Genomic DNA, 56,038 nt, shown 5'->3' on the forward strand with positions numbered 1-56,038 from the left:
CGGTGCGACGATCAGGCCGCGCTGACCCTTGCCGAGCGGGGCAACGAGATCGATGACGCGGGCGGAAAGATCCTTGGAGGTCGGATTGTCGAGCTCCATCTTGAAACGCTCGTTCGGATAGAGCGGCGTCAGGTTGTCGAAATGAACCTTGTGACGGATCTTTTCGGGATCGTCGAAATTGATGGTGTTGACCTTCAACAGCGCGAAATACCGTTCGCCTTCCTTGGGGCCGCGGATCGGGCCTTCAACGGTGTCGCCGGTCTTCAGCGAGAAGCGGCGGATCTGCGAAGGGGAAATGTAGATGTCATCCGGGCCAGGCAGATAGTTGGCATTGGCCGAACGCAAAAAACCGAAACCATCCTGAAGAACTTCGACGACACCTTCGCCGATGATCTCGACATCCTGACTGGCGAGGATCTTGAGGATCGCGAACATCAGTTCCTGCTTGCGCATCGTGCTGGCGTTCTCGACCTCGAGCGACTCGGCAAAGGCGAGAAGATCGGTCGGAGTCTTATTCTTAAGTTCTTGAAGCTTCATTTCAGCCATGAAGGGGACCACAATTCAATTTTTTCGGGGAAAGGCGTGCTGATCGTCATCAGTGCTACGGATAAAGGCCGCAGACGATAAAATGTTACACAAGCCACGAGAAGAGATGGGCGGAAAATAGCGACTCGCTTGCAGCGCCGCAAGAGGGAACGTCAAAAACAGCGAAATTAAAACATTTGCGATCAGAAGGGTTTGACCACCACGAGAATGACGATGGCGATCATCAGCAGGGTCGGGACTTCGTTCAGGAAGCGCCAATGGCGCGCTGATTTGCGCGGTCCGTCCGCAGCAAAGACCCGCACGGCCTTGGCGAGATAGTCGTTATATCCGGACATCAGCACGACGAGCGCGATCTTTGCGTGAAGCCATCCACCCTGGAAACCGTACATCGACCAGGCAAGATAGAGGCCGAGCAACCAGGTGATGATCATCGCAGGCCGCATGATGACGCTCATCAGCCGCTTTTCCATCACCTTGAAGGTTTCCGATTGTTTCGAACCGGGTTCGGCATCGGTGTGGTAGATGAAAAGCCTGGGCATATAGAGCAGCCCCGCCATCCACGAGATGACGGCGACGATATGGAACGCCTTGGCCCAGAGGTAAAATTCGTCATTCTGCCAGAGATAGAGCCCGCCGAGCACAGCGCCAAAGACGACGATCGCCGTCAGCGCCCGCCATTTTGCCTTGCTGCCTTCACGCGGGTCCGTCTGCTGCGTCATCGTTTCGGCTCCCAACGCCGCACCTGATCGACAAGGGCCGTAACATGCGCCGGGTCTGCCTGCGGCGTAATGCCGTGACCGAGATTGAAGATCAGCGGGCCATGGCCGAGTTCTTGGAGAATATGACCGATGCCATCGGTCAGCGCCTTGCCGCCGGCAACCACACGCATCGGATCGAGATTGCCCTGCACCGGCCCGTCCTTTTGCAACTCCTTGGCAAAAGCAAGCGGCACCGACCAGTCGAGACCGATCGCATCGGCACCCGTCTTCTGGCGGTAATCCCGCAGCATGTAACCGGCACCCTTGGCGAAAGCGATGATCTTGGCTTTCGGCCGCCTTGATTTGACCGAGGCGATGATACGCCGGACCGGCTCGACGGCATAGGCGGCAAACTCGGTTTCCCCGAGAACGCCGGCCCAGGAATCGAAGATCTGCACCGCATCGGCACCGGCATCGATCTGCGCCACGAGATAATCGGCAGAGACGTCGGCCAGGAAAGCCAGCAATTCGGCAAAGACTTTCGGTTCGCGATAGGCGAACAGTCTGGCGGGCGCCTGATCCGGCGTGCCTTTCCCGGCAATCATATAGGTCGCAACCGTCCAGGGCGCGCCGCAGAAGCCGAGCAGCGTCGTTTCCTGCGGCAGCTCGTGGCGCAGACGGCCGACCGTCTCGAAGACCGGCTTGAGGTGGCCGAGCACTGCATCGGGCTTCAAGGCTTTTATGCCGGAAACGTCGATCGGGTCCATCTCCGGCCCGTGGCCTTCGGTGAAACGCACATTGCGGTCCAGCGCATCGGGGATGACGAGAATATCGGAAAAGAGAATGGCGGCATCAAAGCCGTAACGGCGGATGGGCTGCAGCGTCACTTCCGTTGCAAATTCCGGCGAATAACAGAGATCGAGAAAGCTGCCGGCCCTGGCGCGGGTCTCCCGGTATTCCGGCAGATAACGACCAGCCTGTCGCATCAGCCAGATGGGAGGCGGACAGATCGTCTCACCGTTCAGCACTCTCATGATCTTGCGGTCGTCGGTCAATGCGGCTTTCCCTAAAACAAAGAAATCATTTCAAAGGTTTTTCTATTTCTTAGAGTCAGTGGGTATCAAGGATTAAAATCCATCCCCAGCCTGCTCATTTTGACGCGCCTTGCTGCAATCCATGTGGGTCAATTCGCCCGTTTTCGCCTCAAACGGAATGGATGAAGAAATTCCATTTTGGAATCAGTGCGATACGGGTCGATACCTCAGCCATGCGATCTGGGGAATTCCTGTGGAAAAGCAGAGCGGAAAAACACTTGTCCACAGAACCCACAGCCCCAATCTTTTGCAATCCGTCGAAGATGCCGATGTGGATAAATCGGCAGTTTTCCCTTGCGTTGCGGCGAGGCCCGTCCCACGCTCAATCTTATCCATGGTTTTCAACAGGGGGCGGAGTTTAGCGTGGAGAACAGAAAAAACTTCTTCCATCTGCACCTCATTTCTGACTCAACCGGCGAGACTCTGATCTCCGCCGGCCGGGCAGCATCGGCGCAATTCAAGCTGCACAATCCGGTGGAACACGTCTATCCGCTGATCCGCAATCGCAAGCAGCTGCTGCCGGTGCTGGAGGCGATCGACAAAGAACCCGGCATTGTCCTTTATACGGTGGTCGACCAAGAGTTGGCGGCGTTGGTAAAGGAACGCTGCGAAGAGATCGAGGTTCCCTCCGTCAATGTGCTGGAACCGGTGATGACGACATTTCAGGCCTATCTCGGCGCGCCGTCGCGCCGCCGGGTCGGGGCGCAGCATCGCATGAACGCCGATTATTTTGCGCGTATCGAAGCATTGAACTTCACCATGGATCACGATGACGGGCAGGCGCCGGATGGGTATGACGAAGCCGATCTGGTGCTGATCGGCATCAGCCGCACGTCGAAAACGCCGACAAGCATCTACCTCGCCAACCGCGGGATCAAGACCGCCAACGTGCCGATCGTCAACGGCGTCGCCTTGCCGGAAAGCCTGTTGCGGGCAACGAAACCGCTGATCGTCTGCCTGATCGCCACGTCGGACCGGATTTCGCAGGTCCGGGAAAACCGGATCCTCGGAACCACGTCCGATTTCAACAACGGCCATTATACCGACCGGGCGACGATTGCGGAGGAACTGAAATATGCCCGCTCCTTATGCGCCCGCCATAACTGGCCGATTATCGACGTGACGCGCCGTTCGATCGAAGAAACCGCCGCCGCCATCGTTGCCTTGCGGCCGAAGCTGCGTTAAGCGCCGGTTTGGTACATTTGGAGGATCATGCCGATGTCGCTTCCCCTGATCCTGGCGTCTTCGAGTCCGTTCCGGCGCGGCTTGATGCAAAATGCCGGGCTGCGCTTCGAAGCCATCGCCGCCGATATCGACGAGCGGGCAATCGAGGCACCGCTGGAGCAGCAAGGCGCGACACCGGATCAGGTGGCGCTGGTGCTGGCGGAAGCCAAGGCGCTGGATGTCAGCCGCCGTTTTCCTGATGCCGTCATCCTCGGTTCCGACCAGACGATGTCGCTGGGCGCGCGCGTCTATCACAAGCCGAAGGGCCGACAGGAGGCCAGTGAGAACCTTTTGTCGCTGGCGGGTAAGACGCATCAGTTGAACAGCGCCATCGTTCTTGCCCGCGGCGGCGAAATCCTCGTCAGAGAGGTTGCGCACGCCAGACTGACCATGCGTCCATTCACCCCGGAATTTGTCGAGACCTATCTCGACAGGGTGGGGGAAACGATTTTCAAGAGCGTCGGCGGCTATCAGCTGGAAGGCGAGGGCATCCAGCTCTTCTCCGCCATAGACGGCGACTATTTTACCATTGTCGGCCTGCCGATGCTTCCTCTGTTGGAGCACCTGCGAAATCTCGGTGTTATCGATGCGTGATTCACGTGAAACATTTGTTAACGATGCCTTCGTCGTCGGCCATCCGATCAAGCATTCGCGGTCGCCGCTGATCCACAATCACTGGCTCAAGCAGTTCGGATTGCCGGGTGCCTATCGGGCCATCGATGTTGCGCCGGAGAATTTCGAGATTTTTCTTGCAGGCCTCAAGGATGGCTCGTCCGGATTTCGCGGCGGCAATGTCACTATCCCGCATAAAGAAAATGCTTACCGGCTGGCGGACCGACCGGATGCGCTGGCGGAAGAGCTTGGCGCGGCCAACACGCTGTGGCGCCAGGATGGCCTGATCTTTGCCACTAACACTGATGGTTACGGTTTCGCCGCCAATCTCGATGAACGCCAGCCCGGATGGGATGCTCACAAGAAAGCGGTCATCTTCGGTGCCGGCGGCGCGGCGCGGGCAGTCATCCAGGCGGTGCGGGATCGGGGTTTTTCCGAGGTCCACGTGGTGAACCGCACCGTGGCCCGCGCTCGCGAACTCGCCGATCGGTTTGGCCCGAAGGTGCATGCCCATCCGCAGGAGGCGTTGACGGACGTGTTGCAAGGCTGCGGCCTGTTCGTCAACACGACGTCGCTCGGCATGGATGGCGAACAGGCGGTTGCCATCGACTTTTCGCCGCTGTCGGCTGGTGCAGTGGTAACCGACATTGTTTATGTGCCGTTGCGCACGCCTTTTCTGCAACAGGCGGAGGAGCAGGGTTTCGCCACGGTCGATGGCCTGGGCATGCTTTTGCATCAGGCTGTGCCCGGGTTTGAAAAATGGTTCGGCAAACGGCCGGCGGTGGAGGAGGCCTTGCGCGCCCTGATCATCGCCGACATGGCGGCGCACGCATGATCCTCATCGGTCTCACCGGCTCGATCGGCATGGGCAAGTCGACGACAGCCGCAATGTTTTCAACCGAAGGCATTCCGGTCAACGATGCCGATAAGGTCGTGCACGATCTCTATCGCGGCGAAGCGGTCGCGCCGATCGAGCAGGCCTTTCCTGGTGTTGCCGTTGACGGTGTCGTCGACCGCGGAAAATTATCCGGGCAACTGTCAGGGAATCCGGATAAGTTCAAGCAGCTGGAAGCCATCGTCCATCCGTTGGTGCGGTTAAAGGAGAAGGCGTTTATCGAGAGCCAAAGGGCAGCCGGCGCCGACATGGTCGTTCTCGATATCCCGCTGCTGTTTGAAACAGGCGGAGAGGATCGCGTCGATGTCGTCGTCGTCGTTACCTGTGATCCGGAAATCCAGCGCGAGAGGGTGTTGGCGCGTCCCGGCATGACGGAAGAAAAATTTGCAATGATCCTGTCCCGCCAGATGCCGGATGGTGAAAAACGCCGGCAGGCGGATTATCTGATCGATACCGGCAACGGCATGGACGACGCTCGCCGGCAGGTGCTGGATGTCATCGCGGCGCTGCGGGCAGACAAGAAAAGAGAGAGCTGAGATGCGCGAGATCATTTTCGATACGGAAACCACCGGCCTCGACAACAAGACCGACCGGATCATCGAAATCGGCGGGATCGAACTCTTCAATCATTTTCCGACCGGCAACACGCTGCATCTCTACATCAATCCGGGCGACACAAAGGTGCATCCGGACGCACTGGCGATCCACGGCATCACCGATGAGTTCCTCAAGGACAAACCGGTCTTTGCCGCTGTCGCTCAAGACATCGTATCGTTCTTCCAGGGCGCCAAATGGATCGCCCACAACGCCAACTTCGACATGGGGTTCATCAATGCCGAATTCGGCCGGCTCGGTTTGCCGGCAGTTCCGCAGGACCAGGTGATCGATACGCTGGCGCTGGCGCGTCGCAAGAATCCGATGGGACCGAATTCGCTCGATGCGCTCTGCCGTCGTTATGGCATCGACAATTCCCACCGAACCCGCCACGGCGCGCTGCTCGACTCCGAGCTTCTGGCCGAAGTTTACATCGAGATGATCGGTGGCCGTCAGGCAGCGCTCGGCCTCGGCCAGACCGGATCGTCTTCCGGAAACGCGGCAGGACAGGAAGAGGATATTGTCGCCGCGGTCCGCCGGCGCCCGCATGCGCTGCCGTCCCGGATCACCATCGAGGAAAAAACTGCCCATGAGGCGCTGGTCGCAAGTCTCGGCGGCAAGGGTCTCTGGCAGCGATACGACGCCTGAAGCAAGGTCGTCAGAGGTAGGGACAAAAGAAAACGCCCGGAGCAATGCCCGGGCGTCGAAAAGATCGGCTGGTTTTTAAACCGCTCAGTTCGGTACGGCCGAAACCTTGGCACGGGCCTGTTCTTCGGCCATGCGCTGCGTGAACATCTGCGCGAAATCGATCGGGTCGATCATCAGCGGCGGGAAGCCGCCGTTGCGCGTTGCGTCGGCAACAATCTGGCGTGCGAAGGGGAACAGGAGGCGCGGGCACTCGATGAAGAGGACCGGCAGCATGTGTTCCTGCGGGAAACCGGTGATGCGGAAGACGCCGCCATAAACCAGCTCGCAGTTGAACAGGACCTTGTCGCCATCCTTGGCTTCGGCATTCAGCGACAGCACGACGTCGAAATCCGAATCCGACAGCGGATTGGCATTGACGTTGACATTGATGTTGATGTCCGGTGCCTGGTCGCGGGACTGCAAGGACCGCGGCGCGCCGGGGTTTTCGAAGGAAAGATCCTTGATGTATTGAGCCAGAATATTGAGGCTCGGGCTTTGCTCATTGGCCATAGGCTGTTCCTTGCGGCGTTCTAGGGGTGAAGCCATCTACCACTTCGCATTTCGGCTTACAACCCTTGCCGCCTCCGGCTTCGGTGCCCCTTGGAAGGCGCGTCGCTCAGTCGCCGATACGTGGCTTGTCCGACCAGGGAGAGTTCGGATCAGGGTCGCGGTGAAAATCATCGCCGTCGAGATCGACGACGGGACCACCTCTTGCAGGGCGCGGACCGGCCGAATGACCGGACGTGTAGAAATTCTTCGAACCCATCACCACGATGCGCGGGCTAAACAGTTTCCAGGCGAGATCACGCACCGGGGGGATGAAGAACAGCAACCCGATGATGTCGGTGATGAAGCCCGGGAGCAGCAGCAGGAAACCGGCAATCACGATCATCGCCGCATGCACCAGTTCGCGGCTCGGCACTCCGCCGCCGCGGCTCTCAGTGGAAATTTTGCGGAGAATACCCAGACCTTGCTGGCGCAGCAGGAAAATCCCCAGCATCGACGTGGCGATCACCAGCCCCAGCGTTGCCAGCACGCCGATCGCCTGACCGACCAGAATGAAGCCGGCGATTTCCGCGAACGGCAGCAAAAGGAAGATCGCAGGCAGGAAAGAAAATCGCATTTCGTTGTTCCGTGCGAGAGTTTGAGGATCGTTTAACCGTATAACGCTTAACAAGCCGGGACCAAAGATATGCTTTGGCTATTTGAATGATCGGCCCATGCAGACTATATGGGTTGGGAGACGACAAATTTTAACAGCGGTTCTGGAACGATATGGGCTCTAGCGATTTCGTGACACTCTTTTTTCTGGTAGCGGCGGTCCTGATATTCCTGCAGCTTCGCAGTGTGCTCGGCCGGCGAACCGGAAACGAGAAACCGCCATTCGATCCCTATTCGGCGCGCGATCTGTCGAAGGGGCCGGAATCGGGTGAAAACGGCAAGGTGGTGACCCTGCCGCGTCGCGATGCGGCCGAGGGCGACGATCGTTTTGCCGTCATCGATGCCTTTGCCAAGCCCGACACCGATCTCAATCGCGGACTGCGGGACATCCTCAAGGCAGATCCGACCTTCAATCCGAAGGAATTTCTGGCCGGCGCCCGCATGGCCTATGAGATGATCGTCATGGCGTTTGCCGAAGGCGACCGAAAGACGTTGCGCAATCTTCTCTCGCGGGAAGTCTATGAAGGTTTCGATGCGGCGATCGTCGATCGCGAAAGCCGCGGCGAGGTGGTGAAGTCGACATTCGTCGGCATCGACAAGGCCGAAGTCCTGCATGCGGAAATGAAGGATAACGAAGCACAGTTGACGCTTCGCATCGCTTCGCAGCTGATCTCCGCCACCTATGACAAGGCCGGCGCGCTGATCGACGGCGACGCCGAAGCGGTGGCCGAAGTCAACGATGTCTGGACGTTTGCCCGCGACCTGCGTTCGCGCGATCCGAACTGGAAGCTGATTGCGACCGAATCGGAACAATGAGTGCCGACCCCTCAGACTTTACGCTCCAGCCGCTCACCTTTGCCGAGCTTCCTGGCTGGAGCGAGGATGATCCGACGTCCCTGCTGGCGCCCATGGGCGCCTGTCTTCGTCATGTGACCGAGGTCAAACCTTATCGTACCGGTTCGCTCGGACTGTCCACCGCCGATCTGCTTCCCCTTCTTCAGGCCGCCAGCCATGCTTTGCCGCGCAGTGCGCCAGAGGCGCGGCGATTTTTCGAGGCGCATTGCACGCCGTTCCGTATCGCCAGGCGGGATGGCCATGCCGGTTTCGTCACCGCTTTCTACGAACCGGAGGTCGCGGTTTCGGCGTGGCAGGAAGGCGAATGGACATATCCGTTCTATCGCCGCCCACACGATCTTGCCGACATCGATGACAGTAATCGTCCACCTGAATTCGACGCATCCTATGCATTCGCGCTGGACGGTCCCGACGGTTTCAGCGCCTATGCCGACCGCCGGGCCATCGACCAGGGACATCTCGCCGGCCGCGGCCTGGAGATTGCCTGGGCGAAATCGAAAATCGATGTGTTTTTTGCCCATGTCCAGGGTGCGGCGCGGTTGCGATATGGCGACGGCAGCGTCAGGCGAATCACCTATGCCGCCAAGGCCGGGCACCCGTTTTCCGCCATCGGTCGGCTATTGATCGATCGCGGCGAGATCGACGCCCGCGACATTTCCATGCAGGCGATCCGCGCCTGGCTGACCGCCCATCCGGAGCAGATGGACGAGGTGATGTGGCATAACCGCTCCTACATCTTCTTCCGCGAGGCCGAGGTCGACGATCTTTCGGCTGGACCGATCGCTGCGGCGAAAGTGCCGCTCGTCGCCGGCCGGTCGCTGGCTGTCGACCGGATGATCCATACGTTCGGTTTTCCCTTTTTCATCCGTTCCGAAAGCCTCACCCATCTGGATGGCGGAAGGCCGTTCCAGCGGCTGATGCTGGCGCTCGACACCGGCACCGCCATCGTCGGTCCGGCGCGCGGCGACATCTTTACCGGCTCGGGTGATGCGGCCGGCGAGCTCGCGGGAACGGTGCGCAATGCCGCCGATTTCCACATCCTCGTTCCAAATGCGGCAGCGGCGAGGTTTCGCTGATGGCGAAGGATCGCAAGTTGAACGCCGAGGAGCGCATCCTGTGGGGCAAGGTCGCCCGCTCGGCGCGGGCTTTGCCCGGCAAGCTCGAAGACCTGATGGCCTTCGAAGATTTCGAAACACCTGCGCTTCCGCAGGAAATGCCGTCAAAGGAAAAGCCCGGTGTTGCGGCAAACAAGGCTATCGACACCGGCCAGGCGGAAAAGAAACCATCGCCGCAACGGCATCATCCGCTGGAAAAGCCGGTCAAGCGCAAGCTCGCCCGCGGTCGCCTGTCGCTTGAAGCCCGCATCGATCTTCACGGCATGGTGCAGAGCGAAGCGCATGTCATGCTGCTCGACTTCCTGATCCGCGCTCATGAACGCGGCATGCGGCATGTGCTGATCATTACCGGCAAGGGCAGTTCGATGGGCAGCGAAGGCGCGCTGAAGCGGGCGGTGCCGATGTGGTTCTCGAAGCCGGAATTCCGCTACCTGATCTCGTCGCACGAAACGGCGGCACAACATCACGGTGGCGAGGGCGCTCTTTATGTGCGTCTGTCCCGGCGCCGGGGGGAAACCTCGTGACCCCCTTCGGCATGGCCGTGCGCAGCCTGCGGGAACGCAAGGGCGTGTCGCAAAAACAGATGGCGGCGGCAATCGGCGTTTCGCCCGCCTATCTTTCCGCCCTGGAACACGGGCGGCGGGGAAAACCGAGCTTCGATTTCCTGCAACGGGTGGCGGGTTACTTCAACATCATCTGGGACGAGGCGGAGGAGCTGTTCATGCTGGCCGGCGTCTCCGATCCGCATGTCAGCCTCGATACGTCGGGATTGCCGTCCGAATACACCGCCTTTGCCAACCGTTTGGCGCGGGTGATTCGCCAACTTGACCCGCAGGTGATAGAACAACTCGACACCATGGTGAAAAATGCGTCGAAGCCGTCCTAAAGCGGCCTTCATCCCCTGTTTTATGCCGGGTTCCAGCCGCGGAGATTTGGAACTTGCGCCTAAAATCCCTATATTCGAGCGAGAATAATAGCGTGATTCGCCTGAGAATCCTTCGCGTCTTCTCTGACAAATCTGGAAAGACTTCTTGATGACAGACACACCTGAGACCGAAACCGGCGCCAGCGCCGAATACGGTGCCGACTCCATTAAGGTTCTCAAGGGACTGGATGCCGTTCGCAAGCGGCCGGGCATGTATATCGGCGATACGGACGACGGTTCAGGCCTGCATCACATGGTGTACGAAGTCGTCGACAACGCCATCGACGAAGCGCTGGCCGGCCATGCCGACATCGTAACGGTAACGCTCAATCCCGACGGTTCGGTGACGGTGACCGACAACGGTCGCGGTATCCCGACCGACATCCACAGCGGTGAGGGTGTTTCGGCAGCCGAAGTCATCATGACCCAGCTGCATGCCGGCGGTAAGTTCGACCAGAACTCCTACAAGGTTTCCGGCGGTCTGCACGGCGTCGGCGTGTCTGTCGTCAATGCCCTGTCCGTCTGGCTGAAGCTGCGCATCCGTCGCGGCGGCAAGCTGCACGAGATCGCCTTTACCCACGGCGTCGCCGATGCGCCGCTGCAGGTGATTGGCGAATATGAAGGCCGGTCGGGTACGGAAGTCACCTTCCTCGCTAGCCCGCAGACCTTCACGATGACGGAATTCGATTACGGCACGCTGGAACACCGCCTGCGCGAACTCGCCTTCCTGAATTCCGGCGTGCGCATCCTGCTCACCGACAAGCGGCATTCGGACATCAAGCAGGAAGAGATGATGTATGACGGCGGCCTCGAAGCCTTCGTCGCTTATCTCGACCGCGCCAAGAAGCCGCTCGTCCAGAAGCCGGTGGCGATCCGCAGCGAAAAGGATGGCATCACCGTCGAAGTCGCGATGTGGTGGAATGACAGCTATCATGAAAATGTGCTGTGTTTTACCAACAACATCCCGCAGCGCGACGGTGGCACGCACATGGCCGGCTTCCGCGCCGCCCTGACGCGCCAGATCGTGTCCTACGGCGAAAGCTCCGGCCTGACGAAAAAGGAAAAGGTCTCGCTGACCGGCGATGACTGCCGCGAAGGCTTGACGGCGGTGCTTTCCGTCAAGGTGCCGGATCCGAAATTTTCGTCGCAGACCAAGGACAAGCTGGTGTCGTCAGAAGTGCGGCCGGTGGTCGAAAGCCTTGTCAACGAGGCGCTCGGCACCTGGCTCGAAGAACATCCCGCCGATGCCAAGGTGCTGGTCGGCAAGGTGATCGAGGCCGCTGCTGCCCGTGAAGCCGCCCGCCGCGCCCGCGAACTGACGCGCCGCAAGGGTGCGCTCGACATCGCCTCGTTGCCCGGCAAACTTGCCGATTGCTCCGAGCGTGATCCGGCAAAATCCGAACTTTTCCTGGTCGAGGGTGATTCGGCCGGCGGTTCCGCCAAACAGGGTCGTTCGCGTGAAAGCCAGGCCATCCTGCCGCTACGCGGCAAGATCCTCAATGTCGAACGTGCCCGTTTCGACAAGATGCTGTCGAGCCAGGAAATCGGCACGCTGATCACCGCGCTCGGCACGTCGATCGGCAAGGACGAGTTCAACGCCGATAAGCTGCGTTACCACAAGATCATCATCATGACGGATGCCGACGTCGACGGCGCCCACATCCGTACGCTGCTGCTCACCTTCTTCTTCCGCCAGATGCCGGAGCTGATCGAGCGTGGCCATCTCTTCATTGCCCAGCCGCCGCTCTACAAGGTGACGCGCGGCAAATCGGTGCAATATGTCAAGGACGAGAAGGGCCTGGAAGAATATCTGATCGGCATGGGCCTGGACGATGCCTCCCTGCACCTCGCCTCGGGCGAGGTTCGCACCGGTCACGATCTGCGCGAGGTGGTGCAGGACGCGCTGCGCCTGCGCAGCCTGATCGACGGCCTGCATTCCCGCTATAGCCGTTCGCTCGTCGAGCAGGCAGCGATCACCGGCGCGCTGAACGTCGAGCTGACGACCGACCGGGCGCGGGTCGAACAGACGGCCGCCGATGTCGCCCAGCGGCTGGATCTGATCGCCGAAGAGACCGAACGCGGCTGGACCGGCCATGTGGGTGCCGATGGCGGTCTGCGTTTCGAACGCATGGTTCGTGGCGTCAAGGAAGTCGCCGTGCTCGACATGGCGCTGATCGGCTCCTCGGATGCTCGTCACATCGACCAGATGACGACGCGGCTCAAGGACATCTACGCCGCGCCGCCGGCGCTGGTGCGCAAGGAAGGCCGTATTGAACTCTCTGGTCCTCGGGCGCTGCTGGATGCGATCTTCGCTTCGGGTCGCAAGGGCTTGTCGATGCAGCGCTACAAGGGTCTCGGCGAAATGAATGCCGAACAACTGTGGGAAACGACGCTCGATCCGAACGTCCGTTCGCTGCTGCAGGTTCGCGTCAACGATGCGACCAATGCCGATGGCCTGTTCTCGCGCCTGATGGGCGACGAGGTCGAGCCGCGCCGCGAATTCATCCAAGAAAATGCCCTCAGCGTCGCAAACCTGGATATCTAGTATTTTCTGGGGACGACGGACGCTATAGATTGACAAAAGAGTCCGTCAAAAGATTCAAGCGCTTAGTGTTTCACGTGAATCATGGTTAATGTGATTCACGTGAAACAAACACTCAGGCCACTTCCCTAGCCGGCGAATTTCCCTTCGAAAGCCACTTCCGACAGCGCCTTGCGCTGGCTCGGAATTTCACGCGCCCGCAGATCGTCGGGCAGCGTTTCCTTGTCCGCAAGCCAGCCGATGGCTGCGGCAGCCTCGACCCGGTAATCGTCAGCCGGCACACCCAGCACATCCATTGCCTTCGCCCGGTCGATGCCGCCCATGCCGTGGGCATGGAGGCCGAGTTTTGTCGCCTGCAGCGCCAGAGCCATCCAGGCTGCGCCGGTATCGAAGGCATGCGTATAGGCCAGACGCCGTTCGCCCGTGGCCGCAGAAATATTATGGGTGCGCGAGATCAGGATGACGAGGGCTGCGGCATTTTTTGCCCAGCGCTGGTTCGATTCGTCGAGAATATCGAGCAGCACCGGCCAGGCGGCAGTATTGCGCCGGGCATAAACGAAACGCCAGGGTTGGCCGTTTGCGGCCGATGGCGCCCAATGGGCGGCGTCGAGGATCGTCGATAGCGTGGTCTCGTCGATCGGTTCGCCGGTAAAGGCCCGCGGCGACCAGCGGTCGAGAAAAAGCGCGTCGATGTCATGCTCGGATTGGCGGTTGTTGCTACTGGTCATGTCGGGAATCCATTCTGATGGGAAAGCGTCTCCAAGATAGGCATGCGTCGACAAAGAGCAAGGCAACGGTCTGCATTCGTTTGACACTGTGTCGCCGGAAAAGAACGGGCGAGGGCGGTGAAATCGCGCTATGCAACGGCAACAGCAAAGGTTCCGGATTGGAGTGCAGACCCATGCTTGTCGATGGAAAATGGACAGCCGATTGGCATCCCGTACAGGCGAAGGACGACAAGGGCGGCTTTGTCCGCCAGATCTCCGGTTTCCGCAACTGGGTCACGACGGATGGCGCCGCAGGGCCGACGGGCGAGGGCGGTTTTGCCGCTGAAGCCGGTCGTTATCACCTTTATGTCGCGCTGATCTGCCCCTGGGCGTCACGCACCTTGATCGGCCGGGCACTGAAGGGCCTCGAGGACGTGATTTCCATTTCAGTGGTTGAGCCGGCCCTGACGAAAGAGGGATGGCGTTTCGGTTCCTATCCCGGCGCCACGGCCGACGAAGTCAACGGCGCGCTCTACATGCACGAGATCTACACCAAGGCAGATCCGCACTACACCGGCCGTGCCACGGTGCCGGTGCTGTGGGACAAGCAGAAAAACACCATCGTCAACAACGAGTCCGCCGATATCCTGCGCATGCTGAACGACGGTTTCGGCCCGCTGGCAAAGAGCGATATCGATCTGTACCCGGCCGAACATCGGGCCGCTATCGACGCCTTCAGCGAAAAGATCTATCCGGCACTCAACAACGGCGTCTATCGCACCGGCTTCGCCACGACACAGGTTGCCTATGAAGAAGCGTTCCACGATGTCTTCCGCTGCCTCGATGAGGTCGACGCAGCGCTGGAGGGCAGGCGTTTCCTGTTTGCCGATCATCCGACGGAAAGCGATATCCGCCTGTTCGTGACATTGGTGCGTTTCGACGTGGCCTATCACGGCCTGTTCAAATGCAATCTGCGGCGGGTCGCCGATTATCGCAATCTGCGCCCCTTCATCCGCGCCATGCTGGGTTGGCCGGGCATCCGGGAGACGGTTGATATCGACCACATCAAGCAGGGTTATTATTCCATCGCTTCGCTCAATCCGAACGGCATCGTTCCGGCAGGACCGGATCTTTCCGAGGTGTTGTAAGCCTCTTCGGGGTCTCGACGCTTTCGGCGCACCGTCCTATGGTCGGTGCGTTGGTGTTTGGGAGAGGCATGGATGCAGGACGAGGAATTTCGCCGCTGGTCGGAAAAGGCAGCGGTTTGGGGGGCGCAATACCGGGAAACATTGCGGGAGAGACCGGTACGCGCGCAAACGATGCCGGGGGACATCGCCGGCAGGATTACCGATGCACCGCCGGAATCCGGCGAAGCGATGGACAGCATCTTCCGGGATTTCGAAGATTTTATCGTGCCCGGTATGACGCATTGGCAGCATCCGCGTTTCTTTGCCTATTTCCCGGCCAATGCCGCGCCGGCCTCGGTGGTCGCCGAATATCTGGTGACGGCGATGGCCGCCCAATGCATGTTGTGGCAAACCTCGCCAGCGGCGACGGAACTCGAAACCCGCATGGTGGATTGGCTGCGTCAGGCGCTCGGCTTGCCCGAAGGTTTTTCCGGCGTCATCCAGGATTCCGCCTCTTCCGCAACCTTGGCCGCGGTCCTCGTGATGCGCGAAAAGGCGTTACAATGGCAGGGTAACAGCAAGGGGCTTGCCACGAACCCGGCGGTGCGCATCTATTCCTCCGACCAGGTTCACACGTCCATCGATCGCGCCATCTGGGTCTCCGGCATCGGCTCGGATAATCTCGTGCGTATTCCGGCGACGGGATCCCGACGAAGCATGAATGTGGCGGCGCTGGAATCGGCAATCGAACGCGACAAGGCGGCCGGCCTGCTGCCGGCCGGCGTGATCGCCTGCGTCGGCGGCACCAGCGTTGGGGCTTGTGACGATATCGCCGCGGTCATTGCGGTGGCGCATCGCCATGGTCTTTATGTGCATGTCGATGCGGCTTGGGCCGGCTCTGCCATGATCTGCCCGGAATTCCGCACTCTTTGGGCGGGCATCGAGGCTGCCGATTCCATCGTCTTCAATCCGCACAAATGGCTGGGCGCACAGTTCGATTGCTCGGTGCAGTTCGTACGCGCACCTGACGATCTGGTGCGGACGCTGGCGATCCAGCCGGAATATCTGAAAACCCACGGCCGCGACGGCATCGTCAACTATTCCGAATGGAGCGTGCCGCTCGGCCGCCGCTTCCGGGCACTGAAACTCTGGTTCCTGCTGCGCCATCACGGACTGGAGGAGCTGCGTACGATGATCCGCAATCACGTCGCCTGGTCTCAGGGTCTTTGCGAGCGGCTGCGGCGCGAAGCGGATTTCGAAATCGTCACCGAACCGGTCCTGTCGCTGTTTTCTTTCCGGCACAAGGGGCCGGAGGGCGCCGATGCCGATCGCCATAACCAGCGGCTGGTCGACGGCATCAACGACGACGGCCGTATCTACCTGACGCAGACCCGCGTCGACGGACGGCTGGCGATCCGTTTCCAGGCCGGTCAGTTCGACATGCAGGAAGGCGATGCGGATACCGCATTTGAGGTCATCACCGAGCTTGCCCGAAAGCCTCGCCCCATGCAGCCGCAATAAAATCTGGCCTGCTTCGGTAGCCGGATCGTTAACCAGCTTCCGGGGACGGAACTTTAACGTCTGCCATGCCATTCTTTCCATGAAGGAAATCCGGGTTTGCAGCTCAAGGCGACCCGATTTCCTTCATGTTTTAACTTTGTTGCCCTGCAGCAAAAAACTGCTAGTCTGTCACCTTCCGCCATTCGGCGGGCTCGTCATACGTCGAATTGGGAGCGGCGTTTTCGGACTGTCTCAGGAGAGGTAGCGCTTCCTATGTTTTATCAGCTCTATGAAATGAACCATGCGGCCATGGCACCCTTCCGGGTCGCGGCTGAAATGACCCGCATCGCCTATCGCAATCCGCTCAATCCGCTGTCCTATACCGCGGTCGGCCGTTCCGTCGCCGCCGGGCTGGAAGTTTTCGAGCGCGTCACGCGCCGTTATGGCAAGCCGGCTTTCAACCTTCCGGAAACGACGGTCAACGGCAAGGCCGTTGCTGTCACGGAAAAGGTCGTCTGGTCAAAGCCGTTCTGCAATCTCCTGCATTTCGAGCGTGCGCTGCCGGCCGCCCATGCGGGCGATCCGAAGATCCTGATCGTCGCGCCGATGTCCGGCCATTATGCCACGCTGCTGCGCGGCACGGTCGAAGCGCTGCTGCCGAGCGCCGACGTCTATATCACCGACTGGATCGATGCACGCATGGTGCCGCTGACCGAAGGCAACTTCGATCTCAACGACTATATCGATTACGTCATCGACATCATCCATCACCTCGGCCCGCAGACCAACGTCGTTGCCGTCTGTCAGCCGTCGGTGCCGGTGCTGGCCGCCGTCGCCCGGATGGAAACGGAAAATGATCCGCTGGCGCCCGCCTCGATGACGCTGATGGGCGGCCCCATCGATACGCGCATCAATCCGACCGCTGTCAACGAATTGGCCAAGAACAAGCCGATCGAATGGTTCGAAGACAACGTCATCATGACGGTGCCGTGGCCGCAGCCGGGTTTTATGCGCCCGGTCTATCCTGGCTTCCTGCAGCTCTCCGGCTTCATGTCGATGAATCTCGACCGCCACATGATCGCGCACAAGGATTTTTACCTGCATCTCGTCAAGAACGACGGCGAGCCGGCGGAAAAGCATCGCGATTTCTACGACGAATATCTGGCGGTCATGGACCTCACCGCGGAATTCTACCTGCAGACGGTCGAGGAAGTGTTCATCAAGCACGCCCTGCCGAAGGGTGAGTTGCTGCATCGTGGCAAGCGGGTCGATACCGGCGCCATCCGCAATGTCGCTCTGCTCACCGTCGAAGGCGAGAACGATGATATCTCCGGCGTCGGCCAGACCAAGGCGGCCCAGACGATCTGCACCAACATTCCCGACGAAAAGCGCATGCACTACATGCAGCCGGATGTCGGCCATTACGGTGTCTTCAACGGCTCGCGCTTCCGCCGCGAGATCGCGCCGCGCATCATCGCCTTTGCGCGCCAGCATTCCGCCGTGCCGGAACAGCCGGCGATCAAGCGTGTCATCAAGGGCGGCAAATCTGCCTGAAGGGCAGATCATGCTGCCCTTGGCCGTTGAATTAGAATTTTCAAATCAACGGTTTGTCCGATTTGGGAACAGGCTGTCTTGAAGCGGTCATTGCCGCTAACCACATCGTTTTGCAGGGTTGGCAAACGGCCAGCCCCTGGAAACGAGGGTTATGAACGATGAATCAGTCAGCATTGCTCCGTCCGGATTGGACGCCGGCTACTATCGCTCTGATGGTGCTCGGCTTCGTGGTTTTCTGGCCCTTGGGCCTGGCCATGCTTGCCTACATCATTTTCGGCGACCGCCTGCGTGGTTTCAAGCGTGACGTCAACGAGGCGACGGACGGCTTCTTTGCCGGCTGCCGCAAGAACATGCATCGCCACCGTTCGCACTTCGATACGGGCAACGTCGCTTTTGACGATTGGCGCAAGGCCGAGCTCGACCGGCTGGAAGAAGAACGCCGCAAGCTCGACGAGATGCGTGCCGAATTCGATAGCTATGTCCGCGAGCTTCGCCGCGCCAAGGACCAGGAAGAGTTCGACCGGTTTATGCGCGAGCGCAACAATGCCCGGCGTGATGACAGCAGCGGTAGCGTTCCCGGATTTTCGACGCCCTGACGTCGGCAAGATCCTGTGACTTTGCAAACCGGCATCCCTCCGATGCCGGTTTTTATTTGCCTTGACCACGGGCGAATCGGATAAAAGCAGCCCATGTTCCCTTTCAAGAAAAAGCCGAAGAAAGCCGCCAAGCCACCGCCGGAACCGGTCAAGCGGGTGCTTGACGTTGCCGGCCGCTCCATGCCTTTGACCATCCGCCAGCACAATCAGGCGACCCGCATCACGCTGCGCATCGAACCCGGCGGTCGCGCCCTGAAGATGACCATTCCGTCCGGCCTCGCCGACCGCGAGGTCAACGCCTTTCTCGATCGCCACCAGGGCTGGCTGCTGACCAAGCTGGCAAAATTCCCCGAGGATGCCGGCCTGCGCTCCGGCAGCGCCATCCTTCTGCGCGGCGTCAAGCACCGCATCGAACATACCGGCCGGCTGCGCGGGTTGACGGAAGCGGTGCTGGTCGACGGCGAGCCGGTCATCCGCGTCAGCGGGCTCGAGGAACATCTGGGCCGCCGGCTTGCCGATTTTCTCAAGAAGGAGGCGCGCCGCGAACTGGAGGCACTGGTGGATGCGCATGCCTACCGCGTCCGCCGCCCGGTCAATTCGATCAGCATGAAGGACACCCGCAGCCGCTGGGGGTCCTGCTCGGTCGATGGAAACCTGAGTTTTTCCTGGCGTATCGTCATGGCACCGCCGCTGGTGATCGATTATCTCGCCGCCCATGAGGTGGCGCATCTCAAGGAGATGAACCACGGACCGCGTTTCTGGGCGCTGTGCGAAAAACTTTGCCCGGAGATGGAAGAGGCCAAGGCCTGGCTGAAACGGCACGGCTCGATGCTGCACGCCATCGATTTCGGCTGAGCGCGACCAGGGGCGGACGGCGGCAAGTCGCATTTCGGCTCGACTCTTTGCCCGTTTCGTGGCACTTGCGAGCCCATGAAGCCCGACATTAAGATTTGCGGATTGAAGACGCCCGAGGCGATCGACCGCGCGGTCCGCCGCGGCGCGACCCATATCGGTTTCATCTTCTTCGGCAAGAGCCCGCGCAACATCGAGCCGGATATCGCAGGCCGGCTTGCCGATGCCGTGCGCGGCCAGGTGAAGATCGTCGCCGTCACCGTTGATGCCGACAATGACGATCTCGACGAGATCGTCGCGCTCTTGAAGCCGGACATGCTGCAGCTGCACGGATCGGAAACGCCGGATCGGGTGCTGACGGTGCGCGCACTCTACGGCTTGCCTGTCATCAAGGCATTTTCCGTGCGCGAGGCCGCTGATCTCGACAAGATCGATGCCTATATAGGGATTGTCGATCGTTTCCTGTTCGATGCCAAGCCGCCTGTCGGCTCTGATCTGCCGGGCGGAAATGGCGTGTCTTTCGACTGGACGCTGATGCAATCGCTTGACGGAAGCGTGGATTACATGCTTTCCGGAGGACTGAACAAGGATAATGTCGGCCTTGCCCTGGCCGTGACGAAGGCGCCCGGCATCGACATATCGTCGGGTGTCGAGAGCGCCCCCGGGGTTAAGGACCTGGCGATGATCGACGAATTTTTCGACGCCGTAAAAGAAGCGACCGGGCGAAAAGCGGTTGCGGGGAGCTAAAGAGTGAACGAGACGCCAAAACCCAATTCGTTTCGCGCCGGCCCGGATGAAGATGGCCGGTTCGGCATCTTCGGCGGACGCTTCGTCGCCGAAACCCTGATGCCGCTGATCCTCGATCTGCAGGACGAATGGAACAAGGCGAAAACCGACCCGGCTTTCCAGGCGGAACTGAAGGACCTCGGCGCCCATTATATCGGCCGCCCGAGCCCGCTCTATTTCGCCGAACGCCTGACCGAACATCTCGGCGGCGCAAAGATCTATTTCAAGCGCGAAGAGCTGAACCACACCGGTTCGCACAAGATCAACAATTGCATCGGCCAGATCCTGCTCGCCAAGCGCATGGGCAAGACGCGCATCATTGCCGAAACCGGCGCCGGCCAGCATGGTGTGGCCTCGGCCACCGTCGCCGCCCGCTTCGGTTTTCCCTGCGTCGTCTACATGGGCGCGACCGATGTGCAGCGCCAGGCGCCGAACGTTTTCCGCATGAAGCTGCTCGGCGCCGAAGTCGTGCCGGTCACGGCCGGCAGCGGCACGCTCAAGGACGCGATGAACGAGGCGCTGCGCGACTGGGTCACCAATGTCGATGACACCTATTACCTGATCGGCACTGCTGCCGGCCCGCATCCCTATCCGGAACTGGTGCGTGATTTCCAGGCGGTGATCGGCACCGAAGCCCGCGAGCAGATTCTTGCCGCCGAAGGCCGTCTGCCGGATCTCGTCATCGCTGCCGTCGGCGGCGGTTCGAATGCCATCGGCATCTTCCATCCCTTCCTCGACGACAAGGACGTGCAGATCGTCGGCGTCGAAGCCGGTGGCAAGGGTCTTGACGGTGAAGAGCATTGCGCCTCGATCACCGCCGGCTCACCGGGTGTTCTGCACGGCAACCGCACCTATCTGCTGCAGGACAGCGATGGCCAGATCAAGGAAGGTCATTCCATCTCCGCTGGCCTCGATTATCCCGGCATCGGCCCGGAGCATTCCTGGCTCAACGATATCGGCCGCGTCGAATACGTGCCGATCATGGACCATGAGGCGCTCGACGCCTTCCAGGTTCTGACCAAGCTCGAAGGCATCATCCCGGCGCTGGAACCCAGCCACGCGCTGGCCGAAGTCATCAAGCGCGCGCCAAAAATGCGCAAGGACCAGATCATCGTGATGAACCTGTCCGGCCGCGGCGATAAGGACATCTTCACCGTCGGCAAGATCCTCGGTATGGAGCTTTAAGATCATGACCGCCCGTATGGACAAACGTTTCGCCGATCTCAAAGCCGAAGGCCGTCCGGCCCTCGTCACCTATTTCATGGGCGGCGATCCGGATTTCGACACCTCGCTGCAGATCCTCAAGGCGCTTCCGGGCGCTGGCGCCGACGTCATCGAACTCGGCATGCCGTTCTCCGATCCGATGGCGGATGGCCCGGCGATCCAGGTTGCCGGCCAGCGCGCCCTCAAGGCCGGCCAGACGCTCGCCAGGACGCTCGACCTCGCCCGCGAATTCCGCAAGGGCGACCAGGCGACGCCGATCGTCATGATGGGTTATTACAACCCGATCTACATCTACGGCGTCGAGCGTTTCCTTGACGACGCGCTGGAAGCCGGCATCGACGGCCTGATCGTCGTCGACCTGCCGCCGGAAATGGATGACGAGCTCTGCATCCCGGCGCTCGCCAAGGGCATCAATTTCATTCGCCTGTCGACGCCGACGACGGACGAAAAACGCCTGCCTGCCGTTTTGAAGAACACCTCGGGTTTCGTCTATTACGTCTCGATGAACGGGATCACCGGGTCGGCTCTGCCGGATCCGTCGCGGATCTCGTCCGCCGTGGCCAAGATCAAGGCGCATACCGATCTGCCGGTTTGCGTCGGTTTCGGCGTCAAGACGGCCGAACATGCCCGTCTCATTGGCGCTGCGGCGGACGGCGTCGTCGTCGGTACCGCTATTGTCGCCCAAATCGCCGGCAGCCTGACGGCGGATGGCAAGGCTTCCCCGGATACGGTCAATTCCGTCGTCACATTTGTGCGCGGATTGTCCACCGGTGTTCGTGCCGCCCGCCCTGTTGCTGCCGAATAGTTTCTCCATAGAGCATCCCGGCGCCGGTTTCGGCGCGGGCAAGCAGGAGTGTTGCAAGTGAACTGGATCACAAATTACGTCCGCCCGCGGATCAATTCCATGCTGGGCCGCCGGGAAGTGCCGGACAATCTCTGGATCAAGTGCCCGGAGACCGGTGAAATGGTCTTCCACAAGGATCTGGAAGAAAACAAGTGGGTCATCCCCGCCTCCGGCTATCACATGAAGATGCCGGCCAAGGCCCGGCTTGCGGACCTCTTCGACAATGGTAGCTACGAAGCGCTGGCCCAGCCGAAGGTGGCGCAGGATCCGCTGAAGTTCCGCGATTCCAAGAAGTATATCGACCGCCTGAAGGACAGCCGCCTGAAGACCGAGCAGGAGGATACGATCCTCGCCGGTCTCGGCAAGGTCGAGGGCCTGAAGCTGGTCGCCATCGTCCATGAATTCAATTTCATCGGCGGTTCGCTCGGCATGGCCGCGGGTGAGGCGATCGTTCGCGCTTTCGAGCGCGCCATAACCGAAAAATGCCCGGTGGTGATGTTCCCCGCATCCGGCGGCGCCCGCATGCAGGAAGGCATCCTGTCGCTGATGCAGCTGCCGCGCACCACGGTCGCGGTCAACCTGCTCAAGGAAGCGGGCCTTCCCTATATCGTCGTGCTCACCAACCCGACCACCGGCGGCGTCACCGCCTCCTACGCCATGCTGGGCGACCTGCATCTGGCCGAGCCGGGTGCCGAAATCGGCTTTGCCGGCAAGCGCGTCATCGAGCAGACCCTGCGCGAAAAGCTTCCCGAGGGTTTCCAGACGTCGGAATACCTTGTCGAGCACGGCATGGTCGATCTCGTCGTCAAGCGCCACGATATCCCTTCGACGCTGGCACGACTCCTGAAGATTCTGCTGCGCAAGCCGGCCGACCTGCATGTCAATGGTTCGAACGGTGCAAACGGTAGCAGCAACGGCAGCAACGGGACGGTCCATATTTCCCGCCCCGGCAAGCCCGCCGAGATAACCGTCGTCAACTGACGGCGAAAGCATAAGGGAGTGGCGGGATGATCCCCATGCACCAACCCGCCACCAGCGAGGCGGCCCGGGAAATCGAACGGCTTCTCGGCCTCCATCCCAAGGGTTTCGACCTTTCGCTCGACCGTATCACCCGGCTTCTGGATGTGCTCGGCAATCCGCAGCGCCGTCTGCCGCCGGTCATCCATGTTGCCGGCACGAACGGCAAGGGCTCTGTAACGGCTTTCAGCCGTGCCCTGCTTGAAGCAGCCGGTCTGGCCGTGCATGTCCACACCTCTCCGCATCTGGTCAACTGGCATGAACGCTATCGCATCGGCGTGCGCGGCGGACGCGGGCAGCTGGTCGATGATGCGGTTTTTGCCGATGCCGTGCGTCGGGTGGCGGAGGCCAATGGCGGCCAGAAGATCACCGTTTTCGAAATCCTGACGGCGGTCACCTTCATCCTGTTTTCGGAACAACCTGCCGATGTCGCGATCATCGAGGTCGGTCTCGGCGGCCGCTTCGACGCCACCAATGTCATAGCCGATCCGGCGGTGTCGGTGATCATGCCGATTTCGCTCGATCATCAGGCCTATCTCGGCGACAGCGTCGAATTGATCGCTGCGGAAAAAGCCGGCATCATGAAGCGCGGCCATCCCGTCGTCATCGGCCAGCAGCCGTTTGAAGCGGCGCGCGAGGTGCTGATCGCCACGGCGGAACGGCTCGGTTGTCCGCTGCAGGTGTTCGGCCAGGATTTTGTCGCCTACGAGGAATTCGGCCGGCTGATTTACCAGGACGAGCACGGCCTGTCCGATCTGCCCCTGCCGCGCCTGCCCGGCCGGCATCAATATGCCAATGCGGCAGCGGCCATCCGCGCCATCCGTTCGGCGGGCTTCACCGTCACCGAAGCGATGATGGACAAGGCCATGGCCTCGGTCGAATGGGCCGGCCGGCTGCAGCGGTTGACTGAAGGAGCGCTGGTCGCAGAAGCACCGGAAGGATCGGAAATCTGGCTGGACGGCGGACATAATCCCGGTGCCGGCGACGTGATTGCCGAAACCATGGCGTCCTTCGAGGAGCGCCAGCCGCGGCCGCTGTTCCTGATCATCGGCATGATCAACACCAAGGATCCGGTCGGTTATTTCCGCGCCTTCAGCGGCCTTGCCGAATATGTGTTCGCCGTTCCGATCCACGGCAGCGATGCCGGCATCGATCCGGTGGTGCTGGCAAGTGCCGCCTATGATGCCGAACTGGTCGCCGAACCGGTATCGAGCCTCGGCGAGGCGCTGGCCGGCGTGCGGCGTCTCACCAAGGCCGGCGATCCGCCGCCGCGCATCCTGATCGGAGGCTCGCTTTATCTGGCCGGCAATGTGCTTTCCGAAAACAGCACGCCGCCAACCTGAAAACACAAAAAAGCCCGGTCGAAACCGGGCTTTTTCGTTTGTATTCGGATCGGCCGATCAGGCGGCGTTGGAGATCCAGCTGGAAAGCGCCGTCTTCGGAGCAGCACCAACCTTGATGTCGGCCACTTCGCCGCCCTTGAAGATGGCGAGCGTCGGGATCGAGCGGACGCCGAACTTGGCGGCCAGTTCCGGGTTCTCGTCGATGTTCAGCTTGGCGATCTTCACCTTGCCGGCCAGCTCAGCGGAAATCTCTTCCAGGCTCGGAGCGATCATTTTGCACGGGCCGCACCATTCGGCCCAGAAATCGACGACCACCGGCTCGGCGGAATTCAGGACTTCGGATTGGAAATTGGCACTATCGACTTTCACGGTCGCCATGAGGCTGCTCCTTTGCGGAAGAATTCTGTTGCTTCCTATGTGATACTGAGATGACGGAATTTCAATGCTCGGTATCTCACTTTGTCTTGAGCGCGGCAAGGCTGGCATCGAGAACTTCCGGGGAAAGGCGGATCAGGCTGGCCGTCTCGGTATAGACCAACACGCAATCGAATTGTTTATCCGGATAAAGCGGCTTGAGGATTTCCCGGTAGATGGCAAGCTGCGCCTTGTGCGACAGGGAAACCGCTGCAGCACTCACCGGTGGAACGCGATTGGTCTTGAAGTCGACGAGAATGACGCGGTCGCCTTCGACCGCCAGCCGGTCCATGCGGCCGGAAACGGCATAATCCTGGTCATTGATGCGCACCGTGCCCATGACGGCGACCTCGGCACGGGCTGCGGACGAGAAGACGGCCGCAAGCTCGGGATGGGAGAGGACGGAAAGCACCGAATGAGCCAGGCCTTGGCGTTCCGCCGCCGGCCAGAAACGCGCCGCCCGCTCCAGATAGCGGATGGCCGCCGCCTCGCGGTCGGGTTCCGGCATGTCCGGCAGGATCTGCAGCATGCGGTGGGTTAGTTTGCCGCGCTCCAGAGACCGGTCGCCGCGTGCCTTGTCGCTGAACAGGGCGGAGGCGACCAGAAGGTCATCCGCCTCGTCATCGACGATCAGCCCGGCTCCGGAGGGGCTGAGCGGTCGAGGCAGGTATTTTTGCGGCGGCAGGGCCTGCCCCAAAGCCGTCGGCAAGTCTTGGGCGTTGTTTTCGACTGTATCGCGCTGCTTGCGTTCGATCTGCCGGGAAATGCTGGGCACACGCCAGGAAAACCCGCCCCATTCGCCATCCGGCCCGGAAAAGCTGGCCGGCTTGCAAAAGGTTTCGTGCTGCGCCAGTGCGGCAGCGATCATCTTGTGCCAGGTATCGGGATTGTCGCGAACGCCGCGATAACCGCAGACGATCAGCCGGTCGGCGGCCCGCGTCATCGCCACGTAGAGAAGCCGGCGATATTCCTCTTCGGCAAGTCCCTGGATGCGGGCGGTATCGGCATCGGTGAGTGCATTGCCAAGTCCGCTCACCGGCACCCAGACCGGCAGCGGCACGGTGCTCTCTTCCGAGGTCAGCAGCCGGAATTTCGGCAGATGCGTATGGGTGAAGGCCTTCGATCCACCGTCGACGAGGAAGACGATCGGTGCCTCCAGCCCCTTGGCCGCATGCACGGTCATGATCCGCACTTCGTTGCGGCCCTTGTCCTGTTCGCGCTTGACCTCGGGTGCCTCGAGCTCCAGCGTCGAGATGAAGGATTGCAGGCCCGGCAGGCCGGAGCGTTCGTGGTCGAGGGCGAAGGTGAGGAATTCGTCGAGGATGTCGCTGACCTCGGTTCCGAGCCGCGCCAGGAACTTTCGCCGTCCACCCTGGGAGCCGAGCACGCGGGCATAAAAATCATGCACCGAAAGCTCCCGCGCCATGCGCAGGAAAGTGGCAAGCCGCTCGACCACCACCTGCAGGCGCGGATTTCCCTCCGCGGCCAGCTGCTGCAGGTGATGCCAAACGCTGTCTTCCGTTTGCCGCAGGGCGGCGATCTCGAAGACATCCTCCTCGGAAAGATCGAAAAGTGGGCTTTTCAACAGCGCCGAGAGGGAAAGGTCGTCCGCCGGCAAAAGCATGAAGCGTCCGAGCGCCAACAGGTCCTGGATGGCGATGTGGTTCGTCAGCCGCAGGCGGTCGGCGCCCGCCACCGGAATATTGTTGCGCCGCTTGAGGGCGCGGGTCAGCGCGTTGACGAAACTGTCGCGCTTGCGCACCAGGACGAGAATGTCGCCGGCCTCGATCAGCCGTTCCGCGCCGCCTTCGATGATGGTTTCCTTGCCGACCAGCGACGACAGAACATGGGCGATCCGTCCGGCCAGGATGGCGGCGGGCGCGCTTTCCGGCGTGGCATCGAAGGGGGCGGTCCAATCTTCCTCGGCGGCAGCCGGCTCCGGCGCCACCATGTCCCAGACATCGACGGCGCCGGCATGGCCGATGCGGCTGGAGCGGTGCACGACCGGATCGCCGCGGGCACTTAAGCCGCGGGCATTGCCGTCGAGCGAAAACACCTGGTCGACGGCGGCGAGCACATCGGCAGTGGAACGGAACGACAGCGGCAGCCGCACCGGCGAAAAACCCTGTCCGCTCAGCCGCACCCGGCGCGCCGTTTCTTCGCTTTCCTGCGAAAACCGTTCCGGACGCGCACCTTGGAACGAGTAGATCGACTGCTTTTCGTCGCCGACGGCAAACAGCGTCCGGCGCGCCACGCGAGCACTCTGGCCGGAAAAGAAATCCTCGGCCAGCGACTGGATAACGCTCCATTGCACCGGGCTGGTATCCTGCGCCTCATCGACGAGGATATGGTCGATGCCCTGGTCGAGCTTGTAATGGACCCAGGGGCTGACGCCGCTGCGGGTGAGAAGTGTTGCGGCGCGATCGATGAGGTCTTCGAAATCGAGCTGGCTGCGGACCTTCTTCAGGTCGTCATAGTCGCTGTTCAGCCGCTCTGCCAGCACCAGTGCCGCCCGCGTCGCCTCGAACATGCGCAGGAGCCGCAGCCGGTCGCGGCAGGCAAGGATATGCAGACGCACGGCCGTCAGGGCGTCGACCAGGCCGGGGGCCGCATCCTTCATTGCTTTTGCGATTAGCGACGTATCGGCCTTGGCCTCCCCCTTCTGCGTCAGGAAAATGCCTTCGAGCATCTGTGCCCTCAGCCGCGGGTCGCTTTCGGCAGCGGCGCGGCGCAGGCCCTGGGCCACGTCCTGTACCTTCACTCCGCCCTTTTCGTCGGCGAGCCGCAGATAGGTGTCGAGCTGCGGGCCGAAAAGCTCCGGCAGCGGCCAGTAGCGTGCAATCACGGCCGCTTCCGTCTCCCCCGGCGCGATGCCGAGGCGGGTACGCAGCACATCTTCAACCGAGCCGATCTCGGCAGCGGCGTTGATGAAATGGCGGATCGCATTGCGGTTGGCGACGATATCGCCGAGCAGGGTTTCAAGGCCGGATTCGTCGGCCAGTTCCAGCACCTGCGCAAAGGCTTCCGCCAGCCGTGCGTCGCCCTCCGTGGACGTCGCTGTCAAAAGCGAGCGGCGCGCATCGGCAAGAAGCGTGGCGGCGGCACGGTCGTCGAGCACCGAAAAATGCCCGGCGACATTGGCCTCCAGCGGAAACTGGTGCAGCAGCGCCTCGCAGAAGGCGTGGATGGTCTGGATCTTCAAGCCGCCCGGCGTTTCCAGCGCCTTGGCGAACAGCCGTCGGGCCTCCGCCAGCTTGAAGATATCGGCGGGTTCGCCCTCGATGGTCTCGATCCGCTTGCGCAGCTCCTCGTCCGGCAGGATCGCCCATTCCGACAGCCGCTGGAAGACGCGGTTCGACATTTCCGATGCCGCCGCCTTGGTATAGGTCAGGCAGAGGATCGAGGAGGGGCGCGAGCCGGCGAGCAGAAGCCGGATGACCCGCTGTGTCAGCACATGCGTCTTGCCGGAACCGGCATTGGCCGACACCCAGGCGGAGCGGGCGGGATCGGAGGCGACCGCCTGCTGCACGGTCGTCCAGCTGATCCAGGTCAGCGGATCGTCGCCTTCCGGCAGGGGTGCGGTGTCACTCATCGCCGCCCGGTTCCTCGTTTTCCGCCGTCGACCATTCGGCAACACGGGCAAGGTGGTCGTAGTCGCCGCCAAAGTCCTGTTCGCTCATCGGGATCAGCCGCGAGGCAAACCCCTTTTCGCCGCTTTGCAGCAATTGGACGAATTTTATGAACTGATCCATGGATTCTTCGGCGAGATCGATGGCCGATTTTTTCTTGCTTGGGTCACCACGGCCGGAAAGCTCGTTGTTGACCGTTTCGGCGTTAAAACGATCACCCGGCCGCAGCCGGACGTAGATCAGTTTTTCCGGTTCGATCGCTCCAACCTTGTGGAAGGCGCCGGCGCGAAGGGCGGCTGCTTCCAGCGCCAGCTGCGGATCAAGCAGCGCGCGCGCCTGCGACGGCGAGGGGTTGTAGCCGGTCTTGTAATCGATGATGTCGGCGCTTTGCGGGCCGGTGATGTCGATGCGATCGGCAACACCGGTGAGCCGGATACCGATTTCGCCGATTTCCCAGCCGGCGGCAATTTCCGTGTGCGTCTTCTGGATCTCGCCCTGGCGATCCTGCTCCCAGCGCAGGAAGGCCCGGGCCACCTCGCGAAAACGCGGCCGCCAGACAGTGTCGATATGGGCCGGCAACTGCTCGGCGTCGAACAGCTCGTTGAGGATATTTTCCATCGCGGCTGCCGCTGCCGGCGTCCCCGCCCGGTGTTTTTCCCGCGTGAACCGGTCGATGATCCGGTGATACAGCGTGCCGCGTTCGGAAGCGCCGGGATCGCGATTGAAGGGATCGACGGGATCGAGCCGCAGCACGTTGCGGGCATAGATCGAATAGGGATCACGCCGCAGCCGCCCGACCTGGCTGAAGGAATATTTGCGTGGCTGCAGCGAAAGCGGCGGCCGGGGTTCGGGGCGCCGTGCGCCTTCCTGGTTTTCGCCGCCGTCAAGCAGGCCGGCCCATTGACGGTAGCGGTCGCCGCGCCGCTTCAGCGTTTCGCCGAACGGCTTTCCGCACAGGGCCAGAAGCCGCTGCAGCCAGCGCGAGGCAACGGTCGGCGTCGCCCCCTGGCGCAGCGCGCGGGAATAGATCAGGCGTCGCGTGCCGTTCGCCATCTCGAAATCGTGGGCGAGCTGGCCGATGCGCTGCTCCGGCGGCTGCAGGCCGATTTCTGTCTTCATGGTGCGGGAGATGAAAGGGTTGTTCGAGGTCTGGTCCGGCCAGGAGCCTTCGTTGAGGCCGCCGAGCACCAGGGTATCGACGCTCTGCAGCCGCGCTTCCAGCGTTCCGAAGATGAAGACGCGCGGATGGCTCATCGCCCGCGGTTTCACCGCCTGGCCGGTGGTGAAGGCGGCCATGATGTCGATCCATTGCGGCCCGTCCGCTTCGATCTGACCGTCGGTCTCGATGATGCTCTTGATGAGATCGGCAAGGGCCGCACCCGCTTCGCCCGACCACAGCGCGGCCAGGTCGCCGCGTTCGTCGATGGCGACCGCCTCCAGGGCGCGGCCGGTGCGTTCGGCCCATTCGGTCAGCGTATAGGTCGTCGTCAATCCACGTCCGTCGCGGCGGCGGCGCACAAGGGCCGAGGCGAGCGGTTCGGTCGCCGCGGCGATCCGGGCGGCCAAAGCGCGGGCTTCCGCTTCGGCATCGGGCCCGAGCGAAAGGCGCCATTGCGGCGCGTGCCGGTCGTCCGCCTGTTCGATAAGGCGCTTTTCCAGAAGCGGGCCGAGTTCGCTGATATCGACCTCGCTGACACCGCCGCGCAGTGCAAGCAGTTCCAGCGCATCGACGGCTGCCGCAAGCCGGTCGCGGCTGAGACCGAAACGGGCGAGGGGATGTTTGAGAAGCGAAACGATCGCGACGGGATCGCCGGGCCGCAGCGTCGCCTCCAGCATCAGTTGCAGCAGCGTGCCCTGATGCGTGGCCGAAAGCGGCGTGCCGGCGGAATCGTCGGCAGTGATGCCGAAGCGGGCAAGTTCCGCCGTCACCCGCCGGGCAAGCGCGCGGTCCGGCGTGATCAGCGCGGCCTGCGAGGGGCCGTTGGCACCGGGTTCTTCCAGCGCCAGCCGCAGCGCGATGGCGATGGCCGTTGCTTCTTCGCGTTCGTTGGAAGCTTCGATCAGCGCGACATCGCGGAAGGCGGCTTCGAGCGCTGTCGCCTCGTTTGTTGCCTGCCAGGCGCTCCAGCGGTCGGTGGCGCGGGCCGGAACCATGGCTTGTGACAGGGTTTTGGCCCGCAACGCCATGTCCGGTTCGGCGTGACCGAGCGGGCGGACATCGTCACGCGTCAGGCCCAGCCGCTTGAGCAGATGAAACAGCCCGTGTTGCGGATGGCTGCAGGTGGCGGGATCGCTGCGTTCGCCGGGTGCAAGCTCCGGGTTCACCAGCCGCCATTCGTCTTCCGGCATGGAGAGGTCGAGGCCGGGCAAAACGATGACGCCGTCGCGCATATTGGAAACGGCAAGGATCAGGTCCGCTGCTGCCGGAATGGACCCCGTCGATCCGGCGATGATCACCGGTCCCGTTGCCTGGAAGTTCGAGAGCCGGTGCGCTTCGGCGCGCAGCAGGGCGTTGCGATGCCGGACGGATGAGGAGCGGTCGAGTTCGGCCAGCCGCGCCGGCCAGAAGGCGCTGGCGATCTTCAGGAATTCCGTGGTGAGCTGCCACCAGAGCGCATGATCCTGCGCTTCCAGCTTTTCGAGATCGTCCCAATCGCGCTCTTCCGTCTCCAGCGAATCGATGAGGTCGGAGAGGTCGCGGGCAAGCCAGATGGCATCGGCCGGGCTTGCCGGCGCCACCAGCGGCGAATCGGAATGGATGTCGCGGACGATCTGCGGCAGGCGGTTGCGCCAGGCGAGAATGAGCCGCGCCAGTTCGAGAAGCCGCGCCGTGCTTGGCAGCGGCTGGGCCAGGTCCAAAATAGCCGGCGAATCGATATCGAAGTAACCGCTGTCGTCATCGGTTTCGCCGAGCGGGCGAATGACCGGCAGGATGGCGGACTGGCCGCCGAGCAGGTCGACGAATTCCGACCGCAACACGCGGGCGGCACGCCGTGTCGGCAGGAAGATCGTAACCTTGGCCAGCGAGAGCGGATCGGCCGGGTCGTGGCGGAACCGATCCGTCAACCGGCCATCGCAGAGCGCGGCGGCCAGCGTTTTCAGGAAAGGCAGCCCGGGCGGAATGGTCCAGACGGTCTTTTGGCGCGTCTCCGCCATGGTTCAGACGGGCTCCCGCAGGCGGGCCAGCGTTTCTTCCGCAGCATTGATCGCATCGGGCGTGCCGACGGTCAGCCAGTGGCCGTGCATCATCAGCCCGTAAAGCCGGCCGCTGGCGATCGCCTTGTCGAAATAGATGTTGAGGTTGAAGGCATCCTCCGGCGCATCGTCGAGCAAGGAGGGCAGCATGGCGATGGCACCGGCATAGACCACCGGCTGCGGGTCGCCCTCGCGGTACCGCGTCAGCCGACCGTCATCGGCGAGGCTGAAATCCTTCTTGCCGTTATGCCCGGTGGTATCCTCCAACCGGACGCAGAGCAGCGCCATGTCCATGCGGTCGGAGTCGAAAAAATCGGCCAGCGCCTGCAGGTTCGTCTTCTCGGCGGGTGGCTCGACCCAGAAGAGATCGGCATTCATGACGAGAAGCGGTTGCCGGTCGAGGAGGCGGATGCCCTTTGCCAATCCACCGCCGGAATTCATCAGCCGGTCGCGCTCGTCGGAAACGATGACCTGCAGCCGGCTGTATTGCCCGAGATGGGCGAGCATCTGGTCGGCATGGTGATGGACATTGACCACGGCCCGTTCGACGCCGGCATCGGCGAGGGCATCGAGGGCATAATCGATCATCGGCTTGCCGGCGATCTTCACCAGCGGCTTCGGGATCGTGTCGGTGATCGGGCGCAAGCGGGTTCCAAGCCCCGCGGCCAGCACCATGGCATTGGTCATCGTCATCTGAAACGGGCGCCTATGATTCGGGTCCGCCTATTCCAACTGCCGCGCACCAATCGCGCAAGGGGGCAAGGTCAGGATGTTCGAGCGCCGTCGCCAGATAGACGAGCGTGCGCGGCATGTGCTTCATGTAGCCGGCTTTGCCGTCACGCTGCATCAGCCGCACCCACAGGCCGGCGAGCTTGCAATTGCGCTGCGCCGCCATGATCGACCAGGCGGCAAGAAAACCGTCCTCGTCGAAACCGCCCTGTGCCCGCCGGGCGGCAAGATAGGTTTCCATCAGTTGTCGGCGCAATTCGGGGGAAATGGTGACGCGTGCATCCTGGACCAGCGAAGCGACGTCATAGGCCGTCGGCCCGATCATCGCATCCTGGAAATCGATGAGGCCGATGCGCCGCACGCCATGTTCGAAAGGTCGCCAGATGATGTTCGGCGAATGGAAATCACGCAACAGCAGGTTTTTCTCCGCCCGTTCCAGGCGGTCGACCAGATCGTCCCAGATGGCGCCGTAGCTTTCGCGCTCGGCTTCCGTTGCCGGGGTGCCGCGTTTCCAGGGCAGGTGCCAGTCGATCAGCAGCCGTGCTTCCATCTTGATGGCGGTGCGGTCGAAATCGGGGATGTGGTGCGTATGGTCGGCCGTGACGGCAATGTCGCGCAACACCGGCTTTTCATGCAGGGCGGCAAGAAAACGGGCGCTTTCGACATAACGCTCGGCAATCGGCCGGCCATCGTCGTCGAGCACACAGTCGGTGCCGAGATCTTCAAGCAGCAGGATGCCTTGATCGTAGTCCGTAGCAAGGATGTCGGGTGCGGCAAATCCGCGTTCGCGCAGGGCGTGGGCCAGGGCCACGAACGGATAGGCGTTTTCGGCGATATGCGCCACTTTCGGATACGGCTTGCCGTCAAGCACGGCGGGGCCTTCCGGCTGGCGCGGCCAATCCATGAGGATCAGCCGCTTGTCGTCATCGAGTGGCAGATATTCATAGGCCCGCACCGAAGCGTCGCCGGTCAGATACCGCCGCTTTGCCGTTCCCAGACCTTGGCGTCTCAAGAAATCGCGGATGGCGAAAACCCGTTCGATCCGCTGCCGCTGCGGCGCGCTGGCCATGATCGTCGCTCGCCGGCCGTCGCCCTCGTGTTCGAGCACCAGGCGGATGCGGTTTTGCGGCAGTTCGCTTTCGGCCATTTCCGGCCATTCCACCAGGCAGATGCCGGTGTTCAGCGCCTCCTCGAAACCGAGTTCGTCAAGCTCGGAGGGATCGGCCAGGCGGTAGAAATCGAAATGTGCCACCGGGATCCGCAGATCGTAGGCCTGCACCAGCGTAAAAGTCGGGCTCGGTACTTCAAGATCGGCATCGTCGGCCATGGCGCGCAGGAAGGCGCGCGCCAGCGTCGACTTGCCGGCGCCGAGGTCGCCGGTCAGGGCCAGGCAATCGCCGATCCGCAATGCCAGTGCCAGGTCCTCGCCGAGCCGGATGGTGTCGGCCTCGTCTGCAAGCGTCACCGTCAGGCTCGTTGGGGAAAGGCTCATTCGGCGGCGACGACCTGCGGCAGTTCGGCCGAAGGGATGCGGCACAGCACCGTCGTGCCTTCGCCGGGTCGGCTATCGATCATCACCTTGCCGCCGTGCAGGCTAACGAAGCTTTCGACGATGGAAAGGCCGAGACCGGCGCCGCTGCGCTTGCCACCCTTGCCGCTGGCGGCAAAACGGTCGAACACGGAGTTCAGCAGTTCTTCGGGAATGCCCGGTCCCTTGTCGGCGACGGAGAAGACGAAATCTGCATCTTCGCGCCAGCATTTCAGCGCCACGACCGAGCCTTCCGGCGCAAAATTGGCGGCATTGGTGAGGATTTTCAGCAGGATCTGCTTCAGGCGCTGCTGGTCAGCCACCACGGTGCCGAGATTGGCCGGCGCGGTGATTTCCAGCGTCACATTGCTTTCCTGCAGCCGGTCGGCAATCTGGATCGAGATGTCGTCGAGCAGGTCGTCGAGCGAAATTTCCGAAAAATTCAGCTGCATGATGCCGGCATCGACGGTGGCGAGATCGAGGATATCGTTGACGATGGTCAGCAGGACTGCCGAGGACGTCGAGATATGATCGATATATTCCGCCTGCCGATCGTTGAGTTCGCCGATGCCGGGTGTCTTCAACAGATCGGTGAAGCCGATGATGTTGGTCAGCGGCGAGCGCAGCTCGTAGGACACGTGCTGGACGAAATCGTTCTTCAGCGCGTCTGCCTTGCGCAGCGCCTCGTTCTTTTCCGTCAGTGCCCGTTCGGCGCGGACGCTGTCGGTCATGTTGACGAAGGTCAGCATGGTCTGGGCGTTCGGCAGCGGGATCACGGCATAATCGAGCACCAGTCCGGTGCGCAGTTCCAGCGTTCCTTGCGACGAGGGGCGCTCGTCGTCAAAACTGGTGATCATCTGGCCGAAGCGGCGCCAGCCGTCCGGCTGGTCGTAGGCGACGGCGCAGGCGGTTTCCAGCCCGCGAATATGGGTGCCGGGCTTGGCTTCCGTTTCGGAAATGCCCCAGAGCGCCCGGAAGGCCGGGTTGGACAGACGCATGCGCCCGTCCGGGCCGAACACGGCGACACCTTCGGACAGATGGTCGATGGTTTCGCCCTGGACCTTGACCAGCGTGTTGTAGCGGGTTTCGAGATCCACCTGCTCGGTGAGGTTTTCGAATACCCAGGTGGCACCCCCTTGCGGATGCGCCGTGGCGAAGACGCGCAGCGTCTGGCCGTTCGGCAGGTGCCAGAGGTCGGTCTTGGTATCGAGCGCCTGGTAGACGGCAAGCGTGTTTTCTTTCCAGGATTTCCAGCTCAGCTGCTCCGGCAGCTTGTGCGCGGCGCGCAGGCGGTCGAGCAGTTCGCTGTTATCGGGCTTGGAATCCAGGAACGGAATGTCCAGTTCCCAAAGCTGCTGGAAGGCCTGGTTGTAGAATTGCAGCCGGCGCTCGCCATCGAAGATCGCCACCGGCGTCGCCAGGTGGTCGAGCGTTTCGGCATGCGCCTTCAGCGTGCGTTTCAGCTCTTCGCGCACCGCCTCGACTTCGGAAACATCAATCGCCATGCCGGCCGAACCGTCGGGGCTCTTGATGTCGACGACGTCGAAGAAAGTGCGGTTGCCGTGCACGACGGTGGAAATCTTGTCGTGGAACGGCGATTCCGGCGTGGCCGAGGCGCGGATGCGCTCGCGGGCGACGGTGCTCAGCAGTTCGCGTTCTTCACGAACCGCCTGATCGGGCGACGTCGCCTCAACGGCTTCACCGAAGGCTTCGTTGACCCAGGCAAGCTTGCCTTCGCGGTCACGCTGCCAGACGGGCAGGTCGATGGCGTCGAGCAACGTCTGGAAGGTGGACATGGAATGCAGCAGGCGATCCCGCTCGATCTTCAGTTCGGCGAGCTCGGCCCGCAGATTGTTGAGTGCGATGAAACGCACGAAAGCGCGACCGCCGGAAACCCGGCCCTGCGCTTCCAGCACTTCCTCGCGCTGGGTCTCAACCACCATGTCAAAGCTCTGGGCATCGCCGCGCAGCTTCTCGATGGCTTTTTCCAGCTCGCCGGCCGAATGCGATTTCATCCAGCGGCCGAAGGCGAGGAAGTCGTTGTCCTGCTGCGGCGCACCGGTCTCGGCCGGCAGCTGGCCCAGAAATTCCGGCTGGCCTTCCAGCGCATCCCAGATGACGATGCGCCGGTTTTTGTCGGCGATCAGCGAATGGTAGCGCGAAATCTTCTGGTTGGCGTCGGAGAGGGCGGTGCGGATTTCCCGGCTTTCGCTCTCGATGTTGCCCTTCTGGCGGATCAGCCAGACCGCAGACAACAGCACAGCGGAAATCACGCCGATGATGACCGACGAGGTGATCATTTCCGTTGAGGTGAACAGACGGGCCGTCACGGCCTCTTCGGCTTCCACGCCGGCAAAAGCAGCGCCGGCATATCCCGCCAACGCCGTTCCCGACAGGCAAAAACGCCAGAAACGTGCGCGCAGGCTGCGTTTTCCGGTTTGGTTCCGTGCCACTATCCCATTATCGGGCTGCTGAGTGCGGGACCTCTCGTCTGATCCCTTGTTCTCGCATCCTCGTTCGCCCGTCCCGCCAGACAGGCTGTTTTTCATTACCGTCATTCCCGGTCTGTCTCCGTCCTTCGTGCCGCATGATCGACAAGACATCCGATAGTCGCGGCGGCCGGCCTCGTGCCGAAAACCGCGAATCAAGTGCTAAAACAATACTGTTTAAGGGAATTTGCGGGAAGATGGCTGCCCAAAAAAGAAGCCGCCGGCTTTGTCAAGCCGGCGGCCACCATATGTTGTGGATAAGGAAGTCCCTATTAATATCTGTAGTGCTCAGCCTTGAACGGGCCCTGCTGCGACACGCCGATGTAGTCGGCCTGGGTCTCAGAAAGCTCGGTTAGCTTTGCGCCGAGCTTGGCGAGGTGCAGGCGGGCGACCTTCTCGTCGAGGTGCTTCGGCAGGATGTAGACGTCGTTCTTGTATTCGCCGGGCTTGGTGAACAGCTCGATCTGCGCCAGCACCTGGTTGGTGAACGAGGCCGACATCACGAAGGACGGGTGACCGGTGGCGTTGCCGAGGTTGAGCAGGCGGCCTTCGGAAAGAAGGATCATGCGGTTGCCCTTGGGGAACTCGATCAGGTCGACCTGCGGCTTGACGTTGGTCCACTTGAGATTGCGCAGGGCAGCGACCTGGATCTCGTTGTCGAAGTGGCCGATGTTGCCGACGATCGCCATGTCCTTCATCTCGCGCATATGCTCGATGCGGATGACGTCCTTGTTGCCGGTGGTGGTGATGAAGATGTCGGCGCTGGAGACGACATCTTCGAGTGTCACCACTTCAAAACCGTCCATGGCGGCCTGCAGGGCGCAGATCGGATCGATTTCGGTAACCTTGACGCGGGCGCCGGCGCCCTGCAGCGAGGCAGCCGAACCCTTGCCGACGTCGCCGTAACCGCAGACGACGGCAACCTTGCCGGCCATCATCACGTCGGTGCCGCGGCGGATGCCATCGACCAGCGATTCCTTGCAGCCGTACTTGTTGTCGAACTTCGACTTGGTGACGGAGTCGTTGACGTTGATTGCCGGGAAGGGCAGCAGGCCCTTCTTCGACAGTTCGTACAGGCGGTGAACGCCCGTCGTCGTTTCTTCGGTGACGCCCTTGATCGCATCGCGCTGCTTGGTGAACCAGCCCGGCGAAGCCTTGAGGCGCTTCTTGATCTGCGCGATCAGGATCTCTTCTTCTTCGGAACCCGGATTGGAGAGCACGTCCTCACCGGCTTCGGCGCGGGCGCCGAGCAGGATGTACATGGTGGCGTCGCCGCCATCGTCGAGGATCATGTTGGAGAGGCCGCCATCGGCCCACTGGAAGATCTTGTCGGTGTATTCCCAGTATTCGGTGAGCGATTCGCCCTTGACGGCGAAGACCGGAACGCCGGTGGCGGCGATCGCGGCAGCGGCGTGGTCCTGGGTGGAGAAGATGTTGCACGAAGCCCAGCGGACCTCGGCGCCGAGCGCGACCAGCGTCTCGATCAGCACGGCGGTCTGGATCGTCATGTGCAGCGAGCCGGTGATGCGCGCGCCCTTCAGCGGCTTGCTCTGGCCGAATTCGCTGCGGCAGGCCATCAGGCCCGGCATTTCGGTTTCGGCAATGTTCAGTTCCTTGCGGCCGAAGTCGGCAAGACCGATATCGGCGACAATGTAATCTTTTTCAGCGCTCATGAAGCTCTCCAGGCTGGATGAACAGCCCCGTGCCGCAAGGCCGGTCGGCAAGCGGGGAAGGGGATGCGGGAAATCACCTCCGCAGCATACGCGGATGCTGCAGCCCATGTATCAGGCTTCAAGGGGGAAGGCAACACAGATATAAAGAAGTCTTTATGTCTTTATATCGTCAAAGAAGGCAATTACATCTCTTCGCCGAAACGGTTCTGGATGAGCTGGTCGAGCGCCTCGAGAACCTCTGCGGCCTGGTTGCCGCTGGTGGTCACGAAAATGGTACAGCCGGGGCTTGCCGCAAGCATCATCAGGCCCATGATCGAGGTGCCACCGACGGTCATGCCGTCCTTGGATACGGTCACGGTGGCATCGAAACCATCGACCGTCTGCACGAATTTCGCCGAGGCGCGGGCATGCAGGCCACGCTTGTTGATGATGAGCAGTTCCCGGGAGAGGTCGGACATGAAAGGGTCTTAAGGGTCCATCATTTGCCGCTGAGAACGCGGCTTGCCACGTTGATATATTTGCGCCCGGCTTCGGAAGCCTCCACCAGTGCCTTTTCCATGTTGTTTTCGCCGCGCACGCCGGCAAGCTTGATCAGCATCGGCAGGTTGACGCCGGCAATCACTTCAATGTGGCCGCTGCTCATCGCGGAGATGGCGAGATTGGAGGGCGTGCCACCGAACATGTCGGTCAGAATGATCACGCCGTGCCCGGCATCGGCGCTTGTCACGGCTTCGAGGATGTCCTGCCGCCGCTGGTCCATGTCGTCCTCGGGTCCGATGCATACCGTTTCGATCTGTTTCTGTGGACCGACCACATGCTCCACGGCATGACGAAACTCTTCTGCCAGCTTGCCATGAGTGACAAGCACAAGTCCGATCATGATAATTCTGCTCCCTGCGATACGCAAACAGGTGGGCAGATATCGCAACGCAACAATCTCGTCCACCGTCGGCGGCACATCTTGGCAGCGAAAAGACGAAGTGCAAGTTAAAAACGTCGCAATAATGGCGAGGAATTGCCCCCGGAAAGCGGTTTTCCGTTAAAAGGAATGAAGGCGGAGAGGACTGCCAGCGGATCGGCAACCGTCGTCGGGATGCGTAAGAGGGGCAGGAGAGCGCCTTCGAACAGCTCGAAATCTTCGCCTTCTGCCGGCAGGCGCTCCGAATTTCGCAGGTCTACCGGCAGGACGGCGTAATCCAGCAGGGCAGGCGAGAGGATTTCCGTTTCGATGATGCCGCTGCCGCGCAGTTCCATCAGACCCGCTATGGAAGCCGGGGCTTGCGCGACGATGCGGCCCGCATTCAGGCTGACAAAAACCTGGTCATCGCTGATGAGCGCCGAAAACAGGCCCTCGCGCCGCGCCTGGACCAGGCAGGAAAAGGCAAGGCTCGACTTGCCGCTGCCGGAGGGGCCGACAAACAGCAGGCCGCAGGTTCCGATGACGATGGCCGTGCCGTGAATGTTGACAGCAGGCCGGCTCATAGCGGCTGGTCTGCCGGCAACGACAGGATGAAGCGGGCACCGCAGGGCTGGCCCTCGGCATCGAGAATGTTTTCGGCCTTCAGCGTGCCGCCATGCGCTTCGGCGATCTGGCGGCTGATCGACAGGCCGAGGCCGGAATTCTGGCCAAAACCTTCCGATTCCGGGCGGTCAGTGTAAAAGCGCTCGAAAATCCGGTCGATATCTTCCGCCTGGATGCCCGGGCCATTGTCCTCGACATGGGCGATGCAACGCGATTTCGAACGCGACAACCGCACCAGGATGCGACCGCCATCCACGGGAACGAAGGAGCGGGCGTTCTCGATCAGGTTGGTGACGATCTGCCCCAGACGAAGGTCGTGGCCGGTTACGGTAAAGCGTGCTTTCGGATGCGCCTTGCGATCGACGAGGAAGTCGAGCGTCACCGGTTTCTTGTTGCTGCGGATCTGCCGCGAAATCTCGACGAGATTGCCGAGCAGCGTTTCCAGATCCACCTGCTTGGCGTCGGAACGCGCCAGTTCGGCATCGAGGCGGGAAGCATCGGAAATATCGCTGATCAGGCGGTCGAGGCGGCGCACGTCGTGCTGGATGATGTCGAGCAGCCGCTTCTTGGATTCCTCCGTGCGCGCTAGGGGCAATGTCTCGACCGCGCTGCGCAATGAGGTCAGCGGGTTCTTCAATTCATGGCTGACATCGGCGGCAAAACTTTCGATCGCATCGATGCGGTCGTAGAGCGCCGTGGTCATTTCGCGCAACGCCACGGAAAGATTGCCGATTTCGTCCTGACGCACGGAAAAATCCGGAATCTCTTCGCGTGTCTTGGCGCCGCGCCGCACGCGGACTGCCGCCGCCGCCAAGCGTCGCAATGGATTGGCGATGGTCGACGACAGAAGTAGCGACAGGACGACGTTGACCAGCGTTGCGACGCCGAAAACCCGCAGGATCGCCAGCCGTTCGGCATGGACGATCTTGTCGATATCGCCGGCCTGCGTCGACAAAAGCAGCACGCCGAGCACGGCGCGAAAACGCTGCACGGGAACGGCGACCGAAACGATCAGCTCGCCCTTGTCGGTGACGCGCACGACCGCGCCGCGCACGCCGGTCAGGGCATTCATCACTTCCGGATAGATCGAGCCGTCGCCACCCGGCGCTTCCTTGTATTGCGGCAGGTTGCTCGGCTGCAGGATGCGATTGATCCAGTTGGCGAAGCGGCTGCTCCAGCTGCCTTGCTCGTCCTCGACCGGCGGCAGGTCGAAACGCAGCACCTGGCCGCGGGAATAGAGATGCCGGGAATCGAGCAGCAGATTGGCATCGGCATCGAAGATGCGGGCGCGGGTGCGGGTCGGCGAGATCAGCCGGCGCAGAACCGGCGCCACCCGTTCCGGATCGATCGGGAATTCCAGGTCCTCGTCGTTCGGGATCGGCGTGATGCTCTGGCCGGCCTGCAGTTCGAGCAGCTTTTCCGGGTCGATGGTGATGGAGTTGGTATCGACCGAGGCGGAAGCCGAAATCGCGCCGGCGATGATTTCGCCCTGGGTCAGCAGGCTTTCGACGCGGGCGTCGATCAGGCCTTCCCGGAACTGGTTGAGATAAAGAATGCCGCCGACGAGCACCAGCAGGGCGGCGAGATTGAAGAACAGGATGCGCCGCGTCAGGCTGGAAAAGACGGCATTGCCGAAGATCCGCCGGATCAGCGTGAAAGGGCGCGACAGATAACGCCGCGTGCCACGGCGCACGACCGGGCTCTCGGTATCGTCGACATCCCTCTCCAAGGGCACAGTTGCCAAGTCAGTCTGCCTTCCGCAGGGGCGGGCTCAATCGCCCGGCCATTCCTGCCTTTTCTTTATCCGCCGGGACGCCTGCAGCGACTCAGGCGGCTTCGCGGAAGCGATAGCCCACGCCGTACAGGGTTTCAATCATGTCGAAATCGCCATCGACGACCTTGAACTTCTTGCGCAGCCGCTTGATGTGGCTGTCGATGGTGCGGTCGTCGACATAGACCTGCTCATCATAGGCGGCGTCCATCAGGGCGTCACGGCTTTTTACCACGCCGGGGCGTTGCGCCAGCGAATGCAGGATGAGGAATTCGGTGACGGTCAGCGTCACCGGCTCACCCTTCCAGGTGCAGGTGTGGCGCTCCTGGTCCATTACCAGCTGGCCGCGTTCGAGCGACCGGGCCGCCTGTTGTGCCGGGGTCGGTTTGGCGGCGGTGCCGGCCGCTGCCTGTTCACGATTGGCAGCCCGGCGCAGGATCGCCTTGACGCGCTCCACCAGCAGGCGCTGGGAGAACGGCTTGGTGATGAAATCGTCGGCACCCATCTTCAGGCCGAACAACTCGTCGATTTCCTCATCCTTGGAGGTGAGGAAGATCACCGGGATATCGGATTTCTGCCGCAGGCGGCGCAGCAGTTCCATGCCATCCATGCGGGGCATCTTGATATCGAAGATGGCCATCTGTGGCGGACGGGCGAGCAGGCCGTCGAGGGCAGAAGCGCCGTCCGTGTAGGTTTCGACCTTATATCCTTCCGCCTCGAGCGCGATCGATACGGATGTAAGAATATTGCGGTCGTCGTCAACGAGCGCGATTGTCTGCATGGTGTTCGTCTCCATCGTCATAGGTGCGCATCTCTCCCGGCAGTTGCCTAAGCCAAGGTGGCGATCGAAGCGCTTCTTGAGGATAAAGGTGGAACAAATTGTGGCAAAGATAAAGGGTAAAGCCATCCACCGCTGCCGGCGCACCGTCCGCAGCTCCTCTTGCCGCGCATAAAAATACCTCTTCTAAACGATTTAAAAGAACTGTTATTTTTTTAAATCGATTAATATATTGATATTATTGAATATTTTAGAATTGGCATCTTGCCCTTTTAAAAAACGCTGTCTATTTTCCCGAAAAATCACCAGCCTCCACCTTCTTTGCAAAGGAAACGTCACATGGACGAAATCGGCATTCACAACCCGGCTCTCGGGGTTGCGGCAATCGGCCTTCAGGAAGCGGCACAGGTCTATTACAACCTGGACGAAAGCCGTCTCTACGAAGAATCGATTCGTCGCGGTGAAGCCGAACTGACGGCAGACGGGGCGCTTCGGGCGCTCACCGGCCAGCACACCGGCCGTTCCGCCAAGGACAAGTTCGTCGTCCGTGATGCCGACACCGAAGACAAGATCTGGTGGGACAACAACAAGCCGATGTCGCGCCAGCATTTCGAGCTGCTGCATCAGGACATGCTGGCGCATGCCAAGGGCCGGACGCTGTTCGTCCAGGACCTGATCGGCGGCGCCGATGCCGAAAACGCCTTGCCGTCGCGGGTCGTGACGGAATTCGCCTGGCATTCGCTGTTCATCCGCAACCTGCTGATCCGTCCGGAGCGTTCGACGCTGAACACGTTCGAGGCGAAGCTGACGATCATCGACCTGCCGAGTTTCCGCGCCGATCCGGAGCGTCACGGCTGCCGCAGCGAAACCGTGATTGCCTGCGACCTGACCAACGGTCTCGTGCTGATCGCCGGCACGTCCTACGCCGGCGAAATGAAGAAGTCGGTCTTCACCGTTCTGAACTACCTGCTGCCGGCCAAGGGCGTCATGCCGATGCATTGCTCGGCCAATGTCGGCAATGACGGCGATGCCGCGGTGTTCTTCGGCCTGTCGGGCACCGGCAAGACGACGCTGTCGGCCGATCCGAGCCGCACGCTGATCGGCGACGACGAGCATGGCTGGGGCGAACACGGCATCTTCAATTTCGAAGGCGGCTGTTACGCCAAGACCATCCGGCTGTCGGCCGAAGCCGAGCCGGAGATCTATGCCACGACGAAACGCTTCGGCACCGTACTGGAAAACGTCGTGCTCGACGAAAACCGCGTGCCGAACTTCGACGATGCCTCGCTGACGGAAAACACCCGCTGCGCCTATCCGCTGCATTTCATCCCGAATGCGTCGGAAACCGGCATCGCGCCGCATCCGAAGACGATCATCATGCTGACGGCCGATGCTTTTGGCGTATTGCCGCCGATCGCCCGGCTGACGCCGGAACAGGCGATGTACCACTTCCTCTCCGGCTACACCGCCAAGGTCGCCGGCACGGAAAAGGGCGTCACCGAGCCGGAAGCCACCTTCTCGACCTGCTTCGGCGCACCGTTCATGCCGCGCCATCCGGCCGAATATGGCAACCTGCTGAAGGAACTGATCAATCGTCATGGCGTCGATTGCTGGCTGGTCAACACCGGCTGGACCGGCGGCGCCTACGGCACCGGCCACCGCATGCCGATCAAGGCCACGCGCGCCCTGCTCACAGCTGCGCTGACCGGCGAGCTGAAGAAGGCCGATTTCCGCACTGATGCCAATTTCGGCTTCGCCGTGCCGGTGACGGTCGAAGGCGTCGATACCGGCATCCTCGACCCGCGCTCGACCTGGGCCGACAAGGCCGCCTACGACGCGCAGGCGAAAAAGCTGGTCGGTATGTTCATCGGCAACTTTGCCAAGTTCGAAAGCCATGTCGACGGCAAGGTTCGCGATGCCGCGCCGCGCACGGCGGTTGCAGCCGAATAAACCTCTGCGGGTATGATTCACGTGAAACCCGGTGGCTTCGGCTGCCGGGTTTCGTCGTTTTTGCCGGATGGTTTCGGGTTTCCAAGGCGTAGGCAATGTGAAATAGATCGCGCTCGGAGACAGGACATGGCCAGCGACGCGCTTTACATCAACGACCGTATCACCATCGCCGGCTGGGAGCTGACGGAACAATTCGTGCTGGCCGGCGGTGCCGGCGGGCAGAATGTCAACAAGGTCTCGACGGCCGTCCAGCTGTTCTTCAACATCAGCAATTCCCCCTCGCTTTCCGAGCGGATCAAGGACAATGCGCTGAAACTTTCCGGCCGCCGCGTCGCGAAAGACGGCACGCTGATGATCGAGGCGAACCGTTTCCGCAGCCAGGAGCGAAACCGCGAGGATGCGCGCGAACGGCTGAAGGAACTGATCCTCAAGGCCGCCGAACCGCCGCCGCCGCCGCGCAAGAAGACGCGGCCGACAAAAGGTTCGGTCGAACGCCGGCTGAAGGAAAAGGCCGGCCGCTCCGACGTCAAGAAGATGCGCGGCAAGCCGGGGGGAGGCGAATGACCTTCGACGGGCGGTTCGCAACGGTGATCCGATGATCCTTCCCGGTGGCGTGAAACATTTTCCCGGTTTCCTCGACCGTGCGGCCCAGGAAAATCTGGTGGAGCGCATCCGCAGCGTGGTCGCCGCCGCTCCGCTTTATGTGCCCGTCATGCCGAAAACCGGGCAGCCGATGTCGGTGCGCATGACGAATTGCGGCTTGCTCGGCTGGGTGACGGACAAGGAGAGGGGTTATCGGTACCAGCCGATGCATCCGGTGACGAACGATCCATGGCCGCCGGTGCCGGAAGAATTGCTTGATCTCTGGGACGCGGTCGCCGAAACGCCGGTCCAACCGGAAGCCTGCCTCGTGAATTTCTACAATGACGAAGCCAAGATGGGCCTGCACCAGGATCGTGACGAAAAGGATTTTAACGCGCCGGTGGTGTCGATTTCGCTCGGCAACAGCTGCCTGTTCCGCTTCGGTGGCTTGAACCGCAAGGACAAAACCCATTCCGTGAAATTGCAGAGCGGCGATGTCGTCGTACTCGGCGGCGAGGCACGGCTTTGTTTTCACGGCGTTGACCGCATTTACCCCGAAACCTCGACGCTGCTGAAGAATGGCGGACGGATCAACCTGACGCTGCGACGGGTAACGGTGCCTTCGGACTCCGGCTAAAGTTTGCGCAGGGCAACCGCTTCGATCAGGTGATTCATGCCCTTGCGCAGGATGAGATCGGCGCGCGGCCGCGTCGGCAGAATATTGCGGCGCAGGTTGCGCAGGTTGGTCTTGCTCCACAGGCCTTCGGCGATCTCAAGCGCCTCGCTTTCACCGATCGAGGCGTAGCGATGGAAGTAAGAGTTCGGATCGCGGAAGGCGGTCTGCCGCAGCCGCATGAAGCGGGTGATGTACCAGTCGTGGATATGATCCTCGTCAGCATCGATGTAGATCGAAAAATCGAAGAAATCCGAGACCATCGGTACGATCTTGCCGTCCGCCGGCAGGTCGCGCGATTGCAGCACGTTGATGCCTTCGAAGATCAGGATGTCTGGGCGGTCGATGACGGTGAATTCGTTGGGTAGCACGTCATAGGTCAGGTGCGAATAGCGCGGCGCCGGCACGTCCGGCCGGCCGGCCTTAATTGCGGAGAGGAAACGCAGGACCGCCGCCACATCGTAGCTTTCCGGAAAACCCTTGCGATCCATCATCCGCTTGCTCTGCAGCACGGCGTTGGGAAACAAAAAACCGTCCGTCGTCACCAGGTCGACCTTCGGGCTCGAAGGCCAGCGCGCCAGAAGCTCCTTCAGCACGCGGGCGGTGGTCGACTTGCCGACGGCAACCGAACCGGCGATGCCGATGACGAACGGCGTCTTCACCGCGCCCGAGAGGTTGAGAAAGCGGTTGCGCTGCTCGAACAGCAGTTGCGAGGATTCGACATGCGACGACAGGAGCCGCGACAGCGACAGGTAGATGCGCCGCACTTCCTGCAGGTCGATCGGGTCGCCCAGCGAGCGTAGCCGGCTCACTTCGTCGGCGGTCAGCGTCAGCGGCGTATCGGCGCGGAACTGTGCCCATTCTTCGGACGAGAAGAAATGGTAGGGCGAAAAACCGTTGGGCTGGAAGTGGTCAAGGGTCTCAGGCACTGCGATTTCCTTGGAGATAGTCATCATGCACCCTGCCGGCTGGCCTTTTCCTTGAGACCGGATTGCGACGTGCGCCGCTGCAATTCGGCAAGGACCTGTTCCAGCGGAATATCCGCGATCTTGAGCACGACCAAGAGATGGTAGAGCAGGTCGGCCGCTTCATAGGTCAGGTTTTCACGGTCGTCGGCGATGGCGGCGATGACTGTTTCGATCGCCTCCTCGCCGAGTTTCTTGGCGGCCTTCGCCTGGCCGGCGGCGAAAAGCTTGGCCGTCCAGGATTCGTCCGGAGATGCTTTTGCCCGCTCGGCAACGATCGCTTCAAGATCGGAAAGGGAAAATCCGCTCATTCGCCTGCTTTCAGTCCAGTCGCATGGCTATGCCATGTTCCTGCATATATTGTTTTGCTTGACCAATGGTGAAGGTGCCGAAGTGGAAAATAGATGCGGCCAGCACCGCCGTCGCATGTCCTTCGTTGACGCCGGCGACCAGGTCGTCCAGCGTCCCGACACCGCCGGACGCAATCACCGGGACGCGCACCGAATCGGCGATGGCGCGGGTGAGGGCGATATCGTAGCCGCTCTTGGTGCCGTCGCGGTCCATGGAGGTGACCAAAAGTTCGCCGGCACCACGCTCGACCATACGGCGGGCGAAATCCAGCGCGTCGATGCCGGTCGGCTGCCGGCCGCCATGGGTGAAGATTTCCCAGCGATCGGTTTCGCCCGCCGCCGATACCTTCTTGGCGTCGATCGAGACGACGATGCACTGGTTGCCGAACTTGTCGGCGGCCTCAGCGACAAAATCCGGGTTCTTCACCGCCGCCGAATTGATCGACACCTTGTCGGCGCCGCACAGCAAGAGCTTGCGGATATCGGCGGTGGTACGTACGCCGCCGCCGACGGTGAGCGGCATGAAGCAGTGGTCGGCGGTGCGCGAAACCACGTCGAAGATGGTGTCGCGATTGTCCGAGGAGGCGGTGATGTCGAGGAAGCATAGCTCGTCGGCACCGGCCGCATCATAGGCCTTCGCCGCCTCGACCGGATCGCCGGCATCGATGAGATCGACGAAGTTGACGCCCTTGACGACACGGCCGTCCTTGACGTCGAGACAAGGGATTACGCGGGCTTTGAGGGTCATGGCTTGTCCTTTTCAGCCTGCCGGGCAGCCTTGATCAGCGCCAGTGCCTCTGTCGGATCGATGCGGCCGTCGTAGAGCGCCCGGCCGGTGATCGCGCCTTCCAGCTTGGCGGCATCGGGCTCCAGCATGCGGCGGATGTCGTCGAGCGAGGCAAGGCCGCCGGAGGCGATGACGGGAATGGAAACGGCATCGGCCAGTTCCAGCGTCGAAGCCCAGTTGATGCCGGTCAGGATGCCGTCGCGGTCGATATCGGTGTAGACGATGGCGGCCACACCGGCGCCCTCGAATTTTTTCGCAAGCTCGATGACGCCGAGTTCGGAGGCTTCCGCCCAGCCTTCCACGGCCACCTTGCCGCCCTTGGCGTCGATGCCGACGGCGATCTGGCCGGGGAATTCCTTGCAGGCCTCGATCACCAGCGCCGGATCACGCACGGCAACGGTGCCGAGGATGACGCGGGCGAGACCACGGGTCAGCCAGGCCTCGATATGGCCGAGCGAACGGATACCGCCGCCGAGCTGCACCGGATTGTCGGTTGCTTTCAGGATGGCATCGACGGCCTCGCCGTTCACCGTATGGCCGGCAAAGGCGCCGTTGAGGTCAACGACATGCAACCATTCGAACCCCTGGTCTTCAAAGGTTTTCGCCTGGGCGGCGGGATCGGTGTTGTAGACGGTCGCCTGATCCATGTCGCCGAGCTTGAGGCGCACGCACTGGCCGTCTTTCAGGTCGATGGCGGGAAAAAGGATCATCGCGAAATTCCGATCTGTTGGGGCATGGCTCAGGGCTTCCAGCGCAGGAAGTTGGCGATCAGCTTGAGGCCGAGCGTCTGGCTCTTTTCCGGGTGGAATTGCGACCCTGCCTTGTTGTCGCGGCCGACGAAGGCGGTCATGGCACCGCCGTAATCGGCAGTGGCGATGACGTCTTCCGGGTTTTCCGCCGCCAAGTGGTAGGAATGGACAAAATAGGCGTGCAACCCGTCCGGTCCGGTCGGGATGCCGTCGAACAGCGGATGCGGCCGGTTGAGATCAAGCGTATTCCAGCCGATCTGCGGGATTTTCAGCGAGGCATCGGCGGGCGTCATCTCGACGACATCGCCGGGAATCCAGCCGAAACCCTTGGTGATCGTCTTTTCAAGCCCGCGCGACGACATCAGCTGCATGCCGACGCAGATGCCGAGGAACGGTCGGGCCTTGGCCTCGACTGCCTCCAGCAGTGCTTCGCTCATGCCGGATACGGCGTCGAGGCCGTGGCGACAGTCGGCATAAGCTCCGACCCCCGGCAGCACGACGCGATCGGCCAGCGCCACATGCTCCGGCTTGTCGGTCAGGTCGATATGCGCATCGATGCCGGCTTCGCGGGCGGCGCGTTCAAAGGCTTTTGTCGCCGAACGCAGGTTTCCGGATCCGTAATCGATAATCGCGACGCGCATCAGCGTCCTCCATCATAGTCAAAAAGGCCGAATGTGGCGCCGCCCGCGGTGCGGGAAGCGGAGGCTTGCCGGGTTTTGGACCAATCCGCGGCAACGCTGCGAACGGTGTTTTCGCTTTCAGGCAAGCTGCCGAAATAGATCTCTTCCGCTTCGCCGAGCGTTTCGGCAACGACGATATCGTCGAGAACCCAGCCCCTGCGCTGCAGGAGCATCGACTGGATATGCACGCCTTCCAGCGCCGTCAGCAACGAAACGGCAAAAAACACGGCCGCGACGACCGGCGCCAATTCGTCCTGCACCATCAGCATCAGCGCGGCGATCTGGATGACGAGAACCGCAAGCCCGAGCACCCAGGCGCGTTGGGTAAACAGCCAGATTGCCGGCAGCACAAAACCGAAGAATGAAAATCCGTCGCGCAGGAAACGGGTGCCGGCATGATCGGCGAAAGGACCGCCGGGCGGTATCAGAACCAGAAAACTTGCCATGAACAGTCCGGCCTTTCGGCTATCAGACCAGCGTGCCCTTGGTCGAGGGAACACGGCCGGCCTGGCGTGGATCGATTTCCGTTGCCGTGCGCAGAACGCGGGCGACGGCCTTGAAGCAGGTTTCGGCAATATGATGGTTGTTGGCGCCGTAATGGTTCATGACATGCAGGGTGATGCCGGCATGCTGGGCCAGCGCCTGGAAGAATTCCCGCACCAGCTCGGTATCGAAGCGACCGATTTTTGGCGCGCTGAAATTGACGTTCCAGACGAGGAAGGGACGGCCGGAAAGATCGACGCCGGCTTTCGTCATCGTCTCGTCCATCACGAGGTCGAGCGAGGCGTAGCGGGTGATGCCGCGGCGGTCGCCGAGCGCCTTGGCAATGGCCTGGCCGATGGCGATGCCGGTATCCTCGACGGTGTGGTGATCGTCGACTTCAAGGTCACCCTTGGTCTCGATCTCCATGTCGATGAGCGAATGGCGGCAGAGCTGGTCGAGCATATGGTCGAAGAAGCCGACGCCGGTCGAGATCTTGGCCGTGCCGGTGCCGTCGATGTTGACGGACACGGAAACCGAGGTCTCGTTGGTCTTGCGGGAAATGCTGGCGGTGCGGCTCAACGTCTCGGCCATGGCAGGCTCCATCGGGTATGATCGCCGCTCCTTATCAGGCGACGGCTGAAGAATCCAGCAGCCGGCGAAGGAAAAGGCCAATCCCCATAGATGGGAAAAGCTGCTGACGTGTTCAACGGATTGTAATCGCGCCGCAGCCGCTTACATAGGCTCTCAAGCGCCGGGAAAACGGCGGAAACGAAAGCCGGAAGGACCGGCCAATGGGTGTTTGATGACAACGATTCTGACAGTCCGCAAGGGCGGCAAGGTGGTGATGGCCGGTGATGGCCAGGTGAGCCTTGGACAAACGGTAATGAAGGGTAATGCCCGCAAGGTGCGGCGCATCGGCAAGGGCGACGTGATCGCCGGTTTCGCCGGCGCGACCGCCGATGCCTTTACGCTTCTGGAGCGCCTCGAAAAGAAGCTCGACCAGTATCCCGGCCAGCTGATGCGCGCCGCCGTCGAGCTTGCCAAGGACTGGCGCACCGACAAATATCTGCGCAATCTCGAAGCCATGATGCTGGTCGCCGACAAGTCGATCACGCTGGCGATCACCGGTAACGGCGACGTGCTTGAGCCGGAACATGGGGTCATGGCGATCGGTTCGGGCGGCAATTATGCGCTCGCCGCCGGGCGCGCCCTGATCGACACCGACAAGACGGCCGAAGAAATCGTCCGCCGCGCGCTCGATATCGCCGCCGATATCTGCGTCTATACAAATCACAATCTGGTGGTCGAAACGCTCGACACCGAATAACGCATTTCTTGCAAAGCGATTGCCGCTTCAGGGATCGCTGGAGATAACGCTTATGACAACATTTTCCCCCCGCGAGATCGTCTCCGAGCTCGACCGCTACATTATCGGCCAGCACGAGGCCAAGCGCGCAGTGGCGATTGCGCTGCGCAACCGCTGGCGCCGCCAGCAGCTCGATGCCGACCTGCGCGACGAAGTCATGCCGAAGAACATTTTGATGATCGGCCCGACCGGCGTCGGCAAGACGGAAATTTCCCGTCGCCTGGCAAAACTTGCAGGTGCGCCCTTCATCAAGGTCGAAGCGACGAAGTTTACCGAAGTCGGTTATGTCGGCCGCGACGTCGAGCAGATCATTCGTGACCTCGTCGAGATCGGCATCGGTCTGGTGCGCGACAAGAAGCGCGCCGACGTGCAGGCCAAGGCGCATATGAGCGCCGAAGAGCGTGTGCTCGATGCCCTGGTTGGCAGCACCGCCTCGCCGGCGACCCGCGACAGTTTCCGCAAGAAGCTGCGCGACGGCCAGCTGGACGACAAGGAAATCGAGATCGAGGTCGCCGATGCCGGCTCCGGCATGCCCGGCTTCGAGATCCCCGGCATGCCCGGCGCCAATATCGGCGTGCTCAACCTGTCGGAAATGTTCGGCAAGGCCATGGGCGGTCGCAGCAAGAAGGTCAAGACCACGGTCAAGGAAAGCTACAAGGAGCTGATCCGCGACGAGTCCGACAAGCTGATCGACAATGAGGCGATCCAGCGCGAGGCGGTTCGTTCGGTCGAAAACGACGGCATCGTCTTCCTCGACGAAATCGACAAGATCGCCGCCCGCGACGGTGGCATGGGTGCGGGCGTTTCCCGCGAAGGCGTGCAGCGCGACCTTCTGCCGCTGGTGGAAGGCACGACGGTCTCGACCAAATATGGACCGGTCAAGACCGATCACATCCTGTTTATCGCCTCCGGTGCCTTCCATGTCGCCAAGCCGTCGGATCTCCTGCCGGAATTGCAGGGCCGCCTGCCGATCCGCGTCGAGCTGAAGCCTTTGACCAAGGAAGACTTCCGCCGCATCCTGACGGAAACCGAAGCGAGCCTGATCCGCCAGTACATCGCCCTGATGGCGACGGAAGACCTGTCGCTCGATTTCACCGAGGATGCCATCGACGCGCTTGCCGATGTCGCCGTGCATCTCAACAGCTCGGTGGAAAATATCGGCGCCCGCCGCCTGCAGACCGTCATGGAGCGTGTGCTCGACGAAATCTCCTTCACCGCACCCGACCAGGGCGGCCAGAAGGTGCTGATCGATCAAGACTACGTGCGCGAACATGTCGGCGATCTCGCCCGCAACACCGATCTGTCGCGGTTCATCCTGTAAGGGGCGGGCGCTGCCCCTCATCCGCCTGCCGGCACCTTCTCCCCGCGTGCGGGGAGAAGGGGATATGCCGCACCGTTTTCCTTCATCTCGACGTCGAGCGGGGCAAGTCCCCTCTCCCCGCAAGCGGGGAGAGGGTTAGGGTGAGGGGCAACTCCGACCGACAGCCCCAACCGATATTCGCCACGACACGCCTTCATATCTGCGTGAATCACGCTCAGCGTGCGAAACAACACTCGACAGCGCGCCCTTATCTTCTTATGGAAGGGCTCGTTTTCGGGGATTTTTCGCCGGGAGCATCATTCGGCCAAGATTGTCCAGCATGGAGCGGCCGAAAATGATCCGATGGATTCGCGTGAGGATTGGCTGATCGTGCGGCGCTTCGTCATCTCTTTCATCATTGCCCTGACCTGTCTGGTACCGACGCTGGCGTTGGCGCGCAATGTCGTCGTCGTACCGCCCGGCAACCGCCACGCCGAACAGCCGGCGATCCCCGGCGCTTCCGTCCGCCGCACCAAGGCCGGCAAGACCAGCTTCGACCAGAAATACGAAAAGATCCGCGACCTGCTCGCTTCCGACCGCAAGCTGATGTCGAAGATCAAATCGACCGCATCGGCCTATGGCATCGATCCGATCCATATCGTCGGGGCGCTGGTCGGCGAACATACCTATAATGTCGATGCTTACGACCGGCTGCAGTCCTACTACGTCAAGGCGGCGTCTTATGCCGGCAACAGCTTCCGTTTCGCCTACGAAGACGAATCGATCGCCGATTTTGTGGCGCGGCCGGAGTTTTCGCAGTGTGGTGGCGATTCCTACAAGCTGTGGAGCTGCCGCGAAGCCGTGTGGGAAAAGAGTTTTCGCGGACGTTCGGTCGGCGGCAAGTCGTTTCCCAACAATCGTTTCAGTGCGGTTTTCTTCCAGCCCTTTTATGCCGGCCAGACATTTGGCCTCGGCCAGGTCAATCCGCTGACGGCGCTGATGCTGTCGGACATGGTGTCGCGCGCTTCCGGGCTTGAGAAGCTGGATGCCAACGATGCGGCGGCGGTCTACAAGGCGATCATGGATCCCGACATGTCGCTCGCCTTCACCGCGGCGGCGATCCGCCGGTCGATCGACGATTACCGCTCGGTTGCCGGCATGGACATTTCAAAGAATCCCGGCCTGACCGCAACGCTTTATAATGTCGGCGGCTCGCTTTCCCGTGCCCGGGCGCTGGCGGCGAAGAATGGCGGCGAAGGCAGCGTCTGGCCGGAAGAGAATTATTACGGCTGGCTGATCAACGACAAGCTGGACGAACTGCAGGCCCTGCTCTGACGATCGAAGCATCGGCGGCAAATGTCCGCTTTTTTGCCGGAATGTGCGTGCTCTCTGTTTGAAGCGATTGCGGGTGCAAAACGCGTCCCGCGATTTGCACCCATTGCCCCGTCATCACGGAAAGGCGGATCCCATGGATATGCGTCCGGAACCCTTCGAACCGCCGGCACCGGTGCCGCGCACCGTGCCGCCATCGCGGCTGGAAATCATCCGAACGGTGATGCGCAATCCGCTGGAGCTCTGGGGCGAGCCCTCCTACACGTTGCCGTGGATCCACACGAAATTCTTCAAGGAACGGACGCTGATTGTCAACGATCCCGGTCTGATCAAGTACGTCCTCGTCGATAACGCCGCCAACTACGAAATGTCGGAGATCCGCCAGCTTATCCTCCGGCCGATCCTGCGTGACGGGCTGCTGACGGCGGAAGGCGATGTCTGGAAGCGGTCACGCAAGGCGATGGCGCCGGTGTTTACGCCGCGGCATGCCAAGGGGTTCGCCGGCCAGATGTTGCGGCAATCCGAACTCTACGCCGAAAAATATGCCGGCTGCGGCCCGGAGGGCAAAGTCTTCGATATCTCGGTCGACATGACCGAACTCGCCTTCGCCATTCTGGCCGATACGCTGTTTTCCGGCGAGATCGCCTCGCAATCGGAAAAATTCTCCGATGACGTCGACCAACTCCTGCACCGCATGGGCCGCGTCGACCCGATGGACCTTTTGCGCGCGCCGTCCTGGGTGCCACGGTTGACCCGTATCGGTGGCAAGAAGGTGTTGGCGAAATTTCGCGACATCGTTTTCCGCACCATGGAGATGCGCAAACAGCGCATGGCGACGGACCGGGCCAACACGCCCAATGATTTCCTGACGCTGCTGCTCGACCTCGACGGCCCGGACGGGCTGAAACTCGATGAGATCGAGGACAATATCCTGACCTTCATCGGCGCCGGCCATGAGACGACGGCCCGGGCACTGGCCTGGACGCTCTATTGCGTCGCCAATGCGCCGCATGTGCAGGCAGCGATGGAGGAAGAGATCGACCGGGTGCTGGCAAGCGGCGCCGAGCCGGTGGAATGGCTGGACCTGATGCCCAATGTGCGGGCTTCTTTCGAGGAGGCGCTGCGGCTCTATCCGCCGGCGCCGTCGATCAACCGGGCGGCGATCAAGGACGATTCGTGGACCAGTCCTTCCGGCGAGGTCGTCAGGATCGATGCCGGCGTCACGGTGTTGATCATGCCGTGGACGCTGCATCGCCATGCGCTCTACTGGGAAAAGCCACGCGCCTTCATGCCGGAACGGTTCCTTCCGGAAAACCGCGGCAAGATCAACCGTTTCCAGTTTCTGCCGTTCGGCGCCGGCCCGCGCATCTGTATCGGTGCGACCTTTGCGCTGCAGGAGGCGGTGATCGCGCTTGCGGTGCTGATGCATCGCTATCGTTTCGAGATGACGCCCGGCACCGACCCTTGGCCGGTGCAGAAACTCACCACCCAGCCGGTCAACGGGTTGGCGTTGCGGGTGCGGGCTCGCCCCTCATCTTCGTTGGCTTGAGGATCGTCTTGATCTGGGCGCAGGTCGCTTCGGCATTCTGGCAGGGCTTGTAGACAACGATCTCGCTGCCATTGCCGTCATCCCAGACGACCTGGACGGCGATGGTCTTGGCCTCGTTCGGCTTCAGCTTGAGATAAAGCGTTTCGTTGGTCGGGTCGTCCGGCAGGTTGAAGGGCAGTTGCGGGTCGCATTTCGCCACCGGAAACCGCTGGTCCAGCGTTTCGGAATTGATCGAGTAGCGGATTTCCGAAAGCCGGCAATGCATGGTCTGCAGCGTGGTGAAATAGATCAGCTGCTGGTCCATGAACTGCCGGAAGGCGATCCAGCCGGTCTGCTTGTTGGCATCCAGCATTGCCTGGTAGATCGAGGCTTCGGGGATTTGCGGCTTGTATTCTTCCTCCTCTTGCGCCGTCGCGCTGAAGGAAGAGAAGGCGAGAAGGGCGGCTGCAAGCGCGCCGATCGGTGCAAATGCTTCAAGCTTTTTCGTCATCGTCCCCACCGGAAATCATCGTTTGTGCGCTGGTGCAGGCATATTTGCCGTTGTCAGCCAATCCCCGCATGCCATAACAGCTTATGCGTTTATCTTGAAGATGGCCGCTTCAAGTTGTTTTTCCTGACAGGATCTGGTTCGCGTGAAATCCCAATATCTGCTCGGCATCGATACCGGTGGCACCTACACCGACGCGGTGCTTTTTGACGAAACGCAAGGCGTCGTCGCCAAGGCGAAATCGCTGACGACCCGGCACGACCTTGCCGTCGGCATCTCAGGTGCCGTCGAGGCGGTGTTGCAGCAGGCCGATGTGCCGGTGTCGGCGATCAGCCTCGTTTCGCTGTCGACGACGCTCGCCACCAATGCGCTGGTCGAAGGGCAGGGCGGTCGCGCCGGCCTGGTGATGATCGGTTTTGGCCCCGAGGACCTGAAACGCGACGGCCTCGACCAGGCGCTCGGTAGCGATCCGGTGATTTTCCTGCCGGGCGGCCATAACGTCCACGGCCATGAAACGCCGCTCGACATGACGGCGCTGGAGGAGGCTCTGCCCGAGCTT

At 61.6% G+C, this 56,038-nt stretch carries 54 protein-coding genes (2 of these 54 cut by a window edge); 28 read left to right on the forward strand and 26 right to left on the reverse strand.

What is annotated here, in order from left to right:
- The 3 genes from rho to hemE form a co-directional block, all read right to left on the reverse strand.
- Nucleotides 1-546, reverse strand: the 5' portion of a protein-coding gene (gene rho / locus ACSQ3I_RS09520) for a transcription termination factor Rho (RefSeq protein ID WP_435998207.1). 720 nt of this gene lie to the left of the window's left edge; the window shows 546 of its 1,266 coding nt (coding positions 1-546); it begins with the start codon at nucleotides 544-546; the stop codon falls past the left edge of the window.
- Nucleotides 547-728: 182 nt separating this feature from the next.
- A complete protein-coding gene (hemJ, locus tag ACSQ3I_RS09525) occupies nucleotides 729-1,265 on the reverse strand; it encodes a protoporphyrinogen oxidase HemJ (RefSeq protein WP_435998209.1) in 537 nt (178 codons plus the stop codon).
- Nucleotides 1,262-2,278, reverse strand: coding sequence for a uroporphyrinogen decarboxylase (hemE, locus tag ACSQ3I_RS09530; protein WP_435998350.1), 1,017 nt, complete (start codon nucleotides 2,276-2,278; stop codon nucleotides 1,262-1,264). Before hemE ends, hemJ begins: the two co-directional genes overlap by 4 nt.
- A 423-nt stretch (nucleotides 2,279-2,701) precedes the next feature.
- Between hemE and ACSQ3I_RS09535 the strand changes: the two genes are divergently transcribed.
- Genes ACSQ3I_RS09535 through dnaQ form a run of 5 tightly spaced genes read left to right on the forward strand, consistent with a single transcriptional unit; the run spans nucleotide 2,702 to nucleotide 6,311 of the window.
- Entirely contained in the window at nucleotides 2,702-3,523 is an 822-nt protein-coding gene (locus tag ACSQ3I_RS09535) for a pyruvate, water dikinase regulatory protein (protein WP_435998211.1), read from the forward strand.
- Between the two features lie 33 nt (nucleotides 3,524-3,556).
- Nucleotides 3,557-4,156 (forward strand): Maf-like protein, encoded by a 600-nt coding sequence (locus ACSQ3I_RS09540; RefSeq protein ID WP_435998213.1) that lies wholly within the window; start codon nucleotides 3,557-3,559, stop codon nucleotides 4,154-4,156.
- On the forward strand, nucleotides 4,149-5,009 hold the full coding sequence (locus ACSQ3I_RS09545) for a shikimate dehydrogenase (RefSeq protein WP_435998215.1): 861 nt from the start codon (nucleotides 4,149-4,151) through the stop codon (nucleotides 5,007-5,009). Before ACSQ3I_RS09540 ends, ACSQ3I_RS09545 begins: the two co-directional genes overlap by 8 nt.
- Nucleotides 5,006-5,605: a dephospho-CoA kinase gene (gene coaE, locus ACSQ3I_RS09550; protein WP_435998217.1), complete on the forward strand. Its 600-nt coding sequence runs from the start codon at nucleotides 5,006-5,008 to the stop codon at nucleotides 5,603-5,605. The genes ACSQ3I_RS09545 and coaE overlap by 4 nt, the downstream gene beginning before the upstream one ends.
- A 1-nt stretch (nucleotide 5,606) precedes the next feature.
- Nucleotides 5,607-6,311 (forward strand): DNA polymerase III subunit epsilon, encoded by a 705-nt coding sequence (gene dnaQ / locus ACSQ3I_RS09555; RefSeq protein WP_435998219.1) that lies wholly within the window; start codon nucleotides 5,607-5,609, stop codon nucleotides 6,309-6,311.
- An 84-nt stretch (nucleotides 6,312-6,395) separates the two neighbouring features.
- Here the strand turns inward: dnaQ and secB are convergent, their stop codons facing one another.
- Nucleotides 6,396-6,860 (reverse strand): protein-export chaperone SecB, encoded by a 465-nt coding sequence (secB, locus tag ACSQ3I_RS09560; protein ID WP_435998221.1) that lies wholly within the window; start codon nucleotides 6,858-6,860, stop codon nucleotides 6,396-6,398.
- A gap of 106 nt (nucleotides 6,861-6,966) precedes the next feature.
- Nucleotides 6,967-7,473, reverse strand: coding sequence for an FxsA family protein (locus ACSQ3I_RS09565; protein ID WP_435998223.1), 507 nt, complete (start codon nucleotides 7,471-7,473; stop codon nucleotides 6,967-6,969).
- Nucleotides 7,474-7,625: 152 nt separating this feature from the next.
- On the opposite strand from ACSQ3I_RS09565, the gene ACSQ3I_RS09570 reads away from it, so the two are divergent.
- The 5 genes from ACSQ3I_RS09570 to gyrB all read left to right on the forward strand — a co-directional run bounded on the left by ACSQ3I_RS09570 (nucleotide 7,626) and on the right by gyrB (nucleotide 12,951).
- Nucleotides 7,626-8,327, forward strand: coding sequence for a Tim44/TimA family putative adaptor protein (locus tag ACSQ3I_RS09570; RefSeq protein ID WP_435998225.1), 702 nt, complete (start codon nucleotides 7,626-7,628; stop codon nucleotides 8,325-8,327).
- On the forward strand, nucleotides 8,324-9,442 hold the full coding sequence (gene mltA, locus ACSQ3I_RS09575; protein ID WP_435998227.1) for a murein transglycosylase A: 1,119 nt from the start codon (nucleotides 8,324-8,326) through the stop codon (nucleotides 9,440-9,442). Before ACSQ3I_RS09570 ends, mltA begins: the two co-directional genes overlap by 4 nt.
- Nucleotides 9,442-10,005 (forward strand): Smr/MutS family protein, encoded by a 564-nt coding sequence (locus ACSQ3I_RS09580; RefSeq protein WP_435998229.1) that lies wholly within the window; start codon nucleotides 9,442-9,444, stop codon nucleotides 10,003-10,005. Before mltA ends, ACSQ3I_RS09580 begins: the two co-directional genes overlap by 1 nt.
- On the forward strand, nucleotides 10,002-10,367 hold the full coding sequence (locus ACSQ3I_RS09585; RefSeq protein WP_435998231.1) for a helix-turn-helix domain-containing protein: 366 nt from the start codon (nucleotides 10,002-10,004) through the stop codon (nucleotides 10,365-10,367). Before ACSQ3I_RS09580 ends, ACSQ3I_RS09585 begins: the two co-directional genes overlap by 4 nt.
- 148 nt (nucleotides 10,368-10,515) lie before the next feature.
- Entirely contained in the window at nucleotides 10,516-12,951 is a 2,436-nt protein-coding gene (gyrB, locus tag ACSQ3I_RS09590) for a DNA topoisomerase (ATP-hydrolyzing) subunit B (protein ID WP_435998233.1), read from the forward strand.
- A 125-nt stretch (nucleotides 12,952-13,076) separates the two neighbouring features.
- On the opposite strand, the gene ACSQ3I_RS09595 is transcribed toward gyrB, so the two are convergent.
- Complete coding sequence (locus ACSQ3I_RS09595) at nucleotides 13,077-13,676, reverse strand: nitroreductase family protein (protein ID WP_435998235.1); 600 nt, start codon at nucleotides 13,674-13,676, stop codon at nucleotides 13,077-13,079.
- Between the two features lie 173 nt (nucleotides 13,677-13,849).
- Here ACSQ3I_RS09595 and ACSQ3I_RS09600 point away from each other — a divergent pair, with 173 nt between their 5' ends.
- The 10 genes from ACSQ3I_RS09600 (at nucleotide 13,850) to ACSQ3I_RS09645 (ending at nucleotide 24,498) form a co-directional block, all read left to right on the forward strand.
- Nucleotides 13,850-14,803, forward strand: a complete 954-nt coding sequence (locus tag ACSQ3I_RS09600) for a glutathione S-transferase family protein (protein WP_435998236.1) — start codon at nucleotides 13,850-13,852, stop codon at nucleotides 14,801-14,803.
- A gap of 72 nt (nucleotides 14,804-14,875) precedes the next feature.
- Nucleotides 14,876-16,303, forward strand: a complete 1,428-nt coding sequence (locus tag ACSQ3I_RS09605; protein WP_435998237.1) for a pyridoxal phosphate-dependent decarboxylase family protein — start codon at nucleotides 14,876-14,878, stop codon at nucleotides 16,301-16,303.
- A 252-nt stretch (nucleotides 16,304-16,555) separates the two neighbouring features.
- Complete coding sequence (locus ACSQ3I_RS09610; protein WP_435998239.1) at nucleotides 16,556-17,836, forward strand: polyhydroxyalkanoate depolymerase; 1,281 nt, start codon at nucleotides 16,556-16,558, stop codon at nucleotides 17,834-17,836.
- A 158-nt stretch (nucleotides 17,837-17,994) separates the two neighbouring features.
- Nucleotides 17,995-18,432 (forward strand): DUF2852 domain-containing protein, encoded by a 438-nt coding sequence (locus ACSQ3I_RS09615; protein ID WP_435998241.1) that lies wholly within the window; start codon nucleotides 17,995-17,997, stop codon nucleotides 18,430-18,432.
- 93 nt (nucleotides 18,433-18,525) lie between these two features.
- The gene (locus tag ACSQ3I_RS09620) at nucleotides 18,526-19,287 is read left to right on the forward strand and encodes a M48 family metallopeptidase (protein WP_435998243.1); all 762 of its coding nucleotides are present in this window, start codon (nucleotides 18,526-18,528) and stop codon (nucleotides 19,285-19,287) included.
- Between the two features lie 75 nt (nucleotides 19,288-19,362).
- Entirely contained in the window at nucleotides 19,363-20,031 is a 669-nt protein-coding gene (locus ACSQ3I_RS09625) for a phosphoribosylanthranilate isomerase (protein WP_435998245.1), read from the forward strand.
- Between the two features lie 3 nt (nucleotides 20,032-20,034).
- Complete coding sequence (gene trpB, locus ACSQ3I_RS09630) at nucleotides 20,035-21,255, forward strand: tryptophan synthase subunit beta (RefSeq protein WP_435998247.1); 1,221 nt, start codon at nucleotides 20,035-20,037, stop codon at nucleotides 21,253-21,255.
- 4 nt (nucleotides 21,256-21,259) lie between these two features.
- Nucleotides 21,260-22,099: a tryptophan synthase subunit alpha gene (gene trpA / locus ACSQ3I_RS09635; RefSeq protein ID WP_435998249.1), complete on the forward strand. Its 840-nt coding sequence runs from the start codon at nucleotides 21,260-21,262 to the stop codon at nucleotides 22,097-22,099.
- Between the two features lie 57 nt (nucleotides 22,100-22,156).
- Nucleotides 22,157-23,119 (forward strand): acetyl-CoA carboxylase, carboxyltransferase subunit beta, encoded by a 963-nt coding sequence (gene accD, locus ACSQ3I_RS09640; protein ID WP_435998251.1) that lies wholly within the window; start codon nucleotides 22,157-22,159, stop codon nucleotides 23,117-23,119.
- Nucleotides 23,120-23,145: 26 nt separating this feature from the next.
- Nucleotides 23,146-24,498, forward strand: coding sequence for a bifunctional folylpolyglutamate synthase/dihydrofolate synthase (locus tag ACSQ3I_RS09645; protein WP_435998253.1), 1,353 nt, complete (start codon nucleotides 23,146-23,148; stop codon nucleotides 24,496-24,498).
- A gap of 57 nt (nucleotides 24,499-24,555) precedes the next feature.
- On the opposite strand, the gene trxA is transcribed toward ACSQ3I_RS09645, so the two are convergent.
- From trxA to ACSQ3I_RS09705, 12 genes are all read right to left on the reverse strand, one after another.
- Nucleotides 24,556-24,876: a thioredoxin gene (trxA, locus tag ACSQ3I_RS09650; protein WP_109462058.1), complete on the reverse strand. Its 321-nt coding sequence runs from the start codon at nucleotides 24,874-24,876 to the stop codon at nucleotides 24,556-24,558.
- Between the two features lie 76 nt (nucleotides 24,877-24,952).
- Complete coding sequence (addA, locus tag ACSQ3I_RS09655; RefSeq protein WP_435998255.1) at nucleotides 24,953-28,504, reverse strand: double-strand break repair helicase AddA; 3,552 nt, start codon at nucleotides 28,502-28,504, stop codon at nucleotides 24,953-24,955.
- A complete protein-coding gene (gene addB / locus ACSQ3I_RS09660; RefSeq protein ID WP_435998257.1) occupies nucleotides 28,497-31,697 on the reverse strand; it encodes a double-strand break repair protein AddB in 3,201 nt (1,066 codons plus the stop codon). Before addB ends, addA begins: the two co-directional genes overlap by 8 nt.
- Before the next feature lie 3 nt (nucleotides 31,698-31,700).
- Nucleotides 31,701-32,429, reverse strand: coding sequence for a nucleotidyltransferase family protein (locus tag ACSQ3I_RS09665; RefSeq protein WP_435998259.1), 729 nt, complete (start codon nucleotides 32,427-32,429; stop codon nucleotides 31,701-31,703).
- Nucleotides 32,430-32,442: 13 nt separating this feature from the next.
- A complete protein-coding gene (gene tsaE / locus ACSQ3I_RS09670; RefSeq protein ID WP_435998261.1) occupies nucleotides 32,443-33,957 on the reverse strand; it encodes a tRNA (adenosine(37)-N6)-threonylcarbamoyltransferase complex ATPase subunit type 1 TsaE in 1,515 nt (504 codons plus the stop codon).
- Complete coding sequence (locus ACSQ3I_RS09675) at nucleotides 33,954-36,551, reverse strand: ATP-binding protein (RefSeq protein WP_435998263.1); 2,598 nt, start codon at nucleotides 36,549-36,551, stop codon at nucleotides 33,954-33,956. Before ACSQ3I_RS09675 ends, tsaE begins: the two co-directional genes overlap by 4 nt.
- A gap of 203 nt (nucleotides 36,552-36,754) precedes the next feature.
- Complete coding sequence (ahcY, locus tag ACSQ3I_RS09680) at nucleotides 36,755-38,155, reverse strand: adenosylhomocysteinase (protein ID WP_435998265.1); 1,401 nt, start codon at nucleotides 38,153-38,155, stop codon at nucleotides 36,755-36,757.
- Between the two features lie 182 nt (nucleotides 38,156-38,337).
- Complete coding sequence (locus ACSQ3I_RS09685; protein ID WP_435998267.1) at nucleotides 38,338-38,613, reverse strand: HPr family phosphocarrier protein; 276 nt, start codon at nucleotides 38,611-38,613, stop codon at nucleotides 38,338-38,340.
- A gap of 20 nt (nucleotides 38,614-38,633) precedes the next feature.
- Nucleotides 38,634-39,035 carry a PTS sugar transporter subunit IIA gene (locus tag ACSQ3I_RS09690; RefSeq protein WP_435998268.1) on the reverse strand — a complete coding sequence of 134 codons (402 nt, stop codon included), beginning with the start codon at nucleotides 39,033-39,035 and terminating at the stop codon, nucleotides 38,634-38,636.
- A 107-nt stretch (nucleotides 39,036-39,142) separates the two neighbouring features.
- Nucleotides 39,143-39,637, reverse strand: coding sequence for an HPr kinase/phosphorylase (locus ACSQ3I_RS09695; protein WP_435998270.1), 495 nt, complete (start codon nucleotides 39,635-39,637; stop codon nucleotides 39,143-39,145).
- A complete protein-coding gene (locus tag ACSQ3I_RS09700) occupies nucleotides 39,634-41,370 on the reverse strand; it encodes a stimulus-sensing domain-containing protein (protein ID WP_435998351.1) in 1,737 nt (578 codons plus the stop codon). The genes ACSQ3I_RS09695 and ACSQ3I_RS09700 overlap by 4 nt, the downstream gene beginning before the upstream one ends.
- 133 nt (nucleotides 41,371-41,503) lie before the next feature.
- Nucleotides 41,504-42,229 (reverse strand): response regulator transcription factor, encoded by a 726-nt coding sequence (locus tag ACSQ3I_RS09705; protein ID WP_435998352.1) that lies wholly within the window; start codon nucleotides 42,227-42,229, stop codon nucleotides 41,504-41,506.
- A gap of 336 nt (nucleotides 42,230-42,565) precedes the next feature.
- On the opposite strand from ACSQ3I_RS09705, the gene ACSQ3I_RS09710 reads away from it, so the two are divergent.
- From ACSQ3I_RS09710 to ACSQ3I_RS09720, 3 genes are all read left to right on the forward strand, one after another.
- On the forward strand, nucleotides 42,566-44,176 hold the full coding sequence (locus ACSQ3I_RS09710) for a phosphoenolpyruvate carboxykinase (RefSeq protein WP_435998272.1): 1,611 nt from the start codon (nucleotides 42,566-42,568) through the stop codon (nucleotides 44,174-44,176).
- 126 nt (nucleotides 44,177-44,302) lie between these two features.
- On the forward strand, nucleotides 44,303-44,740 hold the full coding sequence (gene arfB / locus ACSQ3I_RS09715; RefSeq protein ID WP_435998274.1) for an alternative ribosome rescue aminoacyl-tRNA hydrolase ArfB: 438 nt from the start codon (nucleotides 44,303-44,305) through the stop codon (nucleotides 44,738-44,740).
- A gap of 31 nt (nucleotides 44,741-44,771) precedes the next feature.
- A complete protein-coding gene (locus ACSQ3I_RS09720; protein WP_435998276.1) occupies nucleotides 44,772-45,395 on the forward strand; it encodes an alpha-ketoglutarate-dependent dioxygenase AlkB family protein in 624 nt (207 codons plus the stop codon).
- Here ACSQ3I_RS09720 and coaA read toward each other — a convergent pair.
- Genes coaA through hisB form a run of 7 tightly spaced genes read right to left on the reverse strand, consistent with a single transcriptional unit; the run spans nucleotide 45,392 to nucleotide 50,036 of the window.
- Nucleotides 45,392-46,384: a type I pantothenate kinase gene (gene coaA, locus ACSQ3I_RS09725; RefSeq protein WP_435998354.1), complete on the reverse strand. Its 993-nt coding sequence runs from the start codon at nucleotides 46,382-46,384 to the stop codon at nucleotides 45,392-45,394. The two genes, ACSQ3I_RS09720 and coaA, sit on opposite strands and share 4 nt — an antisense overlap.
- Complete coding sequence (locus ACSQ3I_RS09730; RefSeq protein WP_435998278.1) at nucleotides 46,384-46,707, reverse strand: phosphoribosyl-ATP diphosphatase; 324 nt, start codon at nucleotides 46,705-46,707, stop codon at nucleotides 46,384-46,386. Before ACSQ3I_RS09730 ends, coaA begins: the two co-directional genes overlap by 1 nt.
- Before the next feature lie 10 nt (nucleotides 46,708-46,717).
- On the reverse strand, nucleotides 46,718-47,494 hold the full coding sequence (hisF, locus tag ACSQ3I_RS09735; RefSeq protein ID WP_435998280.1) for an imidazole glycerol phosphate synthase subunit HisF: 777 nt from the start codon (nucleotides 47,492-47,494) through the stop codon (nucleotides 46,718-46,720).
- On the reverse strand, nucleotides 47,491-48,243 hold the full coding sequence (gene hisA, locus ACSQ3I_RS09740) for a 1-(5-phosphoribosyl)-5-[(5-phosphoribosylamino)methylideneamino]imidazole-4-carboxamide isomerase (protein WP_435998282.1): 753 nt from the start codon (nucleotides 48,241-48,243) through the stop codon (nucleotides 47,491-47,493). The genes hisF and hisA overlap by 4 nt, the downstream gene beginning before the upstream one ends.
- Before the next feature lie 29 nt (nucleotides 48,244-48,272).
- Nucleotides 48,273-48,923 carry an imidazole glycerol phosphate synthase subunit HisH gene (gene hisH / locus ACSQ3I_RS09745; protein WP_435998284.1) on the reverse strand — a complete coding sequence of 217 codons (651 nt, stop codon included), beginning with the start codon at nucleotides 48,921-48,923 and terminating at the stop codon, nucleotides 48,273-48,275.
- Entirely contained in the window at nucleotides 48,923-49,408 is a 486-nt protein-coding gene (locus ACSQ3I_RS09750; protein WP_435998286.1) for a DUF2628 domain-containing protein, read from the reverse strand. Before ACSQ3I_RS09750 ends, hisH begins: the two co-directional genes overlap by 1 nt.
- Before the next feature lie 22 nt (nucleotides 49,409-49,430).
- Nucleotides 49,431-50,036 carry an imidazoleglycerol-phosphate dehydratase HisB gene (gene hisB, locus ACSQ3I_RS09755; RefSeq protein WP_435998288.1) on the reverse strand — a complete coding sequence of 202 codons (606 nt, stop codon included), beginning with the start codon at nucleotides 50,034-50,036 and terminating at the stop codon, nucleotides 49,431-49,433.
- 211 nt (nucleotides 50,037-50,247) lie between these two features.
- Here hisB and hslV point away from each other — a divergent pair, with 211 nt between their 5' ends.
- The 4 genes from hslV (at nucleotide 50,248) to ACSQ3I_RS09775 (ending at nucleotide 54,992) form a co-directional block, all read left to right on the forward strand.
- On the forward strand, nucleotides 50,248-50,772 hold the full coding sequence (gene hslV / locus ACSQ3I_RS09760) for an ATP-dependent protease subunit HslV (RefSeq protein WP_435998290.1): 525 nt from the start codon (nucleotides 50,248-50,250) through the stop codon (nucleotides 50,770-50,772).
- A 52-nt stretch (nucleotides 50,773-50,824) separates the two neighbouring features.
- Entirely contained in the window at nucleotides 50,825-52,132 is a 1,308-nt protein-coding gene (hslU, locus tag ACSQ3I_RS09765; RefSeq protein WP_435998292.1) for an ATP-dependent protease ATPase subunit HslU, read from the forward strand.
- A gap of 342 nt (nucleotides 52,133-52,474) precedes the next feature.
- Nucleotides 52,475-53,446: a DUF1402 family protein gene (locus tag ACSQ3I_RS09770; RefSeq protein ID WP_435998293.1), complete on the forward strand. Its 972-nt coding sequence runs from the start codon at nucleotides 52,475-52,477 to the stop codon at nucleotides 53,444-53,446.
- A gap of 133 nt (nucleotides 53,447-53,579) precedes the next feature.
- Entirely contained in the window at nucleotides 53,580-54,992 is a 1,413-nt protein-coding gene (locus tag ACSQ3I_RS09775) for a cytochrome P450 (RefSeq protein WP_435998295.1), read from the forward strand.
- On the opposite strand, the gene ACSQ3I_RS09780 is transcribed toward ACSQ3I_RS09775, so the two are convergent.
- Nucleotides 54,940-55,482, reverse strand: a complete 543-nt coding sequence (locus ACSQ3I_RS09780; RefSeq protein WP_435998297.1) for a hypothetical protein — start codon at nucleotides 55,480-55,482, stop codon at nucleotides 54,940-54,942. The genes ACSQ3I_RS09775 and ACSQ3I_RS09780 overlap by 53 nt on opposite strands.
- A gap of 142 nt (nucleotides 55,483-55,624) precedes the next feature.
- Between ACSQ3I_RS09780 and ACSQ3I_RS09785 the strand changes: the two genes are divergently transcribed.
- Nucleotides 55,625-56,038 carry the beginning of a hydantoinase/oxoprolinase N-terminal domain-containing protein gene (locus tag ACSQ3I_RS09785; RefSeq protein WP_435998299.1) on the forward strand. Its footprint extends 1,590 nt past the window's final position, so 414 of the gene's 2,004 nt are visible here — the first part of the coding sequence; it begins with the start codon at nucleotides 55,625-55,627; the stop codon falls past the right edge of the window.

It is taken from the genome of Rhizobium sp. LjRoot30, assembly GCF_964253915.1.
Lineage (GTDB): Bacteria > Pseudomonadota > Alphaproteobacteria > Rhizobiales > Rhizobiaceae > Metarhizobium.

Bases quoted from the DNA above. Each gene is read 5' to 3' on its own strand.
- ACSQ3I_RS09625 (WP_435998245.1), top strand. From the start codon at position 19,363: ATGAAGCCCGACATTAAGATTTGCGGATTGAAGACGCCCGAGGCGATC.
- addA (WP_435998255.1), bottom strand. From the start codon at position 28,504: ATGAGTGACACCGCACCCCTGCCGGAAGGCGACGATCCGCTGACCTGG.
- ACSQ3I_RS09540 (WP_435998213.1), top strand. From the start codon at position 3,557: ATGTCGCTTCCCCTGATCCTGGCGTCTTCGAGTCCGTTCCGGCGCGGC.
- ACSQ3I_RS09730 (WP_435998278.1), bottom strand. From the start codon at position 46,707: ATGAGCGGATTTTCCCTTTCCGATCTTGAAGCGATCGTTGCCGAGCGG.
- ACSQ3I_RS09780 (WP_435998297.1), bottom strand. From the start codon at position 55,482: ATGACGAAAAAGCTTGAAGCATTTGCACCGATCGGCGCGCTTGCAGCC.
- ACSQ3I_RS09695 (WP_435998270.1), bottom strand. From the start codon at position 39,637: ATGAGCCGGCCTGCTGTCAACATTCACGGCACGGCCATCGTCATCGGA.
- ACSQ3I_RS09605 (WP_435998237.1), top strand. From the start codon at position 14,876: ATGCAGGACGAGGAATTTCGCCGCTGGTCGGAAAAGGCAGCGGTTTGG.
- hisA (WP_435998282.1), bottom strand. From the start codon at position 48,243: ATGATCCTTTTTCCCGCCATCGACCTGAAAGACGGCCAGTGCGTGCGC.
- gyrB (WP_435998233.1), top strand. From the start codon at position 10,516: ATGACAGACACACCTGAGACCGAAACCGGCGCCAGCGCCGAATACGGT.
- ACSQ3I_RS09705 (WP_435998352.1), bottom strand. From the start codon at position 42,229: ATGCAGACAATCGCGCTCGTTGACGACGACCGCAATATTCTTACATCC.
- hisF (WP_435998280.1), bottom strand. From the start codon at position 47,494: ATGACCCTCAAAGCCCGCGTAATCCCTTGTCTCGACGTCAAGGACGGC.
- hemE (WP_435998350.1), bottom strand. From the start codon at position 2,278: ATGAGAGTGCTGAACGGTGAGACGATCTGTCCGCCTCCCATCTGGCTG.
- ACSQ3I_RS09580 (WP_435998229.1), top strand. From the start codon at position 9,442: ATGGCGAAGGATCGCAAGTTGAACGCCGAGGAGCGCATCCTGTGGGGC.
- arfB (WP_435998274.1), top strand. From the start codon at position 44,303: ATGGCCAGCGACGCGCTTTACATCAACGACCGTATCACCATCGCCGGC.
- coaA (WP_435998354.1), bottom strand. From the start codon at position 46,384: ATGACTATCTCCAAGGAAATCGCAGTGCCTGAGACCCTTGACCACTTC.
- ACSQ3I_RS09775 (WP_435998295.1), top strand. From the start codon at position 53,580: ATGGATATGCGTCCGGAACCCTTCGAACCGCCGGCACCGGTGCCGCGC.
- ACSQ3I_RS09720 (WP_435998276.1), top strand. From the start codon at position 44,772: ATGATCCTTCCCGGTGGCGTGAAACATTTTCCCGGTTTCCTCGACCGT.
- hslU (WP_435998292.1), top strand. From the start codon at position 50,825: ATGACAACATTTTCCCCCCGCGAGATCGTCTCCGAGCTCGACCGCTAC.
- ACSQ3I_RS09620 (WP_435998243.1), top strand. From the start codon at position 18,526: ATGTTCCCTTTCAAGAAAAAGCCGAAGAAAGCCGCCAAGCCACCGCCG.
- ACSQ3I_RS09545 (WP_435998215.1), top strand. From the start codon at position 4,149: ATGCGTGATTCACGTGAAACATTTGTTAACGATGCCTTCGTCGTCGGC.
- addB (WP_435998257.1), bottom strand. From the start codon at position 31,697: ATGGCGGAGACGCGCCAAAAGACCGTCTGGACCATTCCGCCCGGGCTG.
- ACSQ3I_RS09750 (WP_435998286.1), bottom strand. From the start codon at position 49,408: ATGGCAAGTTTTCTGGTTCTGATACCGCCCGGCGGTCCTTTCGCCGAT.
- ACSQ3I_RS09675 (WP_435998263.1), bottom strand. From the start codon at position 36,551: ATGACGGTAATGAAAAACAGCCTGTCTGGCGGGACGGGCGAACGAGGA.
- ahcY (WP_435998265.1), bottom strand. From the start codon at position 38,155: ATGAGCGCTGAAAAAGATTACATTGTCGCCGATATCGGTCTTGCCGAC.
- trpA (WP_435998249.1), top strand. From the start codon at position 21,260: ATGACCGCCCGTATGGACAAACGTTTCGCCGATCTCAAAGCCGAAGGC.
- coaE (WP_435998217.1), top strand. From the start codon at position 5,006: ATGATCCTCATCGGTCTCACCGGCTCGATCGGCATGGGCAAGTCGACG.
- ACSQ3I_RS09565 (WP_435998223.1), bottom strand. From the start codon at position 7,473: ATGCGATTTTCTTTCCTGCCTGCGATCTTCCTTTTGCTGCCGTTCGCG.
- hisB (WP_435998288.1), bottom strand. From the start codon at position 50,036: ATGGCCGAGACGTTGAGCCGCACCGCCAGCATTTCCCGCAAGACCAAC.
- mltA (WP_435998227.1), top strand. From the start codon at position 8,324: ATGAGTGCCGACCCCTCAGACTTTACGCTCCAGCCGCTCACCTTTGCC.
- trxA (WP_109462058.1), bottom strand. From the start codon at position 24,876: ATGGCGACCGTGAAAGTCGATAGTGCCAATTTCCAATCCGAAGTCCTG.
- ACSQ3I_RS09710 (WP_435998272.1), top strand. From the start codon at position 42,566: ATGGACGAAATCGGCATTCACAACCCGGCTCTCGGGGTTGCGGCAATC.
- ACSQ3I_RS09570 (WP_435998225.1), top strand. From the start codon at position 7,626: ATGGGCTCTAGCGATTTCGTGACACTCTTTTTTCTGGTAGCGGCGGTC.
- ACSQ3I_RS09685 (WP_435998267.1), bottom strand. From the start codon at position 38,613: ATGTCCGACCTCTCCCGGGAACTGCTCATCATCAACAAGCGTGGCCTG.
- ACSQ3I_RS09600 (WP_435998236.1), top strand. From the start codon at position 13,850: ATGCTTGTCGATGGAAAATGGACAGCCGATTGGCATCCCGTACAGGCG.
- ACSQ3I_RS09665 (WP_435998259.1), bottom strand. From the start codon at position 32,429: ATGACGATGACCAATGCCATGGTGCTGGCCGCGGGGCTTGGAACCCGC.
- hisH (WP_435998284.1), bottom strand. From the start codon at position 48,923: ATGCGCGTCGCGATTATCGATTACGGATCCGGAAACCTGCGTTCGGCG.
- secB (WP_435998221.1), bottom strand. From the start codon at position 6,860: ATGGCCAATGAGCAAAGCCCGAGCCTCAATATTCTGGCTCAATACATC.
- ACSQ3I_RS09690 (WP_435998268.1), bottom strand. From the start codon at position 39,035: ATGATCGGACTTGTGCTTGTCACTCATGGCAAGCTGGCAGAAGAGTTT.
- ACSQ3I_RS09595 (WP_435998235.1), bottom strand. From the start codon at position 13,676: ATGACCAGTAGCAACAACCGCCAATCCGAGCATGACATCGACGCGCTT.
- ACSQ3I_RS09645 (WP_435998253.1), top strand. From the start codon at position 23,146: ATGATCCCCATGCACCAACCCGCCACCAGCGAGGCGGCCCGGGAAATC.
- ACSQ3I_RS09770 (WP_435998293.1), top strand. From the start codon at position 52,475: ATGGATTCGCGTGAGGATTGGCTGATCGTGCGGCGCTTCGTCATCTCT.
- dnaQ (WP_435998219.1), top strand. From the start codon at position 5,607: ATGCGCGAGATCATTTTCGATACGGAAACCACCGGCCTCGACAACAAG.
- ACSQ3I_RS09615 (WP_435998241.1), top strand. From the start codon at position 17,995: ATGAATCAGTCAGCATTGCTCCGTCCGGATTGGACGCCGGCTACTATC.
- hemJ (WP_435998209.1), bottom strand. From the start codon at position 1,265: ATGACGCAGCAGACGGACCCGCGTGAAGGCAGCAAGGCAAAATGGCGG.
- tsaE (WP_435998261.1), bottom strand. From the start codon at position 33,957: ATGAGCCTTTCCCCAACGAGCCTGACGGTGACGCTTGCAGACGAGGCC.
- ACSQ3I_RS09610 (WP_435998239.1), top strand. From the start codon at position 16,556: ATGTTTTATCAGCTCTATGAAATGAACCATGCGGCCATGGCACCCTTC.
- hslV (WP_435998290.1), top strand. From the start codon at position 50,248: ATGACAACGATTCTGACAGTCCGCAAGGGCGGCAAGGTGGTGATGGCC.